The following is a 56,548-nucleotide window of genomic DNA, read 5'->3' on the forward strand; positions in this document are numbered from 1 at the left end:
CGATCGGCCCGGCCAAGGCCTGGATGATCCGCCTCAATGCTCCGGCGCTTTCGGTACCGTTGGCGTTAGTGGTTTGCGGCCAAAAGCCGCTTACTGCGGCAGTGGGAGCGGTGAGAGAGATCCTGCTGGAAATTACCGCCCGCCATCATCAGCCGACGCGAGTGCTGGCTTTGGCGCTGTAGGGGCGCCGCGTGCGGCGCCCAGCCTTTGGTTTAGCGGAACGGCGGCTCGTTGAAGGTGCGCAGTTTGCGTGAATGCAGGTGTTCACCTTCAGCCCGCAGCAGGTCGATAGCACAAATCCCGATCTGCAAGTGCTCCGAAATCGCACCCTCGTAGAAACGGTTGGCTTGGCCCGGCAGTTTAATCTCGCCGTGTAGCGGTTTATCAGACACGCACAGCAGCGTGCCGTAAGGCACCCGGAAGCGATAACCCTGCGCCGCGATGGTGGCGCTTTCCATATCGACGGCGACGGCACGGCTGAGGTTAAAGCGCAGTGCGGAAGCCGAATAGCGCAGCTCCCAGTTGCGATCGTCGGTGGTGACCACCGTCCCGGTACGTAACCGCTGTTTTACCGCTTCCCCAGGCATACCGCTTACCGTTTTGGTGGCGTCATACAGCGCGCGCTGAACTTCCGCGATGCTTGGAATTGGGATATCCGGTGGCAGCACCGAGTCTAATACATGATCGTCACGCAGGTAGGCGTGGGCCAACACGTAATCGCCAATTGACTGGCTTTCCCGCAGGCCGCCGCAGTGGCCAATCATCAGCCAGGCATGGGGACGCAGCACTGCCAGGTGATCGCAGATGGTTTTGGCATTGGAAGGGCCGACACCGATATTGACCAGCGTGATCCCCTGGCCATCGTTGGCGATCAGGTGATAGGCGGGCATCTGGTGGTTCTTCCAGGCCAGATCGGACACCGTCTGCTCCGGATTTGGCGTTTCTGCCGTAACAAAGTGGCCACCGGCGCAAGAAAGCGCGATATAGGGGCTGGCCGGATCGGCGATCTGGCTACACGCCCAGCGGACAAACTCATCGACATAGCGCGTGTAGTTGGTAAACAACACAAAGTGCTGAAAATGTTCCACTGGCGTGCCGGTGTAGTGCCGCAGACGGGCCAGTGAGAAATCGGTCCGCAGCGCGTCAAAATGGGAGAGTGGAAAATGGTTGGCAAAAGGAGACAGGCCGTCTGCATTTTCATCGCCAATCTGCGCCAGCTCGGTGGTGGGGAAATGCTTGGTAAGCCCGGCACTCATGGTTCGGTCCAAGGCCAGATCGGAGCCGTCGATCACATAAGGGAAGGGGATCTCCTGTTGAGAGGGAACCACTTCGATCACGGCGGCATACTCACTGGCTAGCATTGCTAGCTGTTCGGCAAGATAAGGGCGGAACAGCTGTGGCCGGGTGATGGTGGTGGTGTAGTTGCCAGGCCGGGTAAAGCGGCCATAGGCGCGAGTTCTTGGATGATCGGGGTGCTCACCATCCCAGCGTACGCGCAGCTCCGGGTAGGAAAACAGCCCCGAGGCACGGGCCTGCGCCTCTGGCAGGGCGCCATCCGCGATAAATTGTTTGATGGCAGCGCGCAAGGCGTTGACCGATGCGTCATACAGTACTTCGAGTTGGTCGAGGGCTTGCAGGGCAGTCAGCGACTTTTTTTCAGGGGTATTCATTGTTTTTCCTCGGTTCTTGCGATACCTCAGCATAGCGTAAAGCGTTGGCCGAATGAATCTATCTGCGGCAGGACTCGCGCAAAGTAGCGATAAGGTTCAGAGATCTTTATTGCTGACAAAACCTCTAACGGGTCGGTACGTAGGGGGCTGCATACTGCAGCCGCTTAGATAATAATCAGGTTAGATCGGGCGCAAGGAAGCGTTTATTGCCACGAAGTTCTCGTTGTTAAATCTTGCCGAGCCCGGCTATGATGGGGCGCTGAGTCTGCAATGGGCCGACTCGGAAGTAAGCATGGCGTCGGGTTGTTTGGCGCGGAGTGTTTGACTTCGGGAGACATAGGGATATGGAGCAAGGACCTTCCAGCCAGACGCCTGGCTATTTACGTTTTACGCCAGGGCGGCCTGTCTCGCTTTGGCATCGGTGCGTTGCCCACTTACTGGTGCACTTCTACTATTCCTCCCTGAAATTCATTACGCCGAACGGACTGCGAGTAGCTCCGTTGGACGGCAAGATACCAACGCTGCTGCTAGCGAGCCATCGCAACGGGGCGACGGATGGATGGGTATTCAACCAACTGTTGCCCGTCGCGCAGTTTCTTACCTCGGTTCAACTGCTGCGCTCGCGCTTTCTGCGGTTAATGTTCGCGGGGATCCCGGTCGTTCGTGATAAGGATCGCCAGCGTTATGGCTATAGCCGCGCACAGGCGGGTAACCCCATTCTGCATGCTATCGCCCATCTTAAGCAGGGCGGCAGCGTAATCGTCTTCCCCGAGGGCACCAGCGAATGGGGCCCGGGGCCGCAACCATACCACCTCGGCGCAGCGAAAATTGTCCGGCGGCTGATGCAGGATAAATGTCGTTTTCAGGTGGTGGTTGCCGGTTGCTTCTATCGAGCTCCGGATCGCGTTGGCTCTGCCGTCGAACTGATGGTGGATGAACCTCTGGTTCTGCCCGAGCAGGGCGATGCCAGCGCAGTGGAGTGGGAGCAGAGTATTCAGCAGTGCCTGAGCCAGGCGTTGGACCGCGTCTCTGTTAACTGCCGTGATGAACATATGCTGGCTCAGGTGGAAGAGCAGGCCTGGAATTCTCTCCGTGATGGGGATTCTTATGCACGGGCGTTTAAGCAGGCAGAGCAGCAGACGTTAAGTGAGCCTATTGTCGCTGCGCCGCAGGTAACTCATTCTTTATGGGATCACCTGTTATGGCGGCTGTTTATCCTCACTCTGTTACCGGTGTGGCTTGCTGGCTGGTGGGCAGGGCGCCGCGCCGATGGCCGCAATACCACCACCTTTTTCCGCCTTGCTGGCGGTTTCGCCATAGCGCTGGTTTGGCTTCCCTGTTTGTTGATAGCCATGATGTTTTATCCTTGGTTGTTGCTGCTTTACGGTGCGGCAGCGTTGGGATGGCGGCGGCGGGGTAAATTTGCAGGAGGCAAAGCTTGAATAGTCGTATTGAACCTCATCCAGGGGCAGCCAAGCATGGCGTGAGGTTCAGCTATTGCTGTTACCTTGGGGTGATTGCTTTGATCTTGATGGCCGGGATAATTAGCGCCATCCGCCTGGAGGACCGTCAGTTTATTATCCCCGGTGTGTTTGGCCTGTTGGCCCTGTGTTTGCTTTTCAAAGCCACCTATGCCCGTTCGGAACGTTGGACAAGTTGGCTTGGGGTGATCCAGTTTGCCAGCAGTTGGCTGGTTTTTCCGCTATTCAAAGCGATCCACCTGGCGACTCAGAGATCCTATGATACTGAGTTGCTGGCGTTAGACCGCGCGCTGTTTGCTGGCGTTGGCGCGACTGAGCGGGTCCGCGTGCTGGAGAATTACTGGCTTTCTGAAATCCTGAGCCTGTGTTATCTCGCCTTTTACCTGTTGATACTGGTGCCAGTGATCTTTTATGCCGTTAAGCGTAAAACGCAGGCCAGTCGTGGCTTCTTCTACGGTCTGATGCTGATGTATCTGTTTGGTTTTATCGGCTATGGCCTGATCCCTGCCGCTGGTCCTTACCTGCAATTTCCCGAACTCTTTACCTATCCACCGTTTGGGGGCGCGATCACCGGTTTTCTGGTGGGCCTGGTTGCGCAGGGGGGAACCGGGATGGATGTGTTCCCCAGCCTGCACTGCGGTATCAGCCTGTACATTCTCGGCTATCTGCTATTGCAGCGGCACTGTTGGATAGCCTTGCTGATTTTCCCCGTTGTTGCCGGACTGGTCTTGGCAACGCTCTATCTGCGCTACCACTATGGCATCGATCTGATTGCGGGGACGTTACTCGCCGGCTCGGTGCTGGCGTGGTTGCGCAACTGCGGTTATTTTCGTCACGATGCCACGCTAAGGATATAGCATATGTACGTAGCAACAGATTTTACGTTGGTATTTTCCGATGTCAGTGCCACCGAACTGCAACTGAGCGGGGGTAAAGGTGCCAGTCTGGCACGCCTTACCGTCGGAGGTTTGCCGGTTCCACCAGGGTTTATCGTTACCAGCGGGGCATACCGCCAGTTTCTCGCTCCTCTGAAATCACAGATCGCCGCTATTTTGCAGCAGAGTGACAATGTCGCCGCGCAGAGCCAGAGTATTCAGCAACTGATCCGCGCACAGCCTATTGATGAGGTGCTGTCGCAGCCGATTGTCGAACGGTTGCAGGCAATGGGGGCGGAGCACTGGGTGGTTGCCGTACGCTCGTCTTCCACCTTTGAGGATTTGCCAGGCGCCGCCTTTGCCGGGCAGCACGATACTTTCCTCAATATACATGGGGTGGCAGAAATCCTCACCGCGCTGCGGGATTGTTACGCCTCCTTGTGGCATGAGCATGCGATGCTTTATCGCTCTCGCCTGGGCCTGGCCCACCTGGATGCCTCAATGGCGGTGGTGGTGCAGAAGATGGTGGAGATGACGGCGACAGACAGTGCGGGGGTCGCTTTCTCGATAGATCCTGTGCAGGGCGATCTGAACCGGGTGCTGATTAACGCCTGCTTTGGGCTGGGCGAATCGGTGGTTGGGGGAGAGCAGGAAATCGATGAGTTCCGCGTAGCGCTACCAGATTTTACGGTGGTAGGGCGCAATATCGGGCAGAAACGCGAGATTATCCTCAAGGATACTCAAGGGGTTAAGCATCTGGCACTTTCTGCCGAGCAGATGGGGCAACCCTCGTTGACCGATGCCCAGTGCCGGACGGTGGCGAAAATGGCCCGGCAGGCGCAGACGTTCTTTGGTTTTCCACAGGACATCGAGTGGGCGTTTTCTGCCGGAGAATGCTATCTGCTGCAATCACGGCCGGTGACCTATGTGCCTGAACGCTGGACGCGTGATGAGTCCGCAGAGCGATTCCCCAATGCGGTGACCCCACTGACCTGGGATCTGGCCGAGGAAGGCTTCCATGAATCACTGAACTTTTCCTTTGAGTTGATGGGCCTGCCGCACTTTGGTGGTAAGTGGTTTGCTATCAAGGATTTCTATATTTATGGCAACCAAAATGCGGTAGATCTCTATGCGAGCGGCATGCCGGGGGGTATCAGCTCTATCGAGCAATTGCAGGCGGCACTGCCTGAGCTGGCCAGGCGCTACTCTTGGGTACAGGAGTTGCCTGTTCGCTGGATGCGCGATCTGGATACCTACCTGTTAGAGATTGGTGCACTGCTGCGTGAAGACCTTTCGGCCCGCAAACTGGATGAGTGTTGGCAATACGTACTGAACGTGCGCGATGCGGGTAAACGCTACTTCTTGCCCAACATTGCCATATCACTGACTCAGCGCACCTTGTATGCCGTGCTCTACCAGATCCTGAACATGTCGATGGCGCCAACGGAGGCCAAAACGATGTTCGACCTGCTGCTGTCGGTTTCCGATACCAAAACCGGGCAGGTGAATGCGGAGCTTTGGGAGCTTTCCCGGCAGATCCGCCGGGACGTGGCCTTGCAGCAGGCGTTCGAACGATTGTCTTCAAGAGAGTTGGTCAATCAACTACACGCCTACCCGGCATTTGAGGCACAGCTGACGCAGTTCCTGCAGCGCCATGGTCACCGTGAGCTGGACTTTGATGCCTACTATCCAACCTGGCTGGAGGCGCCACATATCGTACTGGATCAGCTGAATATGCTGGTGGAGCTGGCCGATGAAGATCTGGCCGGGCAGGCATTGAATGCCAAGTTGGCGGCCTCGGCAGCACAGCACCAATATTTGAGCCAGGCTCCAGAAGGGATGCGTTACTTTATTGAGGAAGTGATCCGGTTGGCTCGAGTTTATACCTACCTGGACGATCTGGAGCATTACCAGACCACGCGCCTGACGCTGCCGTTCCGCAAAGGGATCAAAGAAATTGGTGAAAGGCTGGTGGCGCGTGGGGTATTGAGCGAGGCCAGCGATATCTACTTTGCCCCCTTCAACGTGATTGATGAAGCGGTGAGGCAGGATCGGTTTGATTATCTGGCGCAGGTGGTGCGAGACAACAAAGCGGGCTGGCAACAGGCTAAGCAGCAAAGCCCGGCGTGGAATTTCGGCGAGCAGGCCAGCCCGGAAGACATCCCGACCGGCAACGAGCTGAAAGGTCTGGCGGGCAGCCCCGGCGTCATTGAAGGCGAAGTGTTCCTGATCCACAGCCCAGAAGATTTTGCCCTATTCCCCAAAGGGGCGATCCTGGTGGCACGAACCACCAACCCGGCCTGGACGACGCTGTTTTATCGTGCCAGTGGCGTCATTACCGAAAGCGGCGGGCCGTTATCCCACGGGGCAGTAACGGCACGTGAGCTGCAGTTGCCCGCCGTAATGAGCGTCAAGGGCGTGATGACCCGTTTGGAAAACGGTATGCGTGTACGGCTGGACGGTAAGTCCGGGACGGTCAGCGTGTTGTAAGTTGCCAATAGAAAGCCCATTTAAAAGATTAAATGGGCCTTTTTCTACCTGCGATAAATCCCCGGTTATTAAAAACTAAAGCGTAACCAGGCAAACAGCACGTTGCCGTTGTTGTAGGTACCGGGGATATAGGTGAATTGAACGGTTGCCTGCTTATAGCCAGCGGAAAACAGTGGCAGCACGATCGGCAATGGAATGTAGTTGCCGAAATCTTCACGTGCGGTGATCCCCGCCGTTACACCAAACCCAAGGCGGAAATCTTGATTCTGATCCAGATACCAGCCCTTTTCCCAGCCATAGCCGACAATCGGCTGCCATTCATTGTGGGAGTCTTTAAACATCATCGCGTACAGGGCACTCCAGTCGCCTTCTTCGTTATAGCGCGATATCCCAAAGCCGCCACCCCACGGCATCTCATTGTAATGATCCGTCTCGTCGTACATAAAACGGGCGTGCCAACTGATAAATGGCAGATAAAGATCGTGGTATTGCGGGTCCTTCCAGGTTTGTGCGACACCGCTGGTTAAAGAGTTCCACCAACCCGAGACCCGCCCGGTGCTGGGTTCCGGTTCTGCTGCATGAGTTGGTGTGGTTAGCAACAACAGCCCCGTCCAGACCACTGCAAGAAACATCCGCATAGCGTGCTCCTTTGATGAGTAATGACCCATATTATTCTGTGTTCGACGTAATTTTTCTCTTTATAGGTATCGCAATAGCAGTACTGCACTGACAAGTTAAAGTCTAGCCGATGGCTGGCGCTTTTCTGGTAATCGCAAAAATTCATTGGTTGGCTTGTGGAGGGTATGGAGAAGGATTGGTCTACGGGGCAGGAGACGGAGTTTGTGCAGGCAGTGCTTGGTACAACCATCCGGTCAAACTGGATAAGCCGACCCATCCAGAAGATTGCCGTTGGTATGTATGCCGTCAAAGCTATCGAACACAACTGATCGTGTAATGTACTGGTGATGCAAATTGGAGCCCACTTGTTGCAGCATAGCGGCACCGCAGTAAGCAACCTCGAGGTTAACAGATCAAAATACGAATACTCTTGCTAGCCGTTTGGCGGGAAGTCTTTTAATGAAAAAGCAAAAAGCCCGCTTAGTTGCCTAAGCGGGCTTTTCTAAATATGGCTCCTCTGACTGGACTCGAACCAGTGACATACGGATTAACAGTCCGCCGTTCTACCGACTGAACTACAGAGGAATTGTGTGAACGGGGCGCATCATATCCAGCCGTGCAGATCGTGTCAACGCAAAATTGATTCTGTGGGTGCGACAGCTCATCATCTGAGCAAACTCAGTCCCGTTGTGGCTCGCTGTCTGCATACCAACGCTGCAAACGTGCCAGTGGGTTTTGTTTGTAGAAGCGGCAGAAATGCTCGTACAACTCAGGGAAGCGGTTGGCCAGCAGTTCAGGGGCACTGAAGAAGTACTCGGAAAGCACGGCAAAGCACTCTGCCGGATCGCTGGCGGCGTAGGCATCCATGCTGGCTGCTTCTTCACCCACCATATCGATTTCATCCTGCAGGTTTTCCATCGCGGCGTGTAAATCGTATTCCCAGGCGGCGATATCGCGCAGCGGGATTAGGGGCACGCCGGTTGCGGTGCCGCCATTACGCATATCCAGCTTGTGCACCGCTTCATGGATCACCAGGTTGAAGCCGGAAAGGTCGAAGGAGTCTTGCACGTCTAGCCAGTTAAGTACGATCGGCCCCTGCTCCCAGCTTTGGCCTGCTTGTACCACCGGTCCGGAATGCACCAGACCAATGTCATCCTGCCATTCATCTTCCACCACGAACGGGGTTGGGTAGAGCAGGACTTCGTTAAAACCGTCCAGGCATTCTGCCCCCAGTTCCATCACCGGCAACGCAAACAGCAGGGCAATACGCGCCTGCATCAGGGATGTCAGTTCCAACCCTTGTAAAGGCACGATGCGTTTATTTTGCAAAATCTGGCTGGCAACCGCCACCAAACGCCGCTGCTCTTGCTCATCCAAAGGTGAGAGCAGGGGAATGGACAGGGCTTCCTGCCAGTCGGCAAACGTTTCCGCCTGCGCTTGATTTGCTTTCCACGGCCATTTAATCATTGCGTTGCTCTAAGGGTCACTGGAACATTCGGCTGGGGTGATAATGTCAACATGCCGCAAAAGGGGGCACTATAGCAAGCGTTTCACGCAGAGCTGCCGGAGTGGCTGAACGCGACGGCCTTGCAAACCGTCGCAAGGCTACCCGCTATGCGGATTAAAACCTTGCTCTGCGCTACTATTCAATCACTTACGCTTAAGTTTGTCTGTGATCAAACGCCCACATAGAAAATCTAAGCGGGAGTAGACCCGTATTTTTAGCATGGGGTTTGGTAAGGTTCGCACATGTTTGGCCGTTGGGGCGCCGTATGCAGCGCCCCATGGTCAGTCGGTTGGGATTAACGCTCGATATCCAGTTTGGTTAACGCGGCATCCAGCAGACGTTTAGCCTCAGGGATGGATTCCACGATTTGCAGCGTGAGCAAGGCTTCAATGGTGGACTCTGCCCCCGAGTTTTTATTCACCTTGGTGGGGGAGTCTATACCGTCAAATGCGATCCCGGTGGCAGGGAAGTACATTTGCGCTTTTGCCGGGTTCTGCTTAAACAGCCACAGGGATAAATCGACGGCTTGCTGCAGATAAGCGGTATCGCGTGATATTTGCCAGGCCTTGACGTTGGCAAACACCATCGGGCGGATGATATAGGCTATCTGGGCAAACTTTTGTTCCTCGATCACGGTGACCTTTTCACCTTTCTGTTGAACGGTGAACCAGTTTGCCAGCCCTTTTTTGATGAGCGCGGGTTGGAAATGATCCAGTTCGTTAAACGCGGCCTTGATCATATCCCGGTCGCCCAGCTTCTCGCCCGCCGTAAGCAGAGCATAAGCCTGGCTGTTACCGTAGCCGTGCCACATATTTTGCCAGCTTAAAAACGCGCCGTTTACCGGTGAGGAGGTATCCTGAACCTGCATCAGCATGATGCCCGCCGCTAATGCGCGCATCATTTTTTCAATTTCTGGCTTGGAGCCCAGCGAGTAGGCATTACTCAGGCCCATCAACAATACGCCCGCCTGATCGCCTGCGGTCTGCGGTAACCACTCAGCGACCGCGATACCGTCTTTTTCACCGCGGGTCTGCTTGAAGTTAAAGTCTTTATAAATGACATCGGTGGTGGCGAAAATGGTTTCATGCACCTTTTTCGCCAGCGTTGTATCCGTCTTTGCCAGGGTTGGGTAAGCCTCAGTCAATGCCCATAGGGCGCGCCATGTCCACCAGTTGGGTTCCGCTACGCTGGTTTTGTAGGTTTTATTAATGGAATGGTCGGGGTAGATAAAGTTATAGAAATAGCCGTTATCCGCTCGCTGGTGGAGAATGAATTGCACCAGTGATTTAACCTTTTCCAGGTCTGCCGCAGAGCCGTTTGATTGATACTGACGCTGATAAAAGACCACAGCCCGTGCGACGTCATCGATTGCCGATACGCCCTCGATGGGATCTTTAACCCAGCGGTAATCCGGGTATTCGCTATAGATATGGATCAGGCCCAATTCCGTTTTGTTGGCTAGGGTGATCTTTTGGTATAGCGCATCCAGATGCGTTGGGTTAACCAGGGCGGCAGCGGCAGAAAATGTGGTTAATCCGATGATGCAAACCAGGGTATTTAATAATTTCATGTTGTTACCTTATTTTTATTGAGTTATTGCTTTCAACTTAGAAAACATAGTTCACACCCAGTTTGCCGAAATTGGTCTCAGTATTTTTATATGCATTCGGGTCGCGAACGTTGTGATCCCAGAATTTTTTGTCGTGCTCTACCCGGTAAAAGTACTCGGCCACCGCATAAAATCTGTCGGTGATCGGGTAGCTATAGTTAAAGATATATTTCTCGCTTCTGGAGGTTTCCTTATAGCCATCACGCCCGCCAATGCGGCGTAATTGAGGCTCCATCTTAAGCAGGAAGTTACTTTTACCCATACTCCAGGCAACCCATGGGCGAAATTCCTGTTCCAGCACGTTCGCCGTCTTGTCGCCATCATGGTTGAAGTCCTGGCCCTCTTTGCGAAACACTTCAAATCCGACGTTCACACGATCCGCTATGTGATAGTTAAAATTCACCAGCGCTTCATAAAACTGGAAACGTCCGCTATCGGCACCGTGGGCATCCTTGTCTTCTACCAGCATTTTAATATCGGTGTTGACGCTGAAGTTGTCCGATACCTGATAACGGTAGTATGGGCGGAAGCCATAACCATCACCGCCAATATTGTTGTTGCTGCCGGTGGTACGGTTCTTCTCATAGCCGGTTTTACCCAGGTAGATCCCTTCCAGCATAAACCAGTGTTTATCTATACTTTTCGCCCACGCCGGGCGAATTTCCATTTCGATCATGCGAAAATCGACTTTATGCTGGCTGTCATTGCGTGAGTCGTTGGTAAAATGTACCTGCTTGAGTACGAAACCGGTGTTCCAGCCGGTGTCACCAAAGTTGACCCGCCCATCGGCGAAGACGATTTCATGCACCGGACGGGAGTTGGTGCTGCGGCCTTCATTGCGGAAATGCTCTATTTTATACTCTGCTAACCAGTTACCGTGGAAATAAGAACGTTCATCCTTTGGTAGACGAATAATGCCTACGCTATCATCGCTGAGTTCTACTACTGTTTCCACCGTCTCGCCATTTTCTTTAATTATTCTAATCTTGTCACCGGCGAAAATAGGGCGACTTTCAGCACTTGGGGTCTTACCTTTAATTAGTGTGCTCTCCGCATGAACGGTAGAGCTGAGACCAGCCAGCAACAGCAGAGAAAAAATTTTAGAGTATTTCATTATAATCCCTTCTAAACTGGTGGTATTGCCTGGTTTTGGCAATAGCAATACCATCCAATATTATTAATATTAGTTTTTCCATTAAGCCAGTTAAAAGCGCAATTTCGATTGCTTGCGAATTAAATCCCGATAAAAGGATCCTCAATATCAATCCAGTGCGCTTGTGCGTCGCTGGCACCGACATATAACCGCCAACGATTATCGGCTAATGCGATGAGGCCGCCTGGGAAAATGACATCTACCAAGTCAGGGCGTTTAGCATCGCCTGGTAGCAGATTACTTCTTGCTGCAATTATTTTTATGGGGCTATAGTTTTTAGTGTCCGGATTGAAGATAAAGACGCCCGGGTAGTAGTGTCTCCTTTGTTGTTGATCAAAACAGGCAATATGGGCCAGTAAGCCGATAGTGCCGTCGCTCAGTAAATGCGTTTCGTTGACGCCGCCCCATTCGTCGCTGTTGAACTGCCGATCGAGTAGTTGTGCATTGGCGATAGTGTCTGGCGTGAGTTCCTCCAGGCAGCTTATCTCAACGTATCCGATGGTTCCCCTGCCGCCGATGTTGCCCTGTGGCCGGGTAAATACCCCGATGCGCCCTGGCTGGATCTGGCACAGGCGGATATCTTTCATGCCTGAAGGGCCGCAAGCAAAACGGTTTAATGACAGGATGTCACGCCCGCGATAAAACACGGTGTGCCAGATAAGCTGCCCTGGGTGCTCGGGATGGGGGTTGATCTCGACGCCACCAAATATCAGTTCACCAGCGATAAAGCAGAAAAAGGGATCCTGTAACGGGAACCTAGGAGCATTTTCCACCGGAGTCCATTTTCCTTGCTGCTCTTGGAAGAAAACAATGGTCGAATGCTCAGAGTCCCTGGCTTCAACCCGTCCGGCGATGACTTGCAGCCCGGCAGAGGTAAAGGGAGCGGTAATGTTGTAAACATCCTTGTCACCTACACCGGTGAATTCGAGCCGGTCAGTGGTGAAAGTGATACCTGACGTTCGCTGGTGATAGTCGGCAATCAGTTGTGCCACGCTGGCCGGAGAATTAGTCTTCATTGCGTTTTTTTCCTCATTGCACCGACAGGTGTTGCCATAGTTGGGCCAGCGGCATTTCAGCCAGGCACATGCTTTCGTCAGCGGCGCCGTAGTAGACCCGCAGGGTATCGTTCTCAATCAACGCACCGCAGGTAAAGACGACGTTATCAAAGAAGCCGTAAAGCTCGTAAGGTGCTTGCGGTTGCAACAAGGGAACCGGCGATTTGGCGAGAATACGAGTAGGATCGTCCAAATCGAGCAGCATGGCACCCAGGGCATAACGTTGATCCACGTCTACCCCATGGTAAATTTGCAGCCAGCCTTTTGTCGTTTTCAGCATGGGAGCGCCGCCACCCAGCTTTAACGCATCCCAGGGATCTTGCGATGTGCCCAGCAGATGCTGGTGTTGTCCCCAGTGCAGCAAATCGTTGGAGCTGGCCAGCCAAATCTCGGGTTTGCCGAAGTGTTTGGGTGCCGGGCGATGCAGAGCCAGGTACTTGCCGCCCACCTTTTCCGGGAACAGGCAAACGTCGCGGTTATCTGGGCAGAAAATCAATCCCAGACGTTCAACAGAGGTGAAGTCCTTGGTTACCGCCAGCGCCGTGCAGATACCCTTGGAGGAGACGGCGGAATAGTTAATATAAAACGCCCCCTCGATCTCGGTGATGCGGGCATCCTCACAGCCAAAGGTTTCATAGCCGTTGTCCGGGAAAATCAGCGGCTGACTATCAACGACAAAATCCACGCCATTGCCGCTTCTCGCCACCCGCAGATGAGAGAGTGAAGTCAGATAGACGATAGCCGGATCTGCTTTGTAGGTGATCAGTCGTGGGTCGCTAAAATCATAGGCAGGGTCGTTATGCCAAAACTCCCGGGTAGTCACCTGCCAGCCCGCGGGGGTTTCTTGCAGCCAAGGTACCACGGTGGTGCCTTCGCTCTTGGGGATCACGCTTTCCGCAATGCGGACCAACATTATGGTTTCATCGCCAAGCCGGGTGACGCCTGCATTGAAAGCGCATTCAACCTTAAATCCCGGACGACTTGGCGTTATGTCCTGGGGGGTAATTAATGGGTTACCAGAAAATCTAATCATTACTGTCCTCGATAAAAATTACGATATCATTGTGAGTCAATTGGCCGGGCACTGTGCGTGTATCAAATAAAACCTTCCCGTGGGTCGGTACCTGCAATAAATAATTTTCTCCAAAATTGATGGTGACGGTGGCGCGCTGTTGGCGATAACGGCGGCTGAATATCAGGGTGTCTTTGACCTGCTTCAATTGGTCATAGACGCCGTAGTGAAACACGGGATATTGAGCGCGCAGGGCAATGAGTTGTTGATAATCATGCCAAAGGGAATGGCACGCATTTTGCGCAGCCGCCACATTGATCTGGCGATAGTTTTCATTGACCGGCATCCACGGCTGGTGGGTACTAAAACCGGCAAAGGGGGCTGCAGACCATTGCATGGGCGAGCGTGAATTATCACGGCTTTTGGTTAACGCAAACTGAAATGCTTCCTCCGGGTTGCCACCTGCGGCCAGCTTCTGTTGATACTGTGTCCTGCCCTGAATGTCGTAAATGGCATCCGCTTCGGTGGCGACATAGTCCTGCATGCCCACCTCTTCACCGTTATAAATAAACGGCACACCATGGGCCATTAATTGCAGGCAAGCCACCGCACGCGCCCTGGCAATGTCGCCAGCGAACTCGCCGAAGCGGCTGATCATCCTGGGCATATCGTGGCTAGAGAAAAACAGTGTCGGTACATTGCCTGGCAGGTCGTTCATCAGCTTCAACTGTTCAACGATTTGCGGCAAATCGAAGGCAGGCAGGCTGCCTAGGTTAAAATTGAATACCACATCGCATAAGTCGGCGGACTGATAGCGTGCCAGTTCTTTGAGCTTGTCACTGCCCACCTCACCGACAATAAAGCAGGGGCTTTTGGCCCGCGCATGCGCGATTAAATCAGCGAGGCATGACTCGATACCAGGCTGATTAATATCGTACAGGTGCTGCTGTTCACCGTTTTCCAGCGTAGGGTTATCTGTTCGCTGGGTGCTGCATGACAGGAAGTTGGTCACGTCCAGACGGAAACCATCCACCCCCAAGGCTTGCCAGAAGTCCAGTACGCCCTTGGCAAGCTCTGCGACCGCCGGGTTGGCCCAGTTCAGGTCGGCCTGCTCAATGGCAAACTTGTGGTAATAGTATTCACCGCCAGTAGCTTCAGGCTCCCATGCCGATCCACCAAAAAACGACTGCCAGTTATTGGGTTGGCGAGTGAAAATAAAATAGTCACGATATTGGCTGTGCGGATTATTCAGCGCGTCTTTAAACCACGGATGCTCGGTAGAGACGTGGTTAAGCACCATATCAATGATCACCCGAATATTACGCCGATGGGCTTCGGCGATTAACCGCTCGAAAACCGCCAGCGTGCCATACTGCGGGGCGATATTAAGATAATCGCTAATGTCATAACCGTTATCCACCAGAGGGGAAGGGTAGAAAGGGGTGATCCATAACCCGCCAATCCCCAGTTCCTGCAGGTAATCCAGCCGATCAATCAGCCCATGAAGATCGCCTATCCCATCTCCGTTGCCGTCCTGGAAACTGGGTAGATAAACCTGATAGAACACGGCCTCACGCCACCACGCTTGATCGGTCATTGCACGAGTCCTTATTTCAGCGACAGGGACATGCCCTGCATAAAGTACTTACGGAATAAGATAAACAGCACGACGATCGGGATGGTCTGGAGCACGGCACCGGCGATCACTGGCCCAACATACACGCCATAGGATTTACTGAAGGTGGCCAGCAACACTGACAGCGGCATTTTGTTTTCGTCCTGGATAACGATCAGTGGCCACAGGAAGTTGTCCCAGGTACCGACGAAGGTGAACAGCGCGACGATGGCGATAATTGCCTTGTTCAGCGGCATCATCAGGTAGATCATAATTTGCCACAGGCTGGCGTTATCGATCTTGGCCGCATGAATATAGTCGTTAGGCGTACCTTGAAAGCTTTGTGAAATCATAAAGATCCCCCAGGCGCTCATCAGGAACGGCACAATCATGGCGCTGTAAGTGTTTAACAGCCCCAGCTCCCGTACCAAAACGAATTGCGGGATGATAAACATAAATGCCGGGAACACCATTTGTAAAAACAGCAGGTTTTTAAATAATCGTTGGCCGGTAAACTGCATTTTAGCCAGCGCAAAACCGATAAACATCGAACTGAGGGTAACTGCTACCGTCACCGTTGTAGAAATAAACAACGAGTTAAGCAAGGTTTTTAAAAAGGGTTTCTCTACCCGCCCGGTGCTTTCAAACAGAAAACGATAGTTATCGAGTGAATAAGCCCCTTCAAACATCCCGCTGGTATAAATATCGGCGGTTGGTTTAAAGGAGGAAAGCACCATCCAGATATAAGGGTACAGCCACGAGAGCGCCAAAAAGAACATAACCAGATGTATAATCAGGCTGTTGATAGATTTTTTCATTTAAACGATCTCCACCTTTCTTTCCAGCAGCTTTCTGACGATCAGGATCAGGGTGAAGCTAATCAGTGCGATAAAAATAGACATGGTGGCTGCCCAGCTAGGTTGCATCTTCATAAATGCGGCCTCATACATCACGATCATTGGCGTCGTGGTGCTGTTTAATGGGCCACCGCCGGTGATCAGATAGGGTTCGGTAAAGATCGCAAAAGAGACCGTAATGGCTAATACCAGCACCATAATCAATTGCGGGTTGATCAGCGGTAATGTGATGCGGAACAAACGCTTGAGTGGCCGGGTGTTATCCAGCTCCGCTGCCGAGTAAATTTCTTTGGGGATACTGTTCAGACCAGAAAAGAGTATCAGCCCGTAATAGCCGACAAACTTCCAGGTCACCACCAGCGAGATGGACAACATGGCGAAGTCCGGGCTGGTGAGCCAGGGCAGAGTAAAGCCGAACCATTCATCCAGAAAGGTGTTCAACGGCCCGTTCTGGCTAAAGATCTTGGAGAATACGATGGAATAGGCCACGCCGGAAGAGACGTTGGCTAATAAAAAACTCAGGCCAACAAAGGTTCTGCCATACTTCAATTTCTGTAAACCAAACGCGAACAGTAGCGAAGAAATGAATACTACCGGTAGGTAGTACATTAAAAAACGCAGTACGTTCAACATCGATTTCCAGAACAACGGATCTTGCAGCACCAAAATAAAGTTTTGCACACCGTTGAACGAAGGAATGCCCACAAAACGCCATTCAGTCAGCGATAACACAGCGAGCCAAATAAAGGGGTACAGCCAGAATATACTGGTATATCCCAGATAGGAGGCCGCCAGAATACCGCCTACATGTTTATCTTTAAGCTTTGGAAAAATCATAACTAACGGCCACCCTCAGATGAAGCATAAAACGAGAAATCAATAAGATGGAGTAATCAGGGCTTTAACAGCGCGTTCACTTCCTGCGCGGATTGCTGCAAAGCTTCATCCGGCGTTACGGTTTTAAACACGGTTTTCTCCAGCATTTGCGTCATACTGCGTTGAATTTCCACCGTTTCGCTGCTGGATGCAGGCGGTATTGCCACGTTGACATATTTGGCGTAGGCCGCGGCGTAAGGGTTATCCTGGTAATATTGGGTAAACAGTGGGTTGGTAAGCAAATCCGCTCTGGCCGGTGGCATACCCGTCAGTTCAACCCAGCGCTTATCGAATTTGGGTTGGCTGAACACCCACTGGATAAACTCCCACGCCTCGGGTTTAACCTTGGAATGGCTGAACAGGACCAGCCCTTTACCATCGGCAAAGGTATAAGGCATTTTCTGTTTATCTTTGACCAGCATCGGGCCAATCTTTATCTGCTTGAGGATTTCCGGATACTGTTGCTGATAGCGGCTGATATCCCAGGGGCCGCGCACTGCGCCCATAACTTTGCCGGTCACCAATGGGTCATCCTGGCCGAAGTCGTAGACCGTCCATTTTTTTTCAAACAGCGTATTTAAGAAACCGATGACGTCGCGCCCAGCCTGGTTGTCATAGGTGGCTTGCTTGTCGGCGATATAAGGCTTGCCGCCACTCTGAGCGTAATAGAGGGCGATAAAATCAAACCAGCGGTCCCACCAGTTGCGGCCAGATGTTGCTTGCACCGCATAACGTTGGTTCTCGATGGTATATTTTTCACTGAGGGCGTATACCTCGTCATAGGTTTGCGGGATACCGCTAAAGCCCTGTTCCTCTAATAAATCGCCGCGCCACCAGAACAGCACCGGATTCATGTAAATCGGCAGAATGTAATTTTTGCCGTTATAGCCCCAGTTCTTCATGATATCGCCCATCTGCCGGGCTTGAATTAAGGATCCATAGCCATCGAGCGAGGAGAGATCGACGATTTGGCCCAAATCAGCCAGCTGAGTACCGAAGCCGGTGAAAATATTCTCCGAAATATCCGGTGCGCGGTCAGAGGCTATGGCGTTCATGATCGCCTCTTCTGAGCTGCCTGCCGCCGGGATGGTGGAAAAGACCACTTTCTTTTTGTCGGCTTGTTGATTCCATTCGCCAACGACTTCGCTCCAGAATGCTTCCTGGACGTTATTGGGTGCGATCCACAGGGTTATTTCCTGTTTTTCATTATCACCAGAAACCGCTTTGTCATCACAGCCCGTAAGCACTATGCAACTGGCGGCAATCGCCAGAGAGAGCAGGGTATGGTTGATTTTCTTTAGCATGGCTTGATTACCTGTGAACTATTCGTCAGTAGGAAGAAAGGCTGGTAGGCCAATTTTTAACGTTAAAATAGCAGCGAAGATGCAGGGATTCTGTGAGTGCACTCACATCTCATTATTTTTATTTTAACGTTAAAATGGTGACGTACGTTGCAATTTTAACGTTAAAATTGGGGTAACATACCTTTCCTGGTGGTGAGAACCAAGCATTTCCTACCGCGGATTGGGATATAGTATGGGCAACTTGGTAACTTTATCTTCCCGGAGCTTTTGACATGACCACTGGTAAAAAACGCGAAACACTTAAAACCATTGCTGAGGCGCTGAACGTTACGCATACCACCGTCTCGAATGTGTTTAATCGGCCCGAAAAGGTCTCGCCAGAACTGCGGGAGAAGATTTTGGCCTACGCAGAATCCATTAATTACCATGGCCCGACAGGGGCCGGGCGCTTTTTACGTACCGGTAAAAGCGGTACGCTTGGGGTCATTTTTAACGATAATTTGAGTTATGTTTTCTCCGATCGTCATGACATTGCGTTGATGCGTGGCATTGCCGAGGAGTGTGAGAAAAATGGCATTAACATCGCGCTGATGCCACTAAGAGTGAATAACGAATTTAAAAAACGCATGTTAAGCGCCGTCGTCGATGGCTATATTTTAAATGCCACCTATAGCAATGATGAAATTGTCCAGGCGGCATTAACCAGCGGCTTGCCGGTGGTCACTACCGATATCAAACTGCAGGACTTCACCTGTGTTTCCATTGATGACGTTGCTGCTATGAAGGCCATTTGCCAGCATCTGCTGGCGGCTGGGCATAAAAAATTCGGCATTGTCGCTTTCCCGGTGAAGAAGCAAGCGGGCGTGCTGTCATCACTGGCTGAATTCTCCAGCGAATTTGACAACGGCGTGGCCTTTGGGCGTGTTAGCGCATGCATCAAGGCGCTGTCCGATGGCGGTATTGATTTGACCACCAGCCACGTTGTGGAACAACTGCATGACGAAGCCGGGGGAGAAGAGGCGGCCAAGGTACTGCTTACCCGCGAACCGGGCATTTCGGCCATCATCTGCCTGTCCGATCGCTTTGCTTTCGGCGTTTACCACTACTGCCAGAGTCAGCATATTACGGTCCCTGGTCAGATTGCGATCACCGGGTTTGACGATATTGATATTCAGGATCCACCGATCGCGCTGACCACCATCCGCCAACCTATTGTTGCCAAAGGGCGTCATGCCGCCCGGGCGTTGATTGCGGGTCAAATAACCGAAGATATCTTTCTCGATTATGAACTTATTGTCCGGGATTCGGCATAACCACATGGAAAGGAAATGGAAAAGTTAACCTGTTTTAAAGCTTACGATATTCGGGGCAAGTTGGGTACGGAACTCAATGAAGAGATTGCCTGGCGCATTGGCCGGGCCTACTGCCAGTGGCTAAAGCCACAGAAAGTGGTGGTAGGTGGAGATGCTCGGGCAACCAGTGCCGCTTTGAAGCAGGCGCTGGCAGAAGGGCTGATGAGTGGCGGGGCCGATGTGATTGATATCGGCATGGTGGGCACCGAAGAAGTTTACTTTGCCACCCGCTTTTATGGCGTCGATGGTGGCATTCAGGTTACCGCCAGCCATAATCCGATTGACTACAACGGCATGAAGCTGGTTAAACAGGATTCTCGGCCCGTCAGCGGGGATAACGGACTGTATGAGATCCAGCAACTGGCCCAGGAAAATCAATTTACGCCGTCAGCCACCCCAGGACAGCTTTCCGTTCAGTCTAACCGTGAACACTACATTGAGCACTTATTAAGCTACATCAATCCTGGCGTGTTAACGCCGATGAAGATTGTGGTCAACGCTGGCAACGGCGCAGCGGGCCCGACTCTGGATGCGCTCGAAGCGGCAATGGCAAAACGCCAGCTACCTATCCGCATGATTAAAATCAACCATCAGCCAGATAGCACTTTTCCAAACGGGATCCCAAATCCTATGCTGCCAGAGAACCAGGGCGTTACCCGGCAGGCGGTGCTTGAGCACCAGGCGGATTTAGGCATCGCCTGGGATGGGGATTTTGACCGCTGCTTTTTCTTCGATCATCTAGGCAACTTTATTGAAGGTTATTACATAGTCGGCTTACTGGCGGAAACGTTCCTGCGTGCTGACAACAGCGGTAAAATCATCCACGATCCTAGACTGGTCTGGAATACCCAAGCGATTGTGCAGGCGCTGAATGGCAACGCGATCGAATCAAAGACGGGCCATGCGTTTATTAAAGACACCATGCGCCAGCATGATGCCGTTTACGGTGGCGAAATGAGTGCCCACCACTATTTCCGCAATTTTGGTTACTGTGATAGCGGTATGATCCCCTGGCTGCTGGTGATCGAATTACTGTCACGTAAGGCAACATCGCTATATTCCTTGATTGAAGCCAGCAAGGCGCGCTTCCCGGTATCGGGTGAACTTAACTTTACCGTTGAGGATACTGATGCGAGCATCCGGCAAATCAAACAGTTTTATGCCGATAGCGTGCTGCGTATCACGGCAACTGACGGCCTGAGCATGGAGTTTGAGCACTGGCGCTTTAACCTGCGCGCCTCCAATACTGAACCCCTGCTACGGCTAAATATTGAAACCCGCGGGGATACTCAATTGTTGGAGCAAAAAATTACGCAGTTGACCAAGCTTATTCAATTTATTACCGATTAGTCATCGCCTGCGGCGATAAAGTTATAGTCAAACGGCTTATTCTTTGGCGTTTATCTTTGCCGTAATTTAACGCCTGTAGATATCATGGTTAATTAAAGTTATCCGTGGATAAGCTGAATAGATGACAGCGCAATGATGGAGCAGATAATGGCGAGCGTTTCTCTCAAAAATGTCGAAAAGTCTTACGGAAATATCAAAACGATTAATAGCGTAAACCTTGAGGTTGCCTCCAGGGAGTTTATTGTGCTGGTCGGCCCTTCTGGTTGCGGAAAGTCTACGTTACTCCGAATGATTGCTGGCCTCGAAGAAGTTAGCGGGGGGGAAATAAAGATAGATAATAAGGACGTTACCCATATGAATGCCGGGGAGCGAGGCGTATCGATGGTGTTCCAGTCTTATGCTCTGTATCCCCATATGACCGTGCGTGAAAATCTGGCGTTTGGTTTGAAAAACATCAAAACGCCGAAGCCGGAGATCGCCGCGCGGATCGCCAATGCGTCCGCGATCTTGCAACTTGATAATTACCTGGAACGTTTGCCACAGCACTTATCCGGCGGCCAGCGCCAGCGTGTTGCGATCGGGCGTTCGATAGTCAGCTGCGCTAACGTGTTTTTGTTTGATGAACCGTTATCCAACCTCGATGCCGCGTTGCGTATCCAGATGCGGCAGGAGATCGGCAAGCTGCATGACAATCTAGGAAAAACCACCATCTATGTGACCCACGATCAAACGGAAGCCATGACGCTGGCCGATCGGATCGTCATTTTGAACCAGGGAAGAATAGAGCAGGTGGGAACGCCGGAAGAGGTCTATAACCATCCGGCCAATATCTTTGTCGCCGGATTTATTGGCGCGCCGAAAATCAATCTGTTTGCCGTCACCTATGAACATAGCGGACGGGTGAAAATCAATGGGCACAGCTTTTTTATTCCGCAGCTGGCGAATGCTGATTTGGCAGCAGGCACGGCATTGACATTAGGTATCCGGCCCGAACATTTCTCTTTAACCGATAGTGCCGAGCTCTGCCTGAAGGTGAAAAACGAGCTCACCGAAATGCACGGTGACTCCACGGTGGTGTTGCTTGGCTCTAGGCAATACGGCACCTTACAAATGAAGGTTCCTTATCAGCTGAAGCTTGCCACCGGTGAAGAGGTAAGTATCGGTACCTCCTGCGATAATATTCTGGTGTTTGATGAGCACGGTAAGGCGATACGTGACGTTTAGCTAAAGGTAGCGGTGATCCCCGCAGTAGCGCGGGGATCGGCGTGCGCTACTTGGCCGCGGCTTCCTCTGCCTTTAGTATTTTGTGTAACTCATCCTTGATATGTAGCTTCTCTTTTTTCAAGCGAACCACTTCGTCAGAGTAGCCGTTGCCTGCTGGCCCTTCTAACCTGGAGATTTGGTGGTCGAGTTGGTTGTGCTTATCAAACAATGACTGGAAGCGGGGATGGCTTGATTTCAGGTGCGATATTAACTCACGGTATTCTGGAAACATACTCAAGCTCCTTTGAGTCAAACTGTACACTGGAGGGCTTCTCCACTTTCACTGTAACCCAGCGTGGATTTATTTAAAATGGCGCTAGCTAGCAAAAATAGATCCTGCTGTGCAGATTGATGACAGCGTGGCAATGTCGCTGAATGAGTAGTGGGCGCCGCATGCTGTACCCGCTTAGCTTTCTGCGTGATTTTGCCAAATACCCGTGCGTAACGTTGCCGGAGAGAACTCAACGTTTCTGCCGCGCCAGCCCAGTGCCTGGCGAAAACGCCATGCACTGGTGATATCAAATCGCCAGTAGCGCTCGGCTCCTTCGACGGCTTCGTTTTCTGCCTGCCATAAGATCTGGGTTTCCCCTTGTAAATGTAGAATGTCCCCGCGTGCAAAATCGATAAACAACAGCGCCGCCCTCGGCTGTGCCAGCAGGTTTCCTAGCGTATTCATATAACGGTTACCGCGAAAATCCGGTATCCACAGGGTTTCTCCAGCCAGATGGATGAACCCCGGTTTACCGCCGCGATGCGAGATATCTACACCACCTTGCGCTGAATCACCGTGGGCATAGCTGGCCACAAAGCAGGTATCCGCCTGTTGGATCTGTTGTCGGGCCTGATCGTCTAACGAACTCAACTGCTCAATGGGGGCGGCAACGCTCGGCTCGGCGAACAGCTCTCGCCGTTGAATGTACTGCGGACAGTTGCCAAAGCTTTGTTGCACCACAATCTCCAAGCGGTTTTTATCCGTGCGGCTAATGATGCCGTTAACCCGGTTGCGCCTGCGGTTACTGAAATCTAATCCTAATGCGCCGACGGGTTGGCCGGGATAGAGCGCTGCCTGAGCAGGATCGTCCGCCCGGCGTGGCGAAACGATCCGCAAATGTGCTTCATCTGGCGAGCGCAAAAAGCCGGCAGGCCCACTGAACACCGTAGCAACCGGCCATTGCCGCTCATCCAGTGTGGCAACAAACAGGTAGGGCAGGTGAGCGAAGAACTCGCGATGTTGATCGGGCATGGCGGTATAGATATTCCCGCTCACCGTATCAAAACCGGCCAGGTCCTGCGCCAACTGCTCATCGGGATGAAACATGGAGGGAGACATGTTATTGGCCTACAGCCTGGGCAGGCAGGGGTAACGCAGGCATGGGGAAGAACCCGGGTAGCGCGGCAATACGATCTAGCCAACGCTGGATTGCCGGGAAGGACTTGAGGGAAAGTCCACCTTCTGGGGCGACCGCCACGTAGCTGTAACAGGCCAGATCGGCAATCGTTGGCAAAGACGTTGCCAAAAACTCGCGTTCTGCCAAATGTTGCTCTAACTGGGGTAGAAAGCGTGCGCCGATGGCTTGTGCAGACGGGTAGTTCTCTGGCGCAGAAAATTGCACCACCATCCGACAGGATGCGGGGCCATAGCGCACCTCTCCGGCCGCTTTGGAAAGCCAGGCTTGAACTTGGGCTGCTGCCAACGGATCTTCTGGCAACCAGTGGCTATCCGGCGCATAGCGTTTGACCAGGTACACCATGATGGCGTTGCTGTCGCTCAATACCTGCTCATCGGCCAGCAATACCGGGATCTGTCCAACGGGATTAAGCCGCAAGAAGGCCTCGCTTTGGCGCACCGTGGCCGGGGCTTCGCAATACTCATAAGGCAGATCTAGCATCCGCAATAGCAGCTCGACGCGGTGGCAATGGCCAGAGGCCGGAGTGCCGTACAGTTTCAACGTTTGCATGGTGAGTCTCCTTTATGGTCTTGCTGACCAGAATACTCTTGCGCCAGATGATGGGTATCCGGGAAGATGGCAATTGATAATTTCACTTGGCGGAATAATCTATGGATCGTTTGGACGAGTTGGCGATTTTTGTGGCGGTGATCCAGCAGGGGAGTTTGGCCGGTGCGGCCCGCAAGCTGCGTCGTTCCGCTCCGGCGGTAACCCGAGCTATCGCTTCTTTGGAGCAGCGGTTGGGGGCGCGGTTGGTGGAACGCACTACCCGGCGTCTGGCACCTACGGAGGCCGGTTTGCGTTTAGCCGAACGCGCGCGTGCTCTGTTGCATGACTATCAAGACGCGGTAATGGATACCGCAGAGGCTCAACTGAGCGGACTGCTGCGTATTACTTCGCCGGTACAGTTTGGGCGCAAGCATGTGGCACCGATGGTGATGGCTTTTCTCGAACGTTATCCGCAAATCCACATCGACATGCAGTTAAATGACCGCAATCTGGAGCTGATCGATGAAGGGCTGGACGTGGCGGTGCGCATCGGGCATTTACAGGATTCCTCCAAGGTGGCGCGTAAGCTTGGAGAGGTGACACGCATCACCGTGGCTAGCCCAGCCTATCTGGCGCAACGAGGAGTTCCGCTGGAACCGGCGCAGTTAAGCGATCATGACACTATTGTAGGTACTCTACGTCCGACGTCAGGTGAATGGCGCTTTGGGCCTAACGAAAACGGTGAGCGAGTACGCTTGACGCCGCGCTTGTTGTTGAACGAGGTGGAAACTCAACTGTTGGCAGTGCGGGCAGGCAAGGGAATTGCTCGGCTGCTGTCTTATCAGGTGGCGGACGATCTGGCCAATGGTACGCTGGTGCGACTGCTGGCCGCCTACGAGCCCCAGCCAGTGCCGGTGCAACTGGTGGCGAATAACGTGCAATACATGCCGCTGAAGGTGCGTACCTTTTGGGATTACGCCTATCAGCACCTTAGCCAAATTGCGCAAATACAACCGGCTCGCCCGTAGGGGCGACGCATGCTGCGCCCACTTATCCTTTATCCTCAATTTATTTTCGAGTTTCATGGATGAAACTTTAAAATAACCTCTAAATGTTTAACCAGTGAAACTTATTGCCGGAAAAAATAAATTTTTCTCGCCGATCACGCATTGCTGCACTCGCTATCTTGACAATATTTTAACATGTTGCTAATAGTTAACTCACATCTTAAATAATAAACAAAGTTTAATATATGAAACTTCTAGCGGGCAGTTACGATAACGCAACGACGGTGGCTGATGAAAACGAGATCCTGCTCTCATTTCAATCCCGCAGTCAGCGAGTTTACCAACAGCAACGTCATGAGTTGAATATGGCTTATGGGGATGCGCCGCGTGAAGTTTTTGACTGGTTTTATTCAACTGAAGAATATAAAGGTACGATAATATTTATTCACGGCGGCTATTGGCAGTTTTGTGATAAACAGGATTTTGCTTTTATTGCCAGCATGCCATTGTCATTAGGTTTTGATGTAGTGCTGGTGGAATATACCCTGGCACCAGCGGCTAACCTGGCTGATATTTGTCAGCAAATTGGGGGCGCGCTGGATGTCATCGAGCGGCGGCTGAAGCCGCGTGGCGATAAACCGGTTTATCTCACGGGTCATTCTGCCGGTGGGCATTTGGCAGCATATTGGCAACACCATCCGCTGGTGCAGGCGGTGTTTCCCATCAGCGGCATTTTTGAGTTACAGCCGCTGCTGGCGAGCTACGTAAACCAGCAGCTAAAGCTGACCACCCAGCAGATAGAGGCCTTAAGCCCAGCGCGTAATATACCGCTATCTTTGAAGCCCATGGTACTGTTTTACGGCGCGGCGGAACTGCCGGAGCTGATTGGGCAATCTCTTTATTATTATTCCGCATTGCGGGCGCAGGGGCTGCCGGTTAGCCGTTATGCGCTCCCCGGTGCTAATCATTACAGCGTGCTGGATGCGGTCTTTGCTGCCGATGGCGCTCTGCACCGTTTCCTGCTTACCGATGGAGAGTATCTTGATGCGCACAGTCATTGAAACCGGCCTGCCGGAGATCGGGCAACCTTTTTCCTGGGCGACCAAAGGCGGCGGGATGTTATTCACCGCCCATGGCCCGGTCCGCCAGGATGGCACTATTGAAACCGGCGACCCGGAAAAACAAATCACGTTGACGTTTGATAATTTAGCCACCACGCTGAAGGCCGCCAATAGCCATAGCGATAATGTATTACAGGTTATTGTTTATCTTACCGATGTTAATGACGTTAAACTGCTCGATAAAATCTATCAACAGTATTTTAATTATCCGTATCCCAACCGCTCAACGGTGATTGTTGATAAATTGGTGGTGCCAGGGATGAAAATAGAAATCACCGTTAGCGCTGTCGCTTAATTAACAATTAAATCTAAATATTAAATACCCTATGAATTTCAAGTTACAGCTAGGCGACAAGTGCGTGTGTCCCCGGGAGCTTACTTAAGTAAGTGACCGGGGCTCACGCACGCAGATAACAACGCTGTAGCTTGAAAGGCGACGGGTATTCACCTGCTGATTCATTAAATAATAAGTTAAGGATAATCTATGTTCGCACATATTACCCCGTCAACGCCCGATCCTATTATGTCACTGATGGAAGCCTATATGCAGGATCCTAATCCGCAAAAGGTTAACTTGGGTATTGGTCTGTATTACGATCATCAGGGTAATATTCCCCTGATGCAGGCCGTACATATTGCCGAACAGCGTTTACTGGAACAACAGCGGCCACATACTTACCCGCCAATCGAAGGTTCTGCACTGTTTGCCCGCCAGATCCAGACGCTGCTGTTTGGTGAACCGGCGGACCGTATTGCTACGGTACAAAGCGTGGGTGGCTCTGGCGCACTGAAACTGGGTGCCGATTTTATTTATCACTATCTGGCGCGCCGCGAAATCTGGGTTTCCGATCCTACCTGGGCCAACCACTGGGCGATATTTGAAGGGGCTGGCTTGAAGGTGAATACCTACCCGTATTTTGACGATGCGTCTGGCCAACTGCGTTTGGAAGCCATGCTCGACATGCTCTCCACTTTGCCGGAAGGGGCAGTGGTATTGCTGCATCCTTGCTGCCATAACCCCACCGGCACCGATCTCAGTCCGGCGCAATGGCATAGGGTGATCGATGTGGTGCAACAGCGTCGGCTACTGCCTTTCTTTGACATCGCATATCAAGGCTTTGGCGATGGGCTGGATGAAGACTGCTTCGCGCTGCGGGCGATGTTGAAAACCGACGTGGACTTTCTGGTCAGCAACTCTTTTTCCAAGAACGTGGCGCTGTATGGCGAGCGTTTAGGGGGGCTATCGGTGCGGTGCGCTACGGCCGAGGCTGCGGTGAACGTGAAAGGCGCATTGAAGACGCTGATCCGCCGCAGTTATTCTTGCCCGCCGACTCACGGTAGCCAGATTGTGGAAACCCTGTTGGCAGACCCACAGCTATATCAACAATGGGCCAGTGAGTTGACCACCATGCGCCAACGCATCAAACAGATGCGCGTTGGCCTGGCTGCTGGCCTGGAGCAGGGCGGTACCACGCTGGACTACACCCGCATTCGCGATCAAAAGGGCATGTTCAGCTACACCGGGTTGAATGAACGCCAGCTCGGTCAACTGCGGCAACAATATTCCATTTATCTGGTGGCGCCCGGCAGGATGTGTCTGCCTGGCCTGAACCAGCAAAACCTGGACTATGTGACCGCCGCCATCCTTGACGTTACCCGTACCGCATAAAAAGGTGAGCAACCATGAAAGATGCGAAACGTTTTGACGCTATCGCCCAGCGGCAGGATGGGCTGAAAAAGCACCTGACCGCCGGGCAGATGTCGATGCTGGCTATCGGTGGGGCCATCGGTACCGGCCTGTTTCTGGGGAGTGCTTACGCGATCCAGATGGCTGGGCCAAGCGTACTGCTGAGCTATTTTATCGGCGGGGTGATTGCGCTGCTGCTGATGGGATGCCTGGCGGAAATGACCTCCGAGCACCCAACCCCAGGATCGTTCGGCGATTATGCAGAGTTCTATCTCAGCCCGTTGTTTGGCTTTTTGGTGCGCTATTCCTATTGGTCTTGCGTGGTGTTGGCGGTGGGCACCGAGGTGACCGCCATCGGCATGTATATGCAGTTCTGGTTCCCAGGTACGCCGATCTGGCCGTGGGTGCTGTTGTTCTCGGCGGCGGTGATCGTCGTCAACGTGGTTGGGGTCAAGTCTTTTGGCCAGGTGGAGTACGCCCTCTCTACCGTCAAGGTGGTGGCCATTTCAGCGTTTATCATGATTGGCATCGGCATCCTGGCGTTTTCCGCTAACCCGACCTTCGGCATCCGTAACTTCACCGACAACGGTGGCTTCTTCCCGTTCGGGGTGAAAGGCATGTGGTTTGCGGTGATCGTTTCGATATTCAGTTATCTGAGTATTGAGATGATCGCGGTTGCCGCAGGGGAAGCGAAAAACCCGGTGGTTGCCGTGAAAAGCGCCTTCAAAGGCACCATTCTGCGGCTGTTTATCTTCTATATGATGTCGATAGCGCTGATGCTGGCCATCGTGCCGTGGCGGCAGTCTGGCACTGGTGAAAGCCCGTTCCTGGTGGCGATGAACGTGATCCACCTGCCTGCCGCCGCCGGGATCTTTAACTTTGTGGTACTGATTGCGGCACTGTCTGCCATGAACAGCCAGCTGTATATCACCACTCGCATGATGTTTTCACTGTCCCGTGCCGGGCAGGCACCGGCGGCGCTGGGGCGGCTTAGCAAACGGGGTATTCCGGTCAACGCGCTGGCGCTCTCTTGCGTGGGGATTATTGTCTCTATCGTGTTGAGTATTGCCGCTCCAGAGAAATCGTTCGCGGTGATGATGTCGATCTCGGTGTACGGTGCCTGTTTCACCTGGCTGATGATCTTTGTTACCCACCTGTTCTTCCGCCGCCAGCATACGCAGACGCACCTCAAGTTCCGCATGTGGGGTTATCCTTATTTTACCTTGGCGGGGGCGCTCCTGATGGCTGGCTTGATGATAACCACGTTGTTCACGGACTTCTTTAGAATGACGCTGTGGTTTGGCATTCCCTTCACCGCGCTGCTAGTCGCCATCTATTTTTACAGTCGACGAGGGCAGGCATCGGTTGCAGCTGAAGCACCGGTACAGAGTTTGGAGTAATGTTGACCGGGCTGCGGCCCGGCCAAGCACTAAAGCTGGCTTTTGGGGATGATGTGGTCGCCGAAGTTCAGACGTTGGCGGCCTGGCTCTGGTTCAGAGAGAGGGGCCACTTCTTTCAGGCTGTTTTTGCAGCGTAGGACCAGCTCTTGATACTGGAGCGTGCCAGTACGTTTCCAGGCTAATTCCTGTTCGGTCAGTTCGCGGATCACCCTTGCCGGGCTGCCAATCACCAGTTGGTTGGCGCCAATCTCCGCTGCGGCCTTAACGAAGGAACCCGCGCCGACGATGGAGTTCTCACCAATGACCGCACCGTCCATGATGATGGCATTCATACCGATCATCGCGTTACGGCGTACGCGGCAGCCGTGGAGTATGGCGCTGTGGCCGATATGCCCATCTTGTTCCACTACCGTGTCCTGCAGCGGGAAGCCGTGCATCACGCAGTTATCCTGCACGTTGGCACCCTCTTCGACCACAATGCGCCCAAAGTCGCCGCGCAGGCTGGCATTGGGGCCGATGTAGACGCCTTTGCCGATAATCACGTCGCCAATCAGGACCGCAGTGGGGTGAACATAGCTGCTGGGATCGACCACCGGCGTCAAGCCGTCAATCTGATACACGGGCATAGCGCAAACTCCTCAAAATGTAGTGGGATCGCGCGGCAGTCCGCCAAAGCGGCGATAGTAACCGGCACTGGGTGCAGGTAAGGTGCCGATGGAGGTTTCTGCCAAAGCGCTGACATATTCCGTCGCGGCGCGATCCACTCGCTGATAGATATTGATGCACAGGTTGCGGGCGATTTGACCTTCCCATTGAGCGGGTAACAGGGCATCTGGCAGCAGAGGATCTTTCAACACCACGCGGCGGAAAAAGTGGATTAATAATAGCTTAATCTGAAAGCATCGCAGGGGCGTCAGTTCCTGCTCGTCGGCTTCGCGCAGCAGGGCCATCAACGGGCGGAAGGAGACGATAAACTCATGGTAGTAACCGGCTACCTCGCTCAACGACCAGCAGTTGGCGACCATTTGGCGCAGGGTCTGTTCGGAACGGTTATAGGGATAGTCGGCACGGAAGTAGATCACCTGTTCACTGGCGTTGAGCTCGCCGAGCAGGGCGGTGACGTCGGTTTGCGCATGAGTGGGGGCGGCCATCAGGTTGTTGGCGATCTGGCCAAAGCCCAGCCAGCCCAGCTCTTTTTTCAGCCGCGCACGCTCGGTTTTTTCCGCACTTTCCAACAGCAGTAGCTCCCACTTGCCGTCCCACTGTGGCTGTTCGCTGAGGTAGATTTTGGATTCGGCATGGCGAAACTGGCGCATACCCTGTTCGGTAACGCGGTAATAGCTGCGCCGCCCGATCTTCTCTACGTCCAGCCAACCCTCTTTTTGCAAACGAAACACTGAGGTACGCACGAAACGATCGCCGAAGCCCAGGGCTTCCAGCAGTGCGCTCAAGCTGCCCAGCCACACCTCACCACCGCGATGGCTCAGCGCGTCACCGTAGAGTGAGATGATCAGCGAGGTGCCGCTGATCGGTTGGGCACTCAACGCATGGCGGATAAAGTCGTCCAGTTTATGTTCCATATTTTTCCATGGGTTAACCTTTGCTGAGACACGACATTAGCATAAACGACAAAGGCTTGCCCCTCACCCCAACCCTCTCCCACAGGGAGAGGGAGCTGATAGCCCCTGCCCGTTTGGAAGTAAAGTGATAATCTAAGCTAACTCGAACAGTTCAGAGAGGGAGCTGGTAGCCTCTGCCCGTTTGGAAATAAAGCGATAATCTAAGCTAACTCGATCGCTTCCTAATCCCAAGTGGGTCACTCTACTTTCAAGCACACTCGATCGCCTTCTCATTCACGGTGGGTCACTCTACTTTCAAGCATACTCGATCGGTCCCCTCTCCCTGTGGGAGAGGGTTAGGGTGAGGGGTCCAGACTTAACGTGGTCGCAGATCGATCACCCGCTGGGCCTTGCCTTCCGAACGTGGAATATCGCCGCAGTTGGCAATGCTGACGTCGGTGCTGACCCCGACAATCGATTTGATATGGTGACGCAGCTGGTGGCAGATATCGCAACGCTGCTGGTGGTTGAGCGTTAACGCCGACTCTTTCAGCTCCACCCGTACCGCCAAGGTATCCAGATGCCCGGCACGGCTCACCTGCAGCTGATAATGCGGCGACAGATGCTCGAACTGCATAATCTGTTCTTCGACCTGTGAAGGGAACACGTTCACGCCGCGAATGATCAGCATATCGTCGGAACGGCCGGTGATTTTGCCCATCCGGCGCATGTTGCGGGCATCCCCTGGCATTAGGTGGGTGAGGTCGCGCGTACGATAGCGGATCACCGGTAGAGCCTCTTTGGTCAGCGTGGTGAAAACCAGTTCGCCATGCTCGCCGTCAGTCTGTATCGCGCCCGTCTCCGGGTTGATGATCTCTGGCAGGAAGTGGTCTTCCCAGATAGTCGGGCCGCCGCCACTTTCGGCACACTCCATCGCCACGCCTGGCCCCATCACTTCGGAAAGGCCGTAAATATCCAGCGCCTTGATCCCCATGCGTGACTCGATCTCATGGCGTAGAGATTCTGTCCAGGGTTCTGCACCGAACACGCCCAAACGCAGGGAGCAGTTGCGTGCATCGCCGCCCATTTTGCGTTCCAACTCGTCGATCAGCGTCAGGCAGTAGGACGGAGTCACCATGATCACGTCGGGTTTGAAATCCAGGATCAGCTGCACCTGCTTCTCCGTCTGGCCGCCGGACATCGGGATCACCGTCGCACCCAGGCGTTCTGCGCCATAGTGCGCACCCAGCCCGCCGGTAAACAGGCCGTAACCGTAGGCAACGTGGATTTTGTCTTTGGCCGTGGCCCCGGCAGAGCGCAGGCAGCGGGCGACAATATCGGCCCAGTTATCGATATCCCGCTGGGTATAACCGACTACCGTCGGGCGGCCGGTGGTACCAGATGAAGCATGAATGCGTACCACCTGTTCCATCGGCACGGCAAATGTGTCGAACGGGTAGTTGTCACGCAGATCCTGCTTGGTGGTGTAGGGGAACAACGCCAGATCGCTCAGTTGTTTCAGATCGCTCGGGTGAACGCCTGCCTGATCGAACTTGCGTTGATACATAGGTACGTTGTTGTAGGCATGGTGCAGGGTCCATTGCAGGCGTTCCAGTTGTAATGCTTCTATTTCGTCGCGTGAAGCAAATTCAATCGCGTCGATGGGCCGTGGATTTGTAGTCATCTTTTTAGCCTCGCAGGTGTTAGACACGCTCAATAATCATGGCAATGCCCTGACCGACGCCAATGCACATGGTGCACAGTGCGTAGCGGCCAGCGCGACGTTCCAGCTCAAACAGGGCGGCCAGCGCCAGGCGCGCACCGCTCATGCCCAATGGATGGCCAAGCGCGATGGCACCCCCGTTGGGATTAACCTGTTCGGCATCATCCGGCAGACCAAGCTGGCGCAACACCGCCAACGCCTGTGCGGCGAATGCTTCGTTAAGTTCAATGACGTCCATCTGCGCCAGGCTTAACCCGGCAATTTCCAGGACTTTGCGGGTCGCGGGCAGCGGGCCGATCCCCATCAATCGCGGTTCGACGCCGCAGGTGGCGGTGGCGACAATGCGCGCCCGTGGCGTCAGAGCTTGCTGCAGGGCCATGGCTTCGGAAGCGACAATCAGCGCCGCCGCACCGTCGTTGACGCCAGAGGCATTACCAGCCGTGATACAGCCCGGCTGACGGAACGGTGTTTTCAGTTTTTGCAGCTGCTCCAACGTGGTTTCTGCGCGTGGATGTTCGTCTTCGCTGAACTGAGTAATGGCCCCTTTTTTGCCGCTGAGGCTCACCGGGATAATTTCCTGTGCCAGGATCCCCCGCTGTTGTGCCAGAGCGGTGCGCTGCTGGCTGCGCAGGGCAAAGGCATCCTGATCGGCACGGCTGATGCCAAACTGCGCCGCGACGTTTTCGGCGGTTTCCGGCATCGAGTCGGTACCGAAAGCCGCATGCATCAGCGGGTTAACAAACCGCCAGCCGATAGTGGTGTCAAACAGCTGTGCCTGGCGGCTGAACGCGCTGTCTGCCTTACCCATTACCAGCGGGGCTCTGGTCATGGATTCGGCCCCTCCGGCCAGGACCAGGCTAGCTTCTCCGGCCTTGATACTGCGTGCCGCCATCGCCAACGCATCCAACCCTGAACCGCATAGCCGGTTGATGGTGGTACCTGAAACGTTTTGTGGCAGCCCTGCCAGCAGCGCGGCCATACGGGCCAGATTGCGGTTGTCTTCCCCGGCCTGATTGGCGCAGCCGAGGATCACGTCATCCACCCGCGACCAATCCACATTCGGGTGGCGCTCTAGCAGAGCACGCAGCGGCAGGGCGGCTAAATCGTCAGCCCGCACGTTTGCCAGCGCGCCGCCGTAACGGCCAATCGGCGTGCGGACGCCATCGCAAATAAAGGCCTGGTTCATGGCTGCTCTCCTAAAATGTTGTGGCCCAACCGATGGGCGCGGCCACGGAACCAGGCGACGGTTTTCCCCAGTTGGTTAACGATTTCAACGTCGTATAACCCGGTGGTTTTACCCTGATGGCGCACTTCAGCGCAGGCGGTGAGGCGATCGCCTGCCAGCGCGGGGCGGATAAAATCGATGGTGCAACCAGAAGCGACCGCCGCCAGCCCCTGACTGTTGCAGGCATAAGCAAAAGCGGTATCTGCCAGGCTGAACAGTTGGCCACCGTGACAGGTCTGGTGGCCATTGAGCATCTGTGGGCCGACTGTCATGCTGACTTTGGCCATGCCGGCATCCACGGCATCGATGCGCATATCCATTGCCTGTGCGCAGGTATCCTGGTTAAACATCTGTTCGGCGCAACGCTGGGCCAGCGCGCGGGGAGTGTTGGCATTCATCAGCATTTGGCTCCTGAATAATGGGCGGCATAACGACGCAGCAGCGGCATTGGGCGATAGCGGGGTTCAGCGTAATAACGTTGCAGGTTTTCCAGCGTGGTGAGGAGCTGTTGCCAGCCGAGCTTGCTGCCCCAGGCCAGCGGACCTTGTGGGTAGTTGACGCCAAACCGCATGGCATCGTCGGTATCGGCGGCGTTGGCCACGCCTTTGTTCACTACGTCCAGGGCTTCATTTGCCAGCATGGCGACGGTGCGCATCACCAGCAGGCCCGGATAATCCGGCAGGTGGATCACCTGTTTACCCAGCGATTGCAGCAGGCAGATGACCTTGGCCGTGTGCGGCACCGCGTTCTGCTCGGCGCTGCTGATGGCGATAACGGGGGCGTGCTGATAGTTGACGGACAGGTCGAACAGAACCACGGGAGATCCGATTTCTTCGGCGACTTGGCTTGCTGTTTTACCATTTGTTAACATAAATGTAACTTCATCGAGCCGGGCAAACGGACTGGTCTGGCCAGGATGTTTGATCGCGGCCGCATTTCCCGCCAGCAACTGTGCAAACTCGCCGATGGCCGACCAGTCGCCGTGTAGCGTGACGGACTGAGGCAACTCAGCCGTTACCGCCGAAGCAAAAGTTGCTGACGGTACGGCCTGCTCACTGCCATAGCGGTAGAAACCCCGGCCACTCTTGCGGCCGAAATGCCCGGCAGCCACCAGTTCCTGCTGCACCAGCGAAGGAGTAAAACGGCTGTCCTGATAGAAAGCGTGATAGACCGACTCGGTGACGGCATAGTTGATGTCTTGACCGATCAGATCGGTCAGTTGCAGCGGCCCCATGGCGAAGCCACCGGCATCACGCAGCACGGCGTCAAGGGTGGCCGGATCGGCAATCTGTTCTTCCAGAGCGCGCAGGGTTTCGCCGTAGAAAGGCCGGGCTACGCGGTTGACAATGAAGCCTGGCGTAGAACGGCACACGACGCTGTGCTTACCCCAATTTTGAGCCAAGGCTTGCAGGCTGCTCAGCGTTTCCGGGCTGGTTTCCAGCCCTCCGACGATCTCTACCAGTTTCATTAACGGGGCCGGGTTGAAGAAGTGCAGGCCCGCCATGCGCTGCGGGTGCTGAAGCGCACTGGCGATGGCGGTAATAGAGAGTGAAGAGGTATTGCTGGCAAACAGCGTATCGGTAGAGCATATCGCCTCCAGATCGCGAAACAGGCTCTGTTTGATCGCCAGCTTTTCCGCCACCGCTTCGATTACCAGGCTGCAGTCGGCCAGATCGCTCAACGAACTGGTCAACTGAATATGACCCAGCAGGGTTTCGGTGCTGTGGGCATCGGCCTTACCTGCCTCGACCCGTTTGCGTAGGCGTTGCCCGAGCTGTTCCAGCGCGCGGGAGGCGGCGGGCAGGGCGATATCGAACAGCTTGACCTGATGCCCTGCCGCAGCGGCTACCTGAGCAATACCGATCCCCATGGTTCCAGCACCAATCACGGCCACCGTTGCGGAGGTGGCTAGGGTATTTATCGCCATCTTCTCTCTCATGGCTGTTTCCCGTTCATGGCTATTTCCCGCTGAAGTTCGGTGAACGTTTGGCGAAGAAGGCGCTGACGCCTTCGCGATAGTCTTCACTACGGCCACCCAGGCGCTGTAAATCGCGCTCTAAATCGAGCTGCTGGTCGAGCGTATTGCTGGCCGAGCTGTACATGGCTTTTTTAATCAGCCCCAGGCCGTAGGTAGGTTGGGTAGCAAGCTGTTTGGCCATGCTCTGGGTGTGGTCGGCCAGCTCGGCGGCAGCCACGACCTGCCAGATCATTCCCCACTCCAGCGCCTGCTGAGCGCTGATTTTGTCCCCCAGCAGCGCCATACCCATGGCTCGCGCATGTCCGGCCAGACGTGGCAAATACCAACTGCCGCCGGAGTCCGGCACCAGGCCCAGTTTGCAGAAAGATTGGATAAAGCTGGCGTTGTCGGCGGCCACTACGATGTCGCAGGCCATTGCCAGCGCGGCACCCGCTCCGGCAGCAACGCCGTTAACCGCGCAGACGATCGGCTTGGGTAGCGCGCTCAGGCGGCGTATCAGCGGGTTGTAAAAACGTTCTACGGACAGCCCAAGATCCGGAGGAGCCTGATCCACACTGACGTTACGATCGTTCAGATCCTGCCCGGCGCAGAAGCCACGCCCGGCACCGGTGATCAGCACGCAACGCACGCTGTCATCGCGTTCGGCTACGGTCAGCGCCTCGCTGAGCTGGTGGTGCATTTCATCGTTAAAGCTGTTGAGCCGGTCGGGGCGGTTCAGGGTAATGGTCAACACCCCGGCTTCGATGTGGCTAAGAATGAATGCGTTTTCCATAAATCAGCGCCCTTGATAGTTCGGTGTACGTTTTTCGAAGAAGGCGGCAATGCCTTCCCGGCGATCTTCGGTGGCGGCCAGGGTGACAAACTGCTGGCGCTCCATCTGCAAGCCTTGGCTGAGGCCGGTTTCCTGCGCCTGTTTTAGCGCCTGTTTGGCCGCGCGTAGCGCCAGCGGCGCCTGTTGGCTGATGCGTTGGGCCAGTTGTTGAGTACGCTCCAGCGTTAATGCGTCGACGCAAACCTCGCTCACCAGCCCGGCTTGCAGTGCGCAGCGGGCGTCTATGGCTTCACCGGTCAGCACCATTTGATAGGCGCGGGACTTGCCCACGCTGCGGATCAGGCGTTGAGTACCACCGGCTCCGGGCATCAGGCCTAAAGTGATTTCCGGCAGGCCGAAGCGGGCGCTTTCGCCGCAAATCGTAATGTCGCAGGCCAGAGCCAGCTCACAGCCAGCACCGAGCGCGTAACCGTTCACCGCCGCCAGCAAGGGTTTGCTGAACTGGGCCAAGTGCTGCCATAGCAAAGGGCGGTGATCGAGCTGGGTGGCAGCGACATCCTGTTGCTGTAATTCGCGCAGATCGGCACCGGCGGCGAAGAACCGGGCGGCACCGGCGATCACCACGGCACCGACGTCGGTATCGCTATCGGCCTGTTCCAGTTGATAAACCAACTGCTCAAGGCAGGCGGTGCTCAAGGCGTTGCGGGCATCGGGGCGGTGCAGCGTCAGTGTGACCACGCGTTGCTGCTGTTCGCGAAGGATCCAAGGGGTTTCCATCGTCGGCTCCTAAACGTCAAAGTCCAGCACCACGCCTTCACCGCGTGGCCAGGACTGGCAGCTCAAGACATAGCCTGCCGCCAGTTGATCCGGCTCCAGGCTGTAGTTGATCGCCATATCCACCTCACCGGCCTTCAGCTTGCATTTGCAGGTGGCGCAGACGCCGCCTTTACAGGCATAGGGCAAATCGGCTCCTTGGCGCAATGCGGCATCCAGAATGCTGTCATCCTCGCTGCCGACGTCGATTTTGAGGCTGCGGCCGTCGAGCCGGATCTCTACCTGGGTAGCGTTGCGGCTACCTGCATTGGCAGGCCGGGCGACGATGCCGTTGGTGTTGAAACGCTCGCTGTGAATACGCTCGGCAGGCATACCGGCCAGCTCCAGCACGGTGTGCGCGTCGTCCATCATCGCTTCTGGGCCGCAGATAAAGGCGTGGTCGAACTCGTTGAAGTCCACCAGCGTGTTACCTAGCGCGGTCAGGTGGTCACGGTCGATGCGGCCACTGAGCAGTGGGCTGTCGAGATTTTCCTGGCTAAAGAGATACAGCGGCTGGAAGCGCTGTGGATAACGGTTTTTCAGATCCGATAGGGCTTCTTTAAACATCACCGAGCGGCTGGTGCGGTTGCCATAAATCAGCGTGAACTGGCTGTTGGGTTCCAATTGCAACGTCGCCTTGATGATCGACAGCATCGGCGTGATGCCAGAACCGGCGGCGATCGCCAGATAGTTGCCCTGGGTTTGTGCCTGCGGCTGGTAACCAAAACGGCCCTGCGGCAGCATTACTTCCAACTCGTCGCCCACCTGCAAACTTTGGTTGATATACGAAGAGAAGCGCCCCTGATGGATCGCCTTGATGCCGATTTGCAATACGCCATCCTGCGGTGCGCTACAGATGGAATAGCAGCGGCGCAGCTCTTCACCATTGACCCGCGCTTTGAGCGTCAGGTGCTGGCCGGGGGTATAGCCGTAATGGGATTTCAGTTCGTCCGGGACGCGCAGCGTGATGGCTACGGCATCCGGGGTTTCGCGCTCGATAGCCGCGACATTCAGGCGATGAAATACCGTCATGGTTTTCAGTACTCCTAAATACATTTGAAATAGTCGAACGGTTCCCGACATTCGCAGCAGCGGTAAAGCGCTTTGCAGGCGGTGGAACCGAACTCGCTGATCTTTTCCGTGTGCTCGCTGCCGCAACGGGGGCACTGCACCGGGCCGTGGGCTAAAGGCTTCTCACAGGTTTGCCCCTGCGGGGGGGCCACGCCGTATTCACGCAGGCGCTGGCGAGCATCCGCATTCATCCAGTCGGTGGTCCAGGCCGGGCTGAGGCTGATGGTGATCTTCACCGGGCTGAAACCCGCCTCGTTCAGCGTCTGTTCAATGGCGTTGAGCAGGTACTCGGTCGCCGGGCAGCCGGAATAGGTTGGGGTAAAGGTGATGTGCCAGCCTGCACCGTCGCGCTCCACGTCACGTACCATGCCCAGATCGGTAATGGACAATACCGGCAGTTCGGGATCGCTGATCTGCTGTAAGCAGTGCCAGATCTGCGGGATCTCGGCCGGTTGCAGTCGGGTGATATTCAACATTGCCTCTACCAGCTACAGTTCGGGTAAGCGCGTGGCAGAAACTGCATCTCTGCCAGCATTGGGCCGAGGTGTTCTGTGTGCCGCCCTTGCTTACCGCCGTGGCGAAATGCCTGCTCGGTGGGCAGCGCGAGCGTGGCCTGTTGCAGCGTATCGTTCACCATCGCCTGCCACGGTGCCTGCAATTGGCGTGGATCGACGGCAATACCCAGTTCGGCCAATTGCAGCTCAATCTCGTCGGCGTGGAACAGCTCGGCGGTGAAGCGCCACAGATCGTTTAATGACTGCTGGATCTTCTGGTGGCTGATTTCACTGCCGTCACCCAGGCGGATCATCCAGCCGTGGCTGAAGCGCAGGTGATAATCCGCTTCCTTCAGCGATTTGGCGGCGATGGCGGCCAGTTGGCCGTCTTTGCTGCGGCTCAATTCCCGGTGCAGCAGCACGTGGTAGGTATCGAGCAGGAACTGGCGTACCAGCGTGTCGTTAAAGCCGCCGTTGGGCTGTTCTGCCAACAGCAGGTTGTGGAATTCACGTTCGTCGCGGCCAAAAGCCAGGCTGTCTTCGCTGTGCTGTGGGCCGGAAAGCTCGGCGGCATAGGCCAGAAAATTGCGTGCTTGGCCCAGCAGATCGAGGCCAATATTGGCCAGTGCCAGGTCGATCTCCAGTTCAGGAGCATGACCACACCAAGCGCACAGGCGCTGTGCCAGAATGAGCGGTGTATCGCCCAAGCGCAGGGCATAGCTGATTGTTGCTGCGTTACTCATCGTCATGGCCTGCCTCTACATGTTCTTGATGCCGTCGGGGATGGTGTAGAACGTGGGATGACGGTAGATTTTGTCGTCGGAAGGATCGAAGAATGCCGCCCGATCCTCCGCTTGAGAGGCGATCAGATGGCAGGATTGCACCACCCAGATCGAACAGCCCTCACTGCGGCGGGTGTAGGCATCTCGGGCGTTTTCCAGCGCCATCTGATCGTCTGCGGCATGCAGGCTGCCCACATGGCGATGGGCCAAACCCTGCTTGCTGCGGATAAACACTTCATACAACGGCCATTCGGCGTGAGTCATTTTTCTCTCCTCGATTAAGCTGCATTTGCCGCGCGTTTGCTGGCATGTGCCATGGCACCATCCCGTACCCAACTGCCTTCGTCCCAGGCTTTACGCTTGGCTTGCAGGCGTTCGTGGTTGCACTGCCCACGCCCCTGGATCACTTCGTGCAGCTCTGCCCAGTCGATCTCGCCAAAGCGGTAATGTCCGCTGGCTTCATCCCATACCAAATCGGCATCGGGGGCGGTCATACCCAGGGCTTCCAGTTGCGGTACGGTGTTGTCGATAAACTTCTGCCGCAGTTCGTCATTGCTGTGACGTTTGATTTTCCAGGCCATGCTCTGTGCGCTGTGGGGGGAATCGCTATCGTTAGGGCCAAACATCATCAGCGCTGGCCACCAGAAGCGGTTGATGGCGTCCTGCAACATGGCCTTTTGCGCTTCGCTGCCCTGGGCCATCACCATCACGGCTTCATAGCCTTGACGCTGGTGGAAGCTCTCTTCTTTACAGATTTTCACCATCGCCCTGGCATAGGGGCCGTAAGAGGCACGGCACAGGGCTACCTGATTGACGATGGCGGCACCGTCGACCAGCCAGCCGATCACGCCAATGTCAGCCCAGTTCAGCGTTGGATAGTTGAAGATCGAGGAGTACTTCATCTGACCGGCGAGCATCTTTTGGTAGATATCCTGGCGGGTGCAGCCGAGGGTTTCCGCCGCGCTGTACAGATAAAGACCGTGCCCGGCCTCATCTTGGACTTTCGCCAGTAACACCGCTTTGCGCCGCAGGGAAGGGGCGCGGGTCAGCCAATTGGCTTCAGGCAACATGCCGACCACTTCGGAATGCGCATGTTGGCCGATTTGCCGGATCAGATTGCGGCGATAGGCATCCGGCATCCAGTCTTTGGCTTCGATGGAGATATCGGCGGCGATCTTGTCGTCAAAGTGCTGCTGAAATTGTGCGTCAGTTGTCATGCGTGCCTCTTGGTGATTCATGTTTTTCACATTAAAACCAAAAATGTGAATCACTTTAACTAACCGTAAAGCTACAAGTTGATAACAACAAGATCAAATACAAATACTGTGGTTTTGCGATGAGTATCACAATGTGTTTTGTTATGTCATTGATTTTAATGTTTATTTATTTTGTATTTATCGATAACGTTGGTATTAACTCAGCGTTTGGATGATTTTGTTTTGCTTTTGTTAAATTTTAATCTGGCGCAGAGTGGAAAATATGTGATACATCATTAATCTTGATGGTGTCTATTTATGAATTCCGGAGGAGCAAATGCAGCAGTTAACCAGTTACCTTTCTGGCGCTTGGGTGTACGGCCAGGGGCAATCCCGCGAGATCCAGCATGCCGTTACCGGCGAGCATCTGTATCAGGTCTGCTCCGACGGGCTGCCGTTGGCCGCCAGCCTGAGCTATGCCCGCAAGCTGGGCGGCACGGCGCTGGCAAAGATGACGTTTCAGCAGCGCGCCCAGATGATGAAAGCGGTGGCTAAACACCTGCTGGCCAATAAAGAAGCGCTGTATCAGATCTCCTATCAAACCGGCGCCACGCGTAATGACAGCTGGGTTGATATCGAAGGTGGTATCGCCACGCTGTTCTCCTATGCGGGATTGGCAGGGCGCGAACTGCCGGACGATACGCTGTGGCCGGAAGATGAACTGATCCCACTTTCCAAGCAGTCGCAGTTTGCCGCACGCCATGTGCTGACCTCTCGCCCTGGCGTTGCTCTGCATATCAACGCCTTCAACTTCCCTTGCTGGGGAATGTTGGAGAAGCTGGCACCCACTTGGCTGGCGGGGATGCCGGCCATCATCAAACCCGCCACCGCTTCGGCACAGCTAACACAGGCGATGGTGAAGCTGATTATCGACAGCGGGCTGGTGCCGGAAGGAGCTTTGCAACTGATCTGCGGCGGCGTGGGCGATATGTTCGATCACCTCGATTATCAGGATGCGGTGACCTTTACCGGCTCGGCGCAAACCGGGCAGAAGCTACGTTCCCACCCGCGCCTGCTGGAAAAATCCATCGCCTTTACCATGGAAGCCGACTCGTTAAACTGCTGCGTGTTAGGGGAGGACGTGACGCCAGAGATGCCGGAGTTTGCGCTGTTTATCAAAGAGGTCAGCCGCGAAATGACCAGCAAGGCGGGGCAAAAGTGTACTGCTATCCGGCGCATTATCGTTCCGGCGGCCCGCATTGCCGAGGTACAGCAAGCACTGTTGCAGCGCCTGGCTGGCGTAAAGATTGGCGACCCACTGTTGGAGCAAGTGCGGATGGGGGCGTTGGTCAATCAGGAACAGCGTGACGACGTGCAGCAAAAGGTGGAATTCCTGCTGCGCAATGGCTGTGAACCACTCTGCGGCGCAACGCTGGATAAGTTGGAGGTGGTGGGCGATGGTGCGCAATCAGGCGCGTTTTATCCGATCACCCTGCTGTACTGCGCCGATCCGTTCCGCCATCAGGCCGTACATGGCACCGAGGCGTTTGGCCCGGTGGCGACGCTGATGCCTTATCAAACTACCGAACAGGCCATTGAGTTGGCGCTGCTGGGGCAAGGTAGCCTGGCCGGATCGTTGGTGACGGCTGATGCGGAGCTGGCTTCACAGTTTATTCGAGCAACCGCCTGCGCCCATGGCCGCATGTTGGTGCTGGATCGCCACGCGGCTACGGAATCGACCGGCCACGGCTCACCATTGCCTTTGTTGGTGCATGGCGGGCCAGGGCGAGCCGGCGGCGGGGAAGAGCTTGGTGGGCTGCGAGCGGTAAAACACTATATGCAGCGCACGGCGATCCAGGGCAGCCCTTCGATGCTGGCGGCCATCAGCCGTGAATGGGTACGAGGTGCCGACGTGGTGGAAGAACAGGTACACCCGTTTCGCAAATACTTTGAGCAGTTGCAGATTGGCGAAAGCTTGCTGACCGCCCGCCGTACCGTTACCGAAGCCGACCTCGTCAACTTTGCCTGCCTGAGCGGCGACCATTTCTACGCGCATATGGACAAGATTGGTGCAGCGGAATCACTGTTTGGTGAGCGAGTGGCCCACGGTTACTTTGTGGTTTCTGCCGCCGCCGGGCTGTTTGTCGATCCGGGCGTCGGGCCGGTGATTGCCAATTACGGCATGGAAAACCTGCGTTTTATCGAACCGGTGAAGATTGGCGACACCATTCAGGTGCGGTTGACCTGTAAAAAGAAAATCCGCAAGCCGCAAAAGACCGCCGAGGATCGTCCGCATGGCGTGGTGGTCTGGGATGTACAGGTGCTCAACCAGCATCAGCAGGCCGTGGCGCTGTATAGCATTCTGACGCTGGTGGCGCGCCAGGAAGGGGATTTCAACAAGGTGCACTAAGGCTGGATCGTCGGGGCATCATGTCAAGATGCCCCATAATTTGCTGAAATAATCTACCCTAACTATTGTGAGCCTAGAGGCTGCAAACCCGGTTCTTACCGCTTTTCTTCGCCGTATATAGGGCGTTATCCGCCAGGTTGACCAAGCTCAGCGGCGTATCGCTATATGGATGCGGGACTATAGCACTGGCACCAATGCTGGCGGTGATAATCCCCAGCGGACTGCCTGTGTGGGCGATCTTCAACTGCCGGATGCCCTCCAGAACCCGTTCGGCAAAGGCGATTGCGCCTTGAAGATCGGTATCCGGCAGAATAACCGCCAGCTCCTCACCGCCGTAACGCGCCATCAGATCGCCAGGGCGGTTGACCATGCCTTGCAACATGCGCCCCAACTGTTGCAAACACTGATCCCCGGCCACGTGGCCGTAGATATCGTTAAACTGTTTAAAATAATCAATATCCAGCATCAACAGGGCTACGCTGCGATCGTTGCGCGCCGCTCGCGTCATTTCGTTTTTTAGCGCGATATCAAACTGGCGGCGGTTGGCCAGGCCGGTCAAGCCATCTAGCAAAGCCAGTTCTTCCAACGTGTGGTTCATCAGCGTCAGTTGATCACGGGTGCGCACCAGCTCGACTTCGGTCTGTACGCTTTGATTAATCTGACGTATCAGTACCAACCCCAGGGCCAGCAGTATGGACAGCAGGACTCCTCCACCGAGTGCAAAAAGTGACGCATCGTTACGCCAGTCGGCCAGCACGTCTTTTTTCGACAGCCCAGCAGTGATCACTAGCGGATAACGTTCCACCTGCGAATAACCATAAACCCGTTCTACATTATCGAACTGTGAGACCATGGTGACGTTGCCAAAGGGCGAATGCGGCAGAACTTCGCGGAATAAAAGGCTGTGGGAGATGTTTTTCCCGATGGCATCCTCATTGTATGGGCGGCGGTACAAAATGGAGCCGTCGGCCAGCACCAGACTGAGGGAGGCGTCGTTGTTAAGGGCAAAGGTGTTGTAAAACTGGCGGAAATAATCGACATACAGCGTTGCAATCACCACGCCGGCAAAGCTGCCATCCGCATGGTTCAGGCGGCGTGATACCGGGATAATCAGATCGCCGGTTGAGCGGCTACGGATCACCTCGCCGATATAGACCGTATTATTGTTATGAGTGACGTGGTATTTAAAGTACTCCCGGTCGGCATTATTGGTATGGCTGAGGGGTTTACCGTTGGAGGTCAGGATCCAATTGCCCTGGGCATCATAGACAAAACTACCGTGCAGTTGCGGGAAGTTACTGGCCTGAGTCTGCATGACTTTTTGCAGACGTAAACGCTGAGGTTCGCCTAATCCATCGGTTTCAATGCGTTCGCTGAGATCGATCAGGTTATTGTCTACCTGCGCAAAGGTATCTTCGGCATGCTGTGCCAGCGATCGGGCCAGATTCTGTGAGTCATTTTCAGCAATTTGCAGGTTGCGCTGATGAGCGTTCCAGATTTGCCAGGCATTGAACATGATCAGGGTGAGCACGACGATAATAACGAACACGCCAGCCTGATAGAGTAACGGCGAGTTTTTGTTTTTCCCGGGTAATGGCTGTTTTTGGGGCGGGAGCTGGGGTGCTAGCATAGCATTCCTGTCATGGAATCAGTTAGGTACGGGGATTGCGAACAATCTTAACCCTTATATTTCCATCTTGCATGTTCCGTTATATTTCCAGGATATGTTCAGCATAAATTGGTGCCGGGGAGGCGCATGGCAGCACTATCTGACGCTATGATGCAGGTTTTACTGATGCTGGCGGTATATTACCCGCTTACGCTTCTAGCGCTGGCCGGGGTGATGATTATCGCGTTCCGGCGGCGCAGATCGCCTTTCTGGCGGTTGGCTCTGATAGTGTTGCTGGTGTTATTTGTGTTGTTCTCATTGGTGGCTTATAGCTGGCATCGTTAGCCCTGAGCAGTGCCTGCCCTTAGAGCAAGGCACTGCACCATGCGGCTATTCAACGTTGACCATCCAGTTGACACCGAACTTATCGGTCAGCATGCCAAAGCCCTTGGCCCAGAAGGTCGGTTGGAAAGGCATGGAGATGGTGCCACCTTGGGCTAGCCGGTTGAACACTTCCTCACCTTGCTCGACGTTTTCACTGAGGATCGACAGTGAATACCCACTATGTGTCGGCCCGCCTGGCTCGGACGGGCAACCGTCCGATGCCATAATGACGTTATCCCCGATCACCAGCCTGGCATGCATAATCGACTCAGGATCGGCATTGGGCGGCCCATTTTGCTGCTCCTCTGCCGGAATATCTTTGTAACGCATCATGATTTCTATATTGCCGTTTAGCTGTTGAGCATAAAAATTCACCGCTTGTTCGCAGTTACCGGCAAAAAACAGATAGGGTTGAATCAACATAGTTCCTCCTGTTGGATCCCATGCCCAGCAAGGTTGCTTAATTTGTGGGGGGTGAACATGTTCGACCGTAGGAGCGCTGTATGGTGCGCCCGCTTGATTGCGCTGCCGAGGAGCGCCGAAATAGAATAAAAATGCATTGGTCAGGAATGGTTAATGACTGCTTGGCCGACGACTTTCACATAAACAACAGCGCAGCGGAACCATCCCACACGGCGGCCAAGGTATAAACCAAAACCAAAAACAGCATGAAAGGGGGGTTGCTCATGGTGCTATCCTCGGTCGAAGTTCGGTTGAGCATTATTCAGTATAGCTGATTATCGCCACACAATATGACGGCTGGATGAAAAGCGCACAATTTTTATGCGCAGTTTTTCAGACTGCATGAGGTAGGTAACTCGCTGATTTTTGACTATAGTAGTAAGGTACAGAGACGTAAAAACTGTCAGAGGGTGGTCTCTGACGGAAAACGTCTTGATAATGCTGTTGCCAGCAAGTTTGGGCAATGGGTCAATTAGGGAGAGTAAAAATGGGTATCATTTCCTGGATCGTTTTTGGGTTAATCGCCGGTATTTTGGCCAAGTGGATCATGCCGGGTAAAGACGGCGGCGGCTTCATCATGACCGTTATCCTGGGTGTGGTGGGTGCGGTTGTCGGCGGCTATATCAGTACCTTCTTCGGTATGGGCCGGGTTGATGGCTTTAACCTGGGCAGCTTTGTGGTTGCCGTTATCGGTGCTCTAGTGGTGCTTTTTGTCTACAGAAAGATCAGAAGCTAAGCCGGGTTCGATCAATAGGGGTCGCTGCGGCGGCCCTTTTCTTTTAAATGCAACAAACGTACAGCGTTTGAGAAGGGGATAGCGATGGGATTACTGGATGGGTTAGTCGGGGCATTGAGCGGTGGTAAAGGTATGGATTACAGCGCCATCTTGCAGTGGGTTGAACAGCAAGGGGGCTTGCCGGCTATCCTGGACAAATTCCGCCAGGGAAATTTGGCGGACGTGGTCGCCTCCTGGATCGGCACGGGTGGAAATCAGCCAATCAGCGGTGAACACGTTGAGCAGGCGTTAAGTACCGATGCCATTGCACAACTGGCAGGCAAATTGGGGATCGATCCGGCGCAGGCTTCTGCCCTGATTGCCCAGTATTTGCCGATGATCACCGATAAACTGTCACCCAATGGCCAGGAGCCACAGGGCGGCGATCTGATGAGCGCCGGGATGGATTTGCTGAAAGGTAAACTGTTCGGCTGATATGAGGGATACAGCCTAGCCCTCCGGTTTCTGGCCGGAGGGCTGCTATTACAGCGTCAGCATAATTTTACCGATATGTGCACTGGACTCCATCAAGGCATGGGCCTGTGCGGCTTGATCTAACGGGAACGTCTGGAAAATCTGCGGTTTTAACTCCCCGCGTTCCAGCAATGGCCACACTTTCAGCTCCAGTTCGGCAGCGATCTGGGCTTTATCTTCCACACTGCGCGCCCGCAGCGTTGAGCCGGTATGGGTCAGGCGCTTCAGCAGCAGTGGCATCAGGTTCAGTTCTTTCACTACCCCATTTTGCGTGCCGATCTGTACGATACGCCCGTCCATTGCAGCGGCACGGTAGTTTTTCTCCACGTAATCCCCCGCGATCAAATCGACGATGACATCGGCCCCTTTGCCATTGGTGGCGGTTTTGGTCAGTTCGACAAAATCTTCGGTGCGATAGTTGATGGCGATGTCGGCACCCAAAGCCAGGCTGGCCTCACGTTTCTCTTCAGAGCCAACGGTAGTAATGACATAGGCGCAGAAGGCTTTGGCCAACAGGGTGGCAACCGTGCCAATGCCTGACGTACCACCGTGGATCAGCACGGTTTCCCCGGCCCGAAGATGACCACGTTGAAATACGTTGACCCAAACGGTGAAGAAGGTTTCTGGCATGGCGGCGGCTTCTATCATGCTGAAGCCTTTCGGGACCGGCAGCGCATTGCTTTCATGCACCTTGCAGTATTCGGCATACCCCCCACCGGCGATCAGCGCACATACGGCATCACCCGGGGCATAGCGTTGTACCCCAACGCCAACGGCCACCACCGTGCCAGCAATTTCCAACCCGGGAATGTCCGAGGCGCCCGGAGGTGGGGCATATTGCCCACGGCGTTGCATAACGTCTGGGCGGTTGACGCCGGCGGCAGCGACTTTCACCAGTATTTCACCTTGGGCCAATACTGGTAACGGGCGTTCAGCACTTACCAGAACCTCTGGTTCGCCCGGCTGGCTGATTTCGATGACCTTCATGTTTTCAGGTAGTTGTGCGTTGGATGACATGCCGTTCTCCTTGATCAATCTGCGTATTCGGGGTATTCCCGGCTGGATTATCTTATAGGGATAACAGAGTTGGCATGTGTGCGAAAGGGCGGTTTTGTCTAGACAAGCAGAGATACCGCCGCAAAGGGGGTAGAGGATCAGTCGTTTGGCGGAATACGAAAACCTTTCAGCGAGACGATAAAGTGCTTTTTGCCTTTGGAAATCTTGGCACCCTGATCGCACCACAGGCTGGCGAGCTGGAAAAAATCGTCGCTGTCAATGTCATAGGCCAGCTCAATCTTTTTCGCCGATCCTGAGCGGATCAGCGTCTCTGCCTGCTGGTGATTAATGGCTTTTACGGTGTTCATAGGCGAAATCCTTGGTGTTAACCCGGAGCGGATAATCGCTAGCCATCATATGGCTGGATTGTGACATTTTTGTGATGAAAATATGACACATGGCCATTCTGCGGCTCGGCGCAGGTTAAATTTGGCGGCGTGCAGGTTCGGATCTAGTATGAGCGTAAATCTTTTACCAGACAGCGGATTATGACCAATAAAGTGCGAAAACAGACCCTGCGCCAGCGTAGCTATCAGCTGTTGTTCAGCAATCAAACCCGAACCGGGCGCAGAATGCAGCTGTTCTGGGTGAGCACGGCGCTGCTCAGTGTGTTGTTGCTGTTTATCGAACCTGGCGGCAGCTCGCTGTATACCCCCAATGCTCAAGTGCTTTATCAGCTGTTTTTGGCGGAGGTCTTTTTCACCACCCTTTTTACGGTGGAGTATCTGTTGCGGCTGTGGTGCACGCCGAGTAAAGAGCGCTATGCCATCAGCTTTTTCGGCATCGTCGATCTGCTGACGATGTTGCCGATGTATATCATCTGGATATTCCCGCATATGGCGGTGGAGTATATCGCTCTGCTGCGTGTATTGCGGATCCTGCGCGTGTTGCGGGTGTTGAAACTGTTGCGCTACATGAGTGAGATGAGCATTGTCTGGCGCAGTATCAAGCTGGCGCGCCATAAGCTGACCCTGTTCTTTGGTTTTGTCGGCGTGATGCTGTGCGTATTTGGTGGCTTGATGTACGCGGTGGAGGGAGGCAGTGGTGGATTTACCAGCCTTGGCGCATCGATGTATTGGGCGGTAGTCACGTTAACCACCGTGGGCTACGGTGATATTGTGCCCCACACGCCATTAGGGCGGATGCTGGCTTCGGTGCTGATCCTGGTAGGGTATTCGATTATTGCGGTGCCTACGGGGATCCTGACCGCCTACATGTCGCAGGAGATGCAGCGCTATCGGGAACAGCGCCATTGTCTACAATGCGACCGTGTCGGGCATGAAGCCGAGGCGAAGTTTTGTAAATTTTGTGGCGCTGCATTACCACCATTGTCAGTGAAATCCACAAGATAACGCCGATAATTTCGCCAGAGGGGAGCAAATTCTGTGCGTTTGCTCTCCCTTTCCAGCCTCACGAGCTAAAAAGAGTTGCTATTATACGCCCGACATGAGTTAATGATTCTCGGCCTGTGGTACAGACCTATTTATGCACGACATTTTGAGTAAAGTAGTTCAAATTTAAAGCGTTATCCTTGATAGCTCTTCACTGACGAATTTCCTTTCTAGTGCCTCCATAAGTAACTGATGACCGGCTATTTCATGCCCATGGTGGCTTAAATTTTTTATTGAAGGAATTCAACATGTCTAACATGATCAAAGGTCAAGTGAAGTGGTTCAACGAGTCTAAAGGTTTTGGTTTCATCACTCCTGCAGACGGCAGCAAAGACGTGTTCGTACACTTCTCTGCAATTCAGGATCAAGGCTTCAAGACCCTGGCTGAAGGCCAGAACGTACAGTTCTCTATCGAGAACGGTGCTAAAGGTCCGTCAGCGGCTAACGTTACCGCTATCTAATCGGCCTCTCGCTGATTAACAAAAACCCGCCAAGGCGGGTTTTTTTGTGTCTGCGATTTGAGCATGGTGGGCGCAGAGAGGTTCACCGCGGTATTCCAGAGGTCTGAAAGACTCAGTCTCAGTTCTGCTAAGCTTAATGGGTCGTCGCCGCATGATGGCTCAGTGGCGGAGCGCATTACGCAATGGTGGGTTCTTTTCGTCAACTGTAATAGACTGATATCCGAGATAAATAACGAGGTAGAGCATGAAAGTTAACGATCTGGTGACGGTAAAGACCGACGGCGGCCCCCGTCGAGAAGGGGTAGTGCTGGAAGTTGAGGTGTTTAATGAAGGCACGATGTATCTGGTGTCACTGGAAGATTACCCGGCGGGCGTGTGGTTCTTCAATGAGGTCGATAGCCGCGATGGCACCTTTGTAGAATTGCGCAGCGCTGAACAGGATTAAATCTTTGCCTGCATTTACCAGCTTGCCCTGGTCTGGCTGGCTGAAACCTGGCCGCACGGTCATATGGTGTTGAAAGCCTGCCCAAATACCCGTAGCGGCAGCATTGCCGCTGAAAACGAGCGTTTTTCTGTCAAATTCTACACCACTGCGTTCCGCTGTCGCTTTATTTGGTCGTAATGGCTATCAACGGCTGTTGACGAAAATACCGCTGGTAAGCGTGTCGGTCAGGCGGACAACATGGTAGATGATCTGCTTGTTGTGGGTTTTGATCTTTCTTTTGATGTTTCCCTTATGGGAAGAGACGGTTTTCACCTTGATCTGCATTTGATCGGAGATCTGGATGGTGCCTTGGCCGGACATCCACATGCGCAGCATGTTTGACTCGGTTTGGCTTAGTGTGACAGGTGTCTGATCCAGCGAGCTTTTTTCCGGGCGAACCAGCTTTCTTTCGAGGTAGTGGTTAAGCAACTGACTCATGGTTTGCGGTTTTATCGATTTTGACGAGATGATCACGTTCTTGCGGACGTATAAATAATCGTCGAAATGTACGTTGGTGATGGCCATGAAAATAAAGAATAAAGTATCGGGATTAAGAGATATCACGCGTTTTATTCTTTCTGTCGCATCTGCTTCATGAATGAAGCAGTCTTCATTCAGGAATACCATATTAGGCTTAAGTTTTGCGCACTTCTCATGCAGGCCGTCGATATGATTGACAGCGCTAATCTGACGCTTTTTCATCCCGTGCGACGTCAGGTAGTCGGTTAATCCTAATCTAGTGTAACTGCATGAATCCATAATGATTATTGGCATAGAGCCTCCCACTTAAGTCCGTTTCCACGCGGTTATAAAAAGAAAAGCCTGAAGATAAAAGGCTAAAAGTTATAAAAAAATCACATCTTATGAATGCAACTTTCTATCAATAAAACCGGCATGACTCAACGTCTTTTCGAATTATATTTTTAAATCTACCAAAAGCATCAGTTTAGCTTAAGTCGACTTATTATGCTGTAGCGATTTTGCGGCTGGAAATATCATTGGACGCCGGGTAGTCAGCCTTAAATTTGTTGCTAAGGCTAGCTAATTTCATCGCGGTACTATTTTTCGTGAATCAGATGATTCTTAAGTCTCTCTTATAACTCGCAATGACGCCAGAGTTGGCGGTTTTTTGACTGATAGTGTTGCTTCTGTTTCATCACCAAACGCCATAAAGTTTGCTTATTCAATTGATTGTATCAATGTATTGGCTCCAATGGTAACGATTCTTAGTTACTTTTATGTCCTTGAGGAGGGAGTTTATGCGCGGAATCAAGTCAAAATAAGTAGTACTGCTAACCATGTGGTCGTCAATTAAATAACTAAGGTAAATTATTTCATTTGATAATGATTTCAGAGTGAATAACTTATCCGCGACATATCGATTTTCCTGACGTATCTTACTGCGCGGAGACAACGAAATGCTGCTCAACTCACAATCACGCTTTTGACGACTTGGGCTTTCGCCGTTGCGTATGGAAATGCGATCGTCTGAATGCCCCCTCTCGCGAGGCTGCACTGCGTATGGGCTTCACCTTTGAGGGGACTTTCGCCAGGCAATGACCAGAAAGGGGCGCAACCGCGACACGGACTGGCTATCCATCATCGATGGTGAATGGCCGGTATTGCGCGAGGCGTTTACCGCCTGGCTATCGCCGTTGAATATCACAACCGATGGCCAGCAGAAGCAAAGCCTCGCCACACTCAGACCTCAGCCCGACAAGCCTGCATTGATGCCAGCGCCAAAGTAATATCCTGTTCTTCAGTCATCCAATTCACCAGGGCTGCCCGAATACCCGGTTGGCCCGCATAGCTGGTGGGCGTGCAGCGCACCACGCCGTGCCGATCCAGGCGATCGATGAATCTGTTGCGTGCGGCCGTGGCATCGCCTGTAACGCCCTTCAGCGCAAAACACACGATGTTCAGATCCACCGGGGCCAGCAGGCGGAAGCCTTCACTGGCTGCCAATCCGTCACCTAAACGTCGCGCCAACGTCACGTTACGCTCGACGATCTCCTGCATACCGCTGCTACCGTAGGCCTTCAATGCCATCCACAAGGGCAGGGCGCGAAAACGCCGCGAGTTCTCGGGCGTCAGGTGCAAATAGTTATCTGGGCGCAACGTGGGGGCCTCCAGATAGGCCGAGTGATTCTGGAACACCTGCATCTGCAATGCCAGATGACGGGTAAATTGAATGGCGCTGTCATAAGGGACATTCAGCCATTTATGGGCATCTACGGTGATTGAGTCTGCCTGGTGCCAACCGTCCAGCAGATGAGCCAAGCGGGAAGAACAGGCTGCGATCCCACCAAAGGCGGCATCAACATGCAACCAGAAGGGATAGCGTGCACGTAGTGCCATCAGGCGGGATAGATCGTCGAAAACGCCGGTATTTACCGTGCCTGCGCTGGCGAGCACTATCGTTGGGATATCTGGCGTGGCGGCAAGATGACGCTCCAGCGCTTCGATATCAATAGCTTCGCAATCAGCCTGGCTGGCGATAGACTTTAAAGCATCACGCCCAATACCGAGCATGCTGAGCGCTTTAACGCTGCTGGCATGGGCATTGGCGGAAAGGACCTGAATCGGCCCCAAGGCGGCCAAGCCAAACTGTGCCACATCGATCCCGCGCTGCTGCCCTAACCACTGGCGGCCGATGGCGATCCCGGTGAAGTTGGCCATGGTGGCACCGCTGACAAAGCTACCGCTGAAGTCAGCGGGCAGTTGCAACAGGGTTTTCAATTGCACAATCGTTGCCAGCTCGATCGCGGCTGCCACGGTATCATTGCTCAGTTGACTATTCTGGTCGGCAGTGCTAACCAACCAGTCGGCAGCCAGCGCCGCAGGGGTGCTACCGCCGGTGACAAAACCAAAGTAACGCGGCCCGGCACTGCCGGAAAGGCCAGCCTCATAGCGCTGCCAAAACTCGTCTAACGCCGCTAACGCCCCGCAACCCTCTTCGGCCAGCCGATCGTCACCGGTTTGCAACTGTTGTTCGGCCAACGGCGGGCATACCGGGCGCTGGCTCAAACTTGCAAGGAAGCCCTGTGCCAATTGGTTGGTATGGTCAAGTATGCGGGGTAAATCGTCGAGATCCTGCTGCAAACGTGGGTGCATGGTCATGCCTTGGGTTCGGGGGGAATATGTTTGCACTATAGGCGATCCTGATTAGTGCTAATATCGATAAAAAATGACCCTTTTGGATAGTAAGGCTAACCAGTCATGAATGAGCGTCTTCCTCTACATATTCTGCCAACCTTTGTGATTGCTGCCCGCTTGGAGAATTTGCGTGCCACGGCGCAACGCGTCAGCCTGACTCATGGAGCCGTTAGCCAACAGATTCAGCAGCTCGAACAGGCTATTGGCTACCCACTCTTTGACCGCTCCGGGCGTGGGATACGGCTAAATGCTGCGGGGCGCGAACTGCTGGCAGCAGCTGAGCCTGCCTTACTCGCTTTACAACAGGGCGTTGACCGGGCCAGGCGGATAGCGGAAAGCCAGATGTTGCGCATCAGCGTACTGCCCTCCTTTGCGCATTACTGGTTGTTGCCCAGATTGGCGGAGTTTCATCGTGATTGCCCTGGGATCCGATTGGATATTGACGCCTCGCTGGCGATTCAGGATCTCGGCCGTAAAGGATTCGATGCCGCGATCCGCATTGGTGAGGGCCAATGGCCAGGCGTTCAGGCTCAGCGTATCGCCTCAGGAGTTGTACTGCCGGTAGCGACCCCAGAGTTGGCTAGGCAATGGCAGGAGGCATTTGATGCTGGAGATCCACACACACCCTTGCTTGAGCATGACGTCACTCCCTGGCATAGCTGGTTTAGCGCCGTAGGGAGAATTGGCGGTGGACAACAGTTGGCGCTGTTCAACGATGCAGGGTTACTGCTGCGCGCAGCCGAGCAGGGGTTTGGTATTGCGCTGGTGAAGGCCGTGTTGGCGAAGGATGCGATTGCAGCAGGGCGCTTGGTGCCATTGTCGACTGCGCTGCATTTGAACGATAGCGATGTCTATCTGGTGTGGCCACAAGCCGCCGGTTTAACGCCTGAGGTGGCAGCGTTACTGAACTGGTTACAACAACGCCTCGTAGCGTAGGGGGCCGCATTGCGGTACCCGATTAGCTCTCTTATATTATTGTTCCTATAACAGTCATTAAATAAGGGGAATATTCGGTTTAGTCTTCGTTTAATAATATAACCTTTACTTCACAACTTCATGTCACTATACTCCAGCCAAAATTACCGCGGAGAAAACCAATTGGACAGTTGCAGTAGTAGCGAAATAATAAAGGCAAGTTGACCAATCTCCTGTGATTTGTTGCTTGCCGAACACGGCGGGCAGCACCCCTCTCTAGTTATTCCGAGCTGTGCAAACCCGAACATGATTGTTGTCCCCGAGGCGCTTGCGCATTGGGCGTATTGATTCGGATATGATTATGGTATTTAACCATCACCACGGCCTTTTCCCTCCAGGCACTCAAACGCTGACCCGCTGATTAATTATCGGCGCGATTTCGCGTGTGCTTAACAGCACATGATTCAACCTCAATGATTAATTAAGGGGAAGATCATGGCTATGACTCCTTTTATCCTGAATTTATTCCTGGCAATGGGCCTGGGTGCCGTTATTGGTGCCGAGCGTCAATGGCGTCAGCGTATGGCGGGTTTGCGTACCAATTCTTTGGTTGCGACCGGGGCCGCAGTGTTTATCCTGAGCTCTTTTGACACCGAGCCTTCCAGCGCGGGGCGTATTGCGGCGCAGATCGTTTCCGGTATCGGTTTTCTCGGTGCCGGTGTGATTATGCGGGAAGGGCTGAATATCCGCGGCCTGAACACGGCGGCCACCTTGTGGTGCTCTGCGGCCATCGGCGTGCTATGTGGCCTGGGGCAGCATTGGGAAGCTGTCTGCGCCACCCTGGTGATCCTGTGTGCCAATATCCTGCTGCGTGAAGCGGCGCAGCGTATTAATCTGCAACCCCAGCAACAGGCGGTGGATCTGGAGCTGCGTTATCGCGTCCAGGTCACCTGTGGGGAGCAGGATGAAATCCTGGTTCGTACCCTGATCCTTCAGGCATTGAACGGCGTGGCATTACGTTTGCAATCGCTGCGTAGCGCCGATATTGCCATTCCTGGTCAGTTGGAAGTCTGTGCGGAAATTGTGGCTAATCCGGCCGCGCAAAAAGAGATTGAGGGCATTGTCTGCCGTATTAGTTTAGAACGCAGCGTGAGTGCCGTGCATTGGCGCGTGGCGTCAGAATTACCCGTTTAACGATAAATAACCTTCACCAATAAGGTGATAAGGAGGTGTTATGCAAACTCACCCCAGATACTTTATTACTACTGCGTAGTTAAGGAAATTAGCGTTACTTTAGCAACGCCAACAAAGTAAATTCCACTTTGCGCATGTTCACCCGTTATTACGGGCGGGGTAACCCTGTGTGCAAAGTAAAAAAAGAGAATAGTGTCATGACCCATATTAAAGAAAATAGCCGCCGCCGTGATAAACAGCGCGAGCCGTATGCCATTGCTCTCGAGGCAAAGAACAGCCTCGATCAAACGTTGGCTAATTTAAACTGTAACCGCATTGGGTTAACTCAGGAAGATGCCCAGGAGCGTTTGCAGTATTTTGGTAGCAATCAGGTTGCCCATGAGAAGGCACCGCATGCGCTGGTGCAGTTAGTCAGCGCGTTTAACAACCCGTTTATCTTTGTGTTGATGGTACTGGCAGGGATCAGTTTCTTTACCGATTACTGGTTGCCCATGCAAAACGGTGAAGAAACCGATCTTACCGGCGTCATCATTATCCTGATCATGGTTGCGTTGAGCGGGTTGCTGCGCTTCTGGCAGGAATACCGCACCAATAAAGCGGCCGAATCACTCAAATCGATGGTACGTACCACGGCAACGGTGTTGCGCCGCAGTAATTTCAGCACCCAGGCGTTAGCGGTGGAAATTCCCATTCGTGAGTTGGTTCCGGGCGATATTATTCAGCTCTCTGCCGGGGACATGGTACCCGCGGACCTCCGCTTGCTCAGCTCACGCGATCTGTTTATCAGCCAGGCCATTTTGACCGGCGAAGCTATTCCGATCGAAAAATACGATGCCTTGGCTGGCGTGAGCCAAAAGTCCAGCGAGATCGATGCCTCCAGCGAAAGCGAACTGCTGGAGTTGGCCAATATCTGCCTGATGGGCAC

55 protein-coding genes, 1 tRNA gene and 1 pseudogene (2 of these 57 only partly in view) are annotated in these 56,548 nt (G+C 53.9%); 23 read left to right on the plus strand and 34 right to left on the minus strand.

Annotation, left to right across the window (positions count from 1 at the left end; translation table 11 throughout):
- Positions 1-182 carry the 3' end of a nitrogen assimilation transcriptional regulator NAC gene (gene nac / locus AC6HVW_RS03940; RefSeq protein WP_071680947.1) on the plus strand. The gene continues 742 nt to the left of window position 1, outside the view, so the window shows 182 of its 924 coding nt (coding positions 743-924); the start codon falls outside the window, past its left edge; the stop codon is at positions 180-182.
- Positions 183-212: 30 nt separating this feature from the next.
- Here nac and AC6HVW_RS03945 read toward each other — a convergent pair whose 3' ends face one another.
- Positions 213-1,670 (minus strand): AMP nucleosidase, encoded by a 1,458-nt coding sequence (locus AC6HVW_RS03945; RefSeq protein ID WP_071680946.1) that lies wholly within the window; start codon positions 1,668-1,670, stop codon positions 213-215.
- A gap of 344 nt (positions 1,671-2,014) precedes the next feature.
- Between AC6HVW_RS03945 and AC6HVW_RS03950 the strand changes: the two genes are divergently transcribed.
- From AC6HVW_RS03950 to AC6HVW_RS03960, 3 genes are read left to right on the plus strand one after another with little or no spacing between them, the layout of a single operon-like run.
- Positions 2,015-3,112, plus strand: a complete 1,098-nt coding sequence (locus AC6HVW_RS03950; RefSeq protein WP_071680945.1) for a lysophospholipid acyltransferase family protein — start codon at positions 2,015-2,017, stop codon at positions 3,110-3,112.
- Positions 3,109-4,008: a phosphatase PAP2 family protein gene (locus AC6HVW_RS03955; protein ID WP_071680944.1), complete on the plus strand. Its 900-nt coding sequence runs from the start codon at positions 3,109-3,111 to the stop codon at positions 4,006-4,008. The genes AC6HVW_RS03950 and AC6HVW_RS03955 overlap by 4 nt, the downstream gene beginning before the upstream one ends.
- Positions 4,009-4,011: 3 nt before the next feature.
- Positions 4,012-6,516: a PEP/pyruvate-binding domain-containing protein gene (locus AC6HVW_RS03960; RefSeq protein WP_497569276.1), complete on the plus strand. Its 2,505-nt coding sequence runs from the start codon at positions 4,012-4,014 to the stop codon at positions 6,514-6,516.
- A gap of 68 nt (positions 6,517-6,584) precedes the next feature.
- On the opposite strand, the gene pagP is transcribed toward AC6HVW_RS03960, so the two are convergent.
- The 11 genes from pagP to AC6HVW_RS04015 all read right to left on the minus strand — a co-directional run bounded on the left by pagP (position 6,585) and on the right by AC6HVW_RS04015 (position 18,122).
- Positions 6,585-7,154 carry a lipid IV(A) palmitoyltransferase PagP gene (gene pagP / locus AC6HVW_RS03965; protein ID WP_081366977.1) on the minus strand — a complete coding sequence of 190 codons (570 nt, stop codon included), beginning with the start codon at positions 7,152-7,154 and terminating at the stop codon, positions 6,585-6,587.
- Between the two features lie 489 nt (positions 7,155-7,643).
- Positions 7,644-7,719, minus strand: a tRNA-Asn gene (locus AC6HVW_RS03970).
- Between the two features lie 93 nt (positions 7,720-7,812).
- Positions 7,813-8,601 carry a DgsA anti-repressor MtfA gene (gene mtfA, locus AC6HVW_RS03975; protein ID WP_071680942.1) on the minus strand — a complete coding sequence of 263 codons (789 nt, stop codon included), beginning with the start codon at positions 8,599-8,601 and terminating at the stop codon, positions 7,813-7,815.
- A 335-nt stretch (positions 8,602-8,936) separates the two neighbouring features.
- Positions 8,937-9,593, minus strand: coding sequence for a sugar phosphotransferase (locus AC6HVW_RS03980; protein WP_315901726.1), 657 nt, complete (start codon positions 9,591-9,593; stop codon positions 8,937-8,939).
- Positions 9,594-10,248: 655 nt separating this feature from the next.
- Positions 10,249-11,364 (minus strand): hypothetical protein, encoded by a 1,116-nt coding sequence (locus AC6HVW_RS03985; protein ID WP_497569277.1) that lies wholly within the window; start codon positions 11,362-11,364, stop codon positions 10,249-10,251.
- Positions 11,365-11,483: 119 nt separating this feature from the next.
- Positions 11,484-12,419 (minus strand): MTP-1 family protein, encoded by a 936-nt coding sequence (locus tag AC6HVW_RS03990; RefSeq protein ID WP_071680940.1) that lies wholly within the window; start codon positions 12,417-12,419, stop codon positions 11,484-11,486.
- 13 nt (positions 12,420-12,432) lie between these two features.
- Positions 12,433-13,491, minus strand: coding sequence for a glycoside hydrolase family 130 protein (locus AC6HVW_RS03995; RefSeq protein WP_071680939.1), 1,059 nt, complete (start codon positions 13,489-13,491; stop codon positions 12,433-12,435).
- Positions 13,484-15,067 (minus strand): alpha-glucosidase, encoded by a 1,584-nt coding sequence (locus AC6HVW_RS04000; RefSeq protein ID WP_071680938.1) that lies wholly within the window; start codon positions 15,065-15,067, stop codon positions 13,484-13,486. The genes AC6HVW_RS03995 and AC6HVW_RS04000 overlap by 8 nt, the downstream gene beginning before the upstream one ends.
- A gap of 11 nt (positions 15,068-15,078) precedes the next feature.
- A complete protein-coding gene (locus AC6HVW_RS04005) occupies positions 15,079-15,903 on the minus strand; it encodes a carbohydrate ABC transporter permease (RefSeq protein ID WP_071680937.1) in 825 nt (274 codons plus the stop codon).
- Positions 15,904-16,779: a carbohydrate ABC transporter permease gene (locus tag AC6HVW_RS04010; RefSeq protein ID WP_046808344.1), complete on the minus strand. Its 876-nt coding sequence runs from the start codon at positions 16,777-16,779 to the stop codon at positions 15,904-15,906.
- 56 nt (positions 16,780-16,835) lie between these two features.
- Positions 16,836-18,122, minus strand: a complete 1,287-nt coding sequence (locus tag AC6HVW_RS04015; RefSeq protein ID WP_024486215.1) for an ABC transporter substrate-binding protein — start codon at positions 18,120-18,122, stop codon at positions 16,836-16,838.
- A 272-nt stretch (positions 18,123-18,394) separates the two neighbouring features.
- Here AC6HVW_RS04015 and AC6HVW_RS04020 point away from each other — a divergent pair, with 272 nt between their 5' ends.
- The 3 genes from AC6HVW_RS04020 to AC6HVW_RS04030 all read left to right on the plus strand — a co-directional run bounded on the left by AC6HVW_RS04020 (position 18,395) and on the right by AC6HVW_RS04030 (position 22,048).
- A complete protein-coding gene (locus AC6HVW_RS04020; RefSeq protein ID WP_071680936.1) occupies positions 18,395-19,435 on the plus strand; it encodes a LacI family DNA-binding transcriptional regulator in 1,041 nt (346 codons plus the stop codon).
- Positions 19,436-19,450: 15 nt separating this feature from the next.
- On the plus strand, positions 19,451-20,824 hold the full coding sequence (locus tag AC6HVW_RS04025) for a phosphohexomutase domain-containing protein (RefSeq protein WP_046808343.1): 1,374 nt from the start codon (positions 19,451-19,453) through the stop codon (positions 20,822-20,824).
- A gap of 147 nt (positions 20,825-20,971) precedes the next feature.
- The gene (locus tag AC6HVW_RS04030) at positions 20,972-22,048 is read left to right on the plus strand and encodes an ABC transporter ATP-binding protein (protein WP_071680935.1); all 1,077 of its coding nucleotides are present in this window, start codon (positions 20,972-20,974) and stop codon (positions 22,046-22,048) included.
- 46 nt (positions 22,049-22,094) lie between these two features.
- On the opposite strand, the gene AC6HVW_RS04035 is transcribed toward AC6HVW_RS04030, so the two are convergent.
- The 3 genes from AC6HVW_RS04035 to AC6HVW_RS04045 form a co-directional block, all read right to left on the minus strand.
- Positions 22,095-22,319 (minus strand): HP1242/YdcH family protein, encoded by a 225-nt coding sequence (locus AC6HVW_RS04035; RefSeq protein ID WP_021180872.1) that lies wholly within the window; start codon positions 22,317-22,319, stop codon positions 22,095-22,097.
- 174 nt (positions 22,320-22,493) lie between these two features.
- Positions 22,494-23,417 carry a pyridoxamine 5'-phosphate oxidase family protein gene (locus AC6HVW_RS04040; RefSeq protein WP_186486300.1) on the minus strand — a complete coding sequence of 308 codons (924 nt, stop codon included), beginning with the start codon at positions 23,415-23,417 and terminating at the stop codon, positions 22,494-22,496.
- 1 nt (position 23,418) lies between these two features.
- Positions 23,419-24,045: a glutathione S-transferase family protein gene (locus tag AC6HVW_RS04045; RefSeq protein WP_186486299.1), complete on the minus strand. Its 627-nt coding sequence runs from the start codon at positions 24,043-24,045 to the stop codon at positions 23,419-23,421.
- A gap of 101 nt (positions 24,046-24,146) precedes the next feature.
- Here AC6HVW_RS04045 and AC6HVW_RS04050 point away from each other — a divergent pair, with 101 nt between their 5' ends.
- The 5 genes from AC6HVW_RS04050 (at position 24,147) to AC6HVW_RS04070 (ending at position 29,239) form a co-directional block, all read left to right on the plus strand.
- On the plus strand, positions 24,147-25,052 hold the full coding sequence (locus AC6HVW_RS04050; RefSeq protein WP_071680932.1) for a LysR family transcriptional regulator: 906 nt from the start codon (positions 24,147-24,149) through the stop codon (positions 25,050-25,052).
- A 224-nt stretch (positions 25,053-25,276) separates the two neighbouring features.
- Positions 25,277-26,092, plus strand: coding sequence for an alpha/beta hydrolase (locus AC6HVW_RS04055; RefSeq protein WP_071680931.1), 816 nt, complete (start codon positions 25,277-25,279; stop codon positions 26,090-26,092).
- Positions 26,076-26,447, plus strand: coding sequence for a RidA family protein (locus AC6HVW_RS04060; RefSeq protein WP_071680930.1), 372 nt, complete (start codon positions 26,076-26,078; stop codon positions 26,445-26,447). The genes AC6HVW_RS04055 and AC6HVW_RS04060 overlap by 17 nt, the downstream gene beginning before the upstream one ends.
- A 189-nt stretch (positions 26,448-26,636) precedes the next feature.
- The gene (locus AC6HVW_RS04065) at positions 26,637-27,821 is read left to right on the plus strand and encodes an amino acid aminotransferase (RefSeq protein ID WP_497569278.1); all 1,185 of its coding nucleotides are present in this window, start codon (positions 26,637-26,639) and stop codon (positions 27,819-27,821) included.
- A gap of 14 nt (positions 27,822-27,835) precedes the next feature.
- Positions 27,836-29,239, plus strand: coding sequence for an amino acid permease (locus AC6HVW_RS04070; RefSeq protein ID WP_059201139.1), 1,404 nt, complete (start codon positions 27,836-27,838; stop codon positions 29,237-29,239).
- Positions 29,240-29,268: 29 nt separating this feature from the next.
- On the opposite strand, the gene paaY is transcribed toward AC6HVW_RS04070, so the two are convergent.
- The 13 genes from paaY to paaA all read right to left on the minus strand — a co-directional run bounded on the left by paaY (position 29,269) and on the right by paaA (position 40,873).
- On the minus strand, positions 29,269-29,865 hold the full coding sequence (gene paaY / locus AC6HVW_RS04075; RefSeq protein WP_071680928.1) for a phenylacetic acid degradation protein PaaY: 597 nt from the start codon (positions 29,863-29,865) through the stop codon (positions 29,269-29,271).
- A gap of 12 nt (positions 29,866-29,877) precedes the next feature.
- Positions 29,878-30,819, minus strand: a complete 942-nt coding sequence (gene paaX, locus AC6HVW_RS04080; RefSeq protein ID WP_071680927.1) for a phenylacetic acid degradation operon negative regulatory protein PaaX — start codon at positions 30,817-30,819, stop codon at positions 29,878-29,880.
- A 355-nt stretch (positions 30,820-31,174) separates the two neighbouring features.
- Positions 31,175-32,482 carry a phenylacetate--CoA ligase PaaK gene (gene paaK, locus AC6HVW_RS04085; RefSeq protein ID WP_094983082.1) on the minus strand — a complete coding sequence of 436 codons (1,308 nt, stop codon included), beginning with the start codon at positions 32,480-32,482 and terminating at the stop codon, positions 31,175-31,177.
- A 19-nt stretch (positions 32,483-32,501) separates the two neighbouring features.
- Positions 32,502-33,707, minus strand: a complete 1,206-nt coding sequence (gene pcaF, locus AC6HVW_RS04090; protein WP_368439196.1) for a 3-oxoadipyl-CoA thiolase — start codon at positions 33,705-33,707, stop codon at positions 32,502-32,504.
- The gene (paaI, locus tag AC6HVW_RS04095; protein ID WP_071681127.1) at positions 33,704-34,144 is read right to left on the minus strand and encodes a hydroxyphenylacetyl-CoA thioesterase PaaI; all 441 of its coding nucleotides are present in this window, start codon (positions 34,142-34,144) and stop codon (positions 33,704-33,706) included. Before paaI ends, pcaF begins: the two co-directional genes overlap by 4 nt.
- The gene (locus AC6HVW_RS04100) at positions 34,144-35,673 is read right to left on the minus strand and encodes a 3-hydroxyacyl-CoA dehydrogenase (RefSeq protein ID WP_071680924.1); all 1,530 of its coding nucleotides are present in this window, start codon (positions 35,671-35,673) and stop codon (positions 34,144-34,146) included. The genes paaI and AC6HVW_RS04100 overlap by 1 nt, the downstream gene beginning before the upstream one ends.
- A gap of 31 nt (positions 35,674-35,704) precedes the next feature.
- Positions 35,705-36,496 (minus strand): 2-(1,2-epoxy-1,2-dihydrophenyl)acetyl-CoA isomerase PaaG, encoded by a 792-nt coding sequence (paaG, locus tag AC6HVW_RS04105; protein ID WP_021805752.1) that lies wholly within the window; start codon positions 36,494-36,496, stop codon positions 35,705-35,707.
- A 3-nt stretch (positions 36,497-36,499) separates the two neighbouring features.
- The gene (gene paaF / locus AC6HVW_RS04110) at positions 36,500-37,273 is read right to left on the minus strand and encodes a 2,3-dehydroadipyl-CoA hydratase PaaF (protein ID WP_071680923.1); all 774 of its coding nucleotides are present in this window, start codon (positions 37,271-37,273) and stop codon (positions 36,500-36,502) included.
- A gap of 9 nt (positions 37,274-37,282) precedes the next feature.
- A complete protein-coding gene (paaE, locus tag AC6HVW_RS04115; protein ID WP_186486297.1) occupies positions 37,283-38,341 on the minus strand; it encodes a 1,2-phenylacetyl-CoA epoxidase subunit PaaE in 1,059 nt (352 codons plus the stop codon).
- A gap of 14 nt (positions 38,342-38,355) precedes the next feature.
- Positions 38,356-38,856, minus strand: a complete 501-nt coding sequence (gene paaD / locus AC6HVW_RS04120; protein ID WP_071680921.1) for a 1,2-phenylacetyl-CoA epoxidase subunit PaaD — start codon at positions 38,854-38,856, stop codon at positions 38,356-38,358.
- A 5-nt stretch (positions 38,857-38,861) separates the two neighbouring features.
- Entirely contained in the window at positions 38,862-39,623 is a 762-nt protein-coding gene (gene paaC / locus AC6HVW_RS04125) for a 1,2-phenylacetyl-CoA epoxidase subunit PaaC (protein WP_039996003.1), read from the minus strand.
- 9 nt (positions 39,624-39,632) lie between these two features.
- Entirely contained in the window at positions 39,633-39,920 is a 288-nt protein-coding gene (paaB, locus tag AC6HVW_RS04130; protein WP_021180891.1) for a 1,2-phenylacetyl-CoA epoxidase subunit PaaB, read from the minus strand.
- A gap of 14 nt (positions 39,921-39,934) precedes the next feature.
- Positions 39,935-40,873: a 1,2-phenylacetyl-CoA epoxidase subunit PaaA gene (gene paaA / locus AC6HVW_RS04135; RefSeq protein ID WP_254698847.1), complete on the minus strand. Its 939-nt coding sequence runs from the start codon at positions 40,871-40,873 to the stop codon at positions 39,935-39,937.
- A 316-nt stretch (positions 40,874-41,189) separates the two neighbouring features.
- On the opposite strand from paaA, the gene paaZ reads away from it, so the two are divergent.
- A complete protein-coding gene (gene paaZ / locus AC6HVW_RS04140; RefSeq protein ID WP_071680919.1) occupies positions 41,190-43,262 on the plus strand; it encodes a phenylacetic acid degradation bifunctional protein PaaZ in 2,073 nt (690 codons plus the stop codon).
- 73 nt (positions 43,263-43,335) lie between these two features.
- On the opposite strand, the gene AC6HVW_RS04145 is transcribed toward paaZ, so the two are convergent.
- The gene (locus AC6HVW_RS04145; protein ID WP_071680918.1) at positions 43,336-44,892 is read right to left on the minus strand and encodes a sensor domain-containing diguanylate cyclase; all 1,557 of its coding nucleotides are present in this window, start codon (positions 44,890-44,892) and stop codon (positions 43,336-43,338) included.
- A gap of 126 nt (positions 44,893-45,018) precedes the next feature.
- On the opposite strand from AC6HVW_RS04145, the gene AC6HVW_RS04150 reads away from it, so the two are divergent.
- Entirely contained in the window at positions 45,019-45,216 is a 198-nt protein-coding gene (locus AC6HVW_RS04150) for a hypothetical protein (protein ID WP_071680917.1), read from the plus strand.
- Between the two features lie 45 nt (positions 45,217-45,261).
- On the opposite strand, the gene AC6HVW_RS04155 is transcribed toward AC6HVW_RS04150, so the two are convergent.
- Complete coding sequence (locus AC6HVW_RS04155; RefSeq protein WP_071680916.1) at positions 45,262-45,678, minus strand: VOC family protein; 417 nt, start codon at positions 45,676-45,678, stop codon at positions 45,262-45,264.
- A 526-nt stretch (positions 45,679-46,204) separates the two neighbouring features.
- On the opposite strand from AC6HVW_RS04155, the gene AC6HVW_RS04160 reads away from it, so the two are divergent.
- The gene (locus AC6HVW_RS04160; RefSeq protein WP_021805741.1) at positions 46,205-46,453 is read left to right on the plus strand and encodes a GlsB/YeaQ/YmgE family stress response membrane protein; all 249 of its coding nucleotides are present in this window, start codon (positions 46,205-46,207) and stop codon (positions 46,451-46,453) included.
- Between the two features lie 84 nt (positions 46,454-46,537).
- A complete protein-coding gene (locus tag AC6HVW_RS04165) occupies positions 46,538-46,927 on the plus strand; it encodes a YidB family protein (RefSeq protein WP_071680915.1) in 390 nt (129 codons plus the stop codon).
- Between the two features lie 48 nt (positions 46,928-46,975).
- On the opposite strand, the gene AC6HVW_RS04170 is transcribed toward AC6HVW_RS04165, so the two are convergent.
- Positions 46,976-47,983: an NAD(P)H-quinone oxidoreductase gene (locus AC6HVW_RS04170; protein ID WP_071680914.1), complete on the minus strand. Its 1,008-nt coding sequence runs from the start codon at positions 47,981-47,983 to the stop codon at positions 46,976-46,978.
- A gap of 137 nt (positions 47,984-48,120) precedes the next feature.
- Positions 48,121-48,330, minus strand: coding sequence for a hypothetical protein (locus AC6HVW_RS04175; RefSeq protein ID WP_021805739.1), 210 nt, complete (start codon positions 48,328-48,330; stop codon positions 48,121-48,123).
- A gap of 180 nt (positions 48,331-48,510) precedes the next feature.
- Here AC6HVW_RS04175 and AC6HVW_RS04180 point away from each other — a divergent pair, with 180 nt between their 5' ends.
- The 3 genes from AC6HVW_RS04180 to dsrB all read left to right on the plus strand — a co-directional run bounded on the left by AC6HVW_RS04180 (position 48,511) and on the right by dsrB (position 50,319).
- Entirely contained in the window at positions 48,511-49,374 is an 864-nt protein-coding gene (locus AC6HVW_RS04180) for an ion transporter (RefSeq protein ID WP_071680913.1), read from the plus strand.
- A 287-nt stretch (positions 49,375-49,661) separates the two neighbouring features.
- On the plus strand, positions 49,662-49,874 hold the full coding sequence (gene cspE, locus AC6HVW_RS04185) for a transcription antiterminator/RNA stability regulator CspE (protein WP_004946278.1): 213 nt from the start codon (positions 49,662-49,664) through the stop codon (positions 49,872-49,874).
- Between the two features lie 244 nt (positions 49,875-50,118).
- Positions 50,119-50,319, plus strand: coding sequence for a protein DsrB (gene dsrB, locus AC6HVW_RS04190; protein ID WP_071680912.1), 201 nt, complete (start codon positions 50,119-50,121; stop codon positions 50,317-50,319).
- Positions 50,320-50,502: 183 nt separating this feature from the next.
- Here the strand turns inward: dsrB and rcsA are convergent, their stop codons facing one another.
- On the minus strand, positions 50,503-51,132 hold the full coding sequence (gene rcsA, locus AC6HVW_RS04195; RefSeq protein WP_059201125.1) for a transcriptional regulator RcsA: 630 nt from the start codon (positions 51,130-51,132) through the stop codon (positions 50,503-50,505).
- 663 nt (positions 51,133-51,795) lie between these two features.
- Here rcsA and AC6HVW_RS04200 point away from each other — a divergent pair.
- Positions 51,796-52,106 (plus strand): annotated as a pseudogene (locus AC6HVW_RS04200) (GNAT family N-acetyltransferase); the annotation flags it as partial.
- Here the strand turns inward: AC6HVW_RS04200 and AC6HVW_RS04205 are convergent.
- The gene (locus AC6HVW_RS04205; RefSeq protein ID WP_071680911.1) at positions 52,060-53,472 is read right to left on the minus strand and encodes a pyridoxal phosphate-dependent decarboxylase family protein; all 1,413 of its coding nucleotides are present in this window, start codon (positions 53,470-53,472) and stop codon (positions 52,060-52,062) included. The pseudogene AC6HVW_RS04200 and the gene AC6HVW_RS04205 overlap by 47 nt on opposite strands.
- A gap of 105 nt (positions 53,473-53,577) precedes the next feature.
- Between AC6HVW_RS04205 and AC6HVW_RS04210 the strand changes: the two genes are divergently transcribed.
- The 3 genes from AC6HVW_RS04210 to mgtA all read left to right on the plus strand — a co-directional run.
- Positions 53,578-54,450 (plus strand): LysR substrate-binding domain-containing protein, encoded by an 873-nt coding sequence (locus tag AC6HVW_RS04210; protein WP_071680910.1) that lies wholly within the window; start codon positions 53,578-53,580, stop codon positions 54,448-54,450.
- A 474-nt stretch (positions 54,451-54,924) separates the two neighbouring features.
- Positions 54,925-55,623, plus strand: a complete 699-nt coding sequence (locus tag AC6HVW_RS04215) for an MgtC family protein (protein ID WP_021180910.1) — start codon at positions 54,925-54,927, stop codon at positions 55,621-55,623.
- A 197-nt stretch (positions 55,624-55,820) separates the two neighbouring features.
- Positions 55,821-56,548 carry the 5' portion of a magnesium-translocating P-type ATPase gene (gene mgtA / locus AC6HVW_RS04220; protein WP_071680909.1) on the plus strand. Its footprint extends 1,972 nt past the window's final position, so the window shows 728 of its 2,700 coding nt (coding positions 1-728); its start codon is at positions 55,821-55,823; its stop codon lies beyond the right edge, outside the window.

The sequence above is a fragment of the Serratia sp. NCCP-200 genome (genome assembly GCF_059697885.1).

Coding starts and splice junctions, on each gene's coding strand:
- paaI (WP_071681127.1), bottom strand. CDS start 34,144: ATGAATGCCAACACTCCCCGCGCGCTGGCCCAGCGTTGCGCCGAACAG.
- AC6HVW_RS04000 (WP_071680938.1), bottom strand. CDS start 15,067: ATGACCGATCAAGCGTGGTGGCGTGAGGCCGTGTTCTATCAGGTTTAT.
- AC6HVW_RS04005 (WP_071680937.1), bottom strand. CDS start 15,903: ATGAAAAAATCTATCAACAGCCTGATTATACATCTGGTTATGTTCTTT.
- AC6HVW_RS04210 (WP_071680910.1), top strand. CDS start 53,578: ATGAATGAGCGTCTTCCTCTACATATTCTGCCAACCTTTGTGATTGCT.
- AC6HVW_RS04155 (WP_071680916.1), bottom strand. CDS start 45,678: ATGTTGATTCAACCCTATCTGTTTTTTGCCGGTAACTGCGAACAAGCG.
- paaZ (WP_071680919.1), top strand. CDS start 41,190: ATGCAGCAGTTAACCAGTTACCTTTCTGGCGCTTGGGTGTACGGCCAG.
- AC6HVW_RS04145 (WP_071680918.1), bottom strand. CDS start 44,892: ATGCTAGCACCCCAGCTCCCGCCCCAAAAACAGCCATTACCCGGGAAA.
- AC6HVW_RS03980 (WP_315901726.1), bottom strand. CDS start 9,593: ATGGGCCTGAGTAATGCCTACTCGCTGGGCTCCAAGCCAGAAATTGAA.
- AC6HVW_RS04010 (WP_046808344.1), bottom strand. CDS start 16,779: ATGATTTTTCCAAAGCTTAAAGATAAACATGTAGGCGGTATTCTGGCG.
- AC6HVW_RS04060 (WP_071680930.1), top strand. CDS start 26,076: ATGCGCACAGTCATTGAAACCGGCCTGCCGGAGATCGGGCAACCTTTT.
- paaC (WP_039996003.1), bottom strand. CDS start 39,623: ATGACGATGAGTAACGCAGCAACAATCAGCTATGCCCTGCGCTTGGGC.
- AC6HVW_RS03950 (WP_071680945.1), top strand. CDS start 2,015: ATGGAGCAAGGACCTTCCAGCCAGACGCCTGGCTATTTACGTTTTACG.
- AC6HVW_RS04170 (WP_071680914.1), bottom strand. CDS start 47,983: ATGTCATCCAACGCACAACTACCTGAAAACATGAAGGTCATCGAAATC.
- AC6HVW_RS03945 (WP_071680946.1), bottom strand. CDS start 1,670: ATGAATACCCCTGAAAAAAAGTCGCTGACTGCCCTGCAAGCCCTCGAC.
- AC6HVW_RS04040 (WP_186486300.1), bottom strand. CDS start 23,417: ATGTCTCCCTCCATGTTTCATCCCGATGAGCAGTTGGCGCAGGACCTG.
- AC6HVW_RS04100 (WP_071680924.1), bottom strand. CDS start 35,673: ATGGCGATAAATACCCTAGCCACCTCCGCAACGGTGGCCGTGATTGGT.
- AC6HVW_RS04035 (WP_021180872.1), bottom strand. CDS start 22,319: ATGTTTCCAGAATACCGTGAGTTAATATCGCACCTGAAATCAAGCCAT.
- paaG (WP_021805752.1), bottom strand. CDS start 36,496: ATGGAAAACGCATTCATTCTTAGCCACATCGAAGCCGGGGTGTTGACC.
- AC6HVW_RS04150 (WP_071680917.1), top strand. CDS start 45,019: ATGGCAGCACTATCTGACGCTATGATGCAGGTTTTACTGATGCTGGCG.
- AC6HVW_RS04205 (WP_071680911.1), bottom strand. CDS start 53,472: ATGCACCCACGTTTGCAGCAGGATCTCGACGATTTACCCCGCATACTT.
- AC6HVW_RS04160 (WP_021805741.1), top strand. CDS start 46,205: ATGGGTATCATTTCCTGGATCGTTTTTGGGTTAATCGCCGGTATTTTG.
- AC6HVW_RS04070 (WP_059201139.1), top strand. CDS start 27,836: ATGAAAGATGCGAAACGTTTTGACGCTATCGCCCAGCGGCAGGATGGG.
- AC6HVW_RS04050 (WP_071680932.1), top strand. CDS start 24,147: ATGGATCGTTTGGACGAGTTGGCGATTTTTGTGGCGGTGATCCAGCAG.
- AC6HVW_RS04180 (WP_071680913.1), top strand. CDS start 48,511: ATGACCAATAAAGTGCGAAAACAGACCCTGCGCCAGCGTAGCTATCAG.
- AC6HVW_RS03960 (WP_497569276.1), top strand. CDS start 4,012: ATGTACGTAGCAACAGATTTTACGTTGGTATTTTCCGATGTCAGTGCC.
- paaD (WP_071680921.1), bottom strand. CDS start 38,856: ATGTTGAATATCACCCGACTGCAACCGGCCGAGATCCCGCAGATCTGG.
- AC6HVW_RS03995 (WP_071680939.1), bottom strand. CDS start 13,491: ATGATTAGATTTTCTGGTAACCCATTAATTACCCCCCAGGACATAACG.
- mtfA (WP_071680942.1), bottom strand. CDS start 8,601: ATGATTAAATGGCCGTGGAAAGCAAATCAAGCGCAGGCGGAAACGTTT.
- AC6HVW_RS04055 (WP_071680931.1), top strand. CDS start 25,277: ATGAAACTTCTAGCGGGCAGTTACGATAACGCAACGACGGTGGCTGAT.
- AC6HVW_RS03990 (WP_071680940.1), bottom strand. CDS start 12,419: ATGAAGACTAATTCTCCGGCCAGCGTGGCACAACTGATTGCCGACTAT.
- AC6HVW_RS04175 (WP_021805739.1), bottom strand. CDS start 48,330: ATGAACACCGTAAAAGCCATTAATCACCAGCAGGCAGAGACGCTGATC.
- AC6HVW_RS04025 (WP_046808343.1), top strand. CDS start 19,451: ATGGAAAAGTTAACCTGTTTTAAAGCTTACGATATTCGGGGCAAGTTG.
- paaK (WP_094983082.1), bottom strand. CDS start 32,482: ATGACTACAAATCCACGGCCCATCGACGCGATTGAATTTGCTTCACGC.
- AC6HVW_RS04045 (WP_186486299.1), bottom strand. CDS start 24,045: ATGCAAACGTTGAAACTGTACGGCACTCCGGCCTCTGGCCATTGCCAC.
- AC6HVW_RS04030 (WP_071680935.1), top strand. CDS start 20,972: ATGGCGAGCGTTTCTCTCAAAAATGTCGAAAAGTCTTACGGAAATATC.
- AC6HVW_RS04020 (WP_071680936.1), top strand. CDS start 18,395: ATGACCACTGGTAAAAAACGCGAAACACTTAAAACCATTGCTGAGGCG.
- pagP (WP_081366977.1), bottom strand. CDS start 7,154: ATGCGGATGTTTCTTGCAGTGGTCTGGACGGGGCTGTTGTTGCTAACC.
- cspE (WP_004946278.1), top strand. CDS start 49,662: ATGTCTAACATGATCAAAGGTCAAGTGAAGTGGTTCAACGAGTCTAAA.
- paaY (WP_071680928.1), bottom strand. CDS start 29,865: ATGCCCGTGTATCAGATTGACGGCTTGACGCCGGTGGTCGATCCCAGC.
- AC6HVW_RS03985 (WP_497569277.1), bottom strand. CDS start 11,364: ATGAAATACTCTAAAATTTTTTCTCTGCTGTTGCTGGCTGGTCTCAGC.
- paaE (WP_186486297.1), bottom strand. CDS start 38,341: ATGACGGTATTTCATCGCCTGAATGTCGCGGCTATCGAGCGCGAAACC.
- AC6HVW_RS04015 (WP_024486215.1), bottom strand. CDS start 18,122: ATGCTAAAGAAAATCAACCATACCCTGCTCTCTCTGGCGATTGCCGCC.
- paaF (WP_071680923.1), bottom strand. CDS start 37,273: ATGGAAACCCCTTGGATCCTTCGCGAACAGCAGCAACGCGTGGTCACA.
- paaB (WP_021180891.1), bottom strand. CDS start 39,920: ATGACTCACGCCGAATGGCCGTTGTATGAAGTGTTTATCCGCAGCAAG.
- AC6HVW_RS04165 (WP_071680915.1), top strand. CDS start 46,538: ATGGGATTACTGGATGGGTTAGTCGGGGCATTGAGCGGTGGTAAAGGT.
- AC6HVW_RS04065 (WP_497569278.1), top strand. CDS start 26,637: ATGTTCGCACATATTACCCCGTCAACGCCCGATCCTATTATGTCACTG.
- dsrB (WP_071680912.1), top strand. CDS start 50,119: ATGAAAGTTAACGATCTGGTGACGGTAAAGACCGACGGCGGCCCCCGT.
- paaX (WP_071680927.1), bottom strand. CDS start 30,819: ATGGAACATAAACTGGACGACTTTATCCGCCATGCGTTGAGTGCCCAA.
- AC6HVW_RS04215 (WP_021180910.1), top strand. CDS start 54,925: ATGGCTATGACTCCTTTTATCCTGAATTTATTCCTGGCAATGGGCCTG.
- pcaF (WP_368439196.1), bottom strand. CDS start 33,707: ATGAACCAGGCCTTTATTTGCGATGGCGTCCGCACGCCGATTGGCCGT.
- rcsA (WP_059201125.1), bottom strand. CDS start 51,132: ATGCCAATAATCATTATGGATTCATGCAGTTACACTAGATTAGGATTA.
- paaA (WP_254698847.1), bottom strand. CDS start 40,873: ATGACAACTGACGCACAATTTCAGCAGCACTTTGACGACAAGATCGCC.